49 protein-coding genes (1 of these 49 only partly in view) are annotated in these 57,189 nt (G+C 65.5%); 41 read left to right on the top strand and 8 right to left on the bottom strand.

What is annotated here, in order from left to right:
• The 3 genes from DK261_RS11690 to DK261_RS11680 all read left to right on the top strand — a co-directional run.
• Nucleotides 1-1,151 carry the end of a TonB-dependent siderophore receptor gene (locus DK261_RS11690; RefSeq protein ID WP_110175735.1) on the top strand. It extends 1,246 nt beyond the left edge of the window, so the window shows 1,151 of its 2,397 coding nt (coding positions 1,247-2,397); its start codon lies off the left edge, out of view; its stop codon occupies nt 1,149-1,151.
• Nucleotides 1,152-1,473: 322 nt separating this feature from the next.
• Nucleotides 1,474-2,493, top strand: coding sequence for a fimbrial protein (locus tag DK261_RS11685; RefSeq protein ID WP_110175734.1), 1,020 nt, complete (start codon nt 1,474-1,476; stop codon nt 2,491-2,493).
• Between the two features lie 245 nt (nt 2,494-2,738).
• A complete protein-coding gene (locus tag DK261_RS11680) occupies nt 2,739-4,064 on the top strand; it encodes an LLM class flavin-dependent oxidoreductase (protein ID WP_110175733.1) in 1,326 nt (441 codons plus the stop codon).
• Nucleotides 4,065-4,068: 4 nt separating this feature from the next.
• On the opposite strand, the gene DK261_RS11675 is transcribed toward DK261_RS11680, so the two are convergent.
• Nucleotides 4,069-4,968, bottom strand: a complete 900-nt coding sequence (locus tag DK261_RS11675; protein WP_110175732.1) for a LysR substrate-binding domain-containing protein — start codon at nt 4,966-4,968, stop codon at nt 4,069-4,071.
• 207 nt (nt 4,969-5,175) lie between these two features.
• Between DK261_RS11675 and DK261_RS11670 the strand changes: the two genes are divergently transcribed.
• The 10 genes from DK261_RS11670 to DK261_RS11625 all read left to right on the top strand — a co-directional run bounded on the left by DK261_RS11670 (nt 5,176) and on the right by DK261_RS11625 (nt 15,958).
• Entirely contained in the window at nt 5,176-6,123 is a 948-nt protein-coding gene (locus DK261_RS11670; protein ID WP_110175731.1) for a branched-chain amino acid ABC transporter permease, read from the top strand.
• Nucleotides 6,120-7,223 carry an ABC transporter ATP-binding protein gene (locus DK261_RS11665; protein WP_009049484.1) on the top strand — a complete coding sequence of 368 codons (1,104 nt, stop codon included), beginning with the start codon at nt 6,120-6,122 and terminating at the stop codon, nt 7,221-7,223. The genes DK261_RS11670 and DK261_RS11665 overlap by 4 nt, the downstream gene beginning before the upstream one ends.
• A complete protein-coding gene (locus tag DK261_RS11660; protein WP_110175730.1) occupies nt 7,220-7,993 on the top strand; it encodes an ABC transporter ATP-binding protein in 774 nt (257 codons plus the stop codon). The genes DK261_RS11665 and DK261_RS11660 overlap by 4 nt, the downstream gene beginning before the upstream one ends.
• Entirely contained in the window at nt 7,986-8,702 is a 717-nt protein-coding gene (locus DK261_RS11655; protein ID WP_009049482.1) for an ABC transporter ATP-binding protein, read from the top strand. Before DK261_RS11660 ends, DK261_RS11655 begins: the two co-directional genes overlap by 8 nt.
• A gap of 86 nt (nt 8,703-8,788) precedes the next feature.
• Entirely contained in the window at nt 8,789-9,946 is a 1,158-nt protein-coding gene (locus DK261_RS11650) for a branched-chain amino acid ABC transporter substrate-binding protein (protein ID WP_016702488.1), read from the top strand.
• A gap of 67 nt (nt 9,947-10,013) precedes the next feature.
• Nucleotides 10,014-10,505 (top strand): L-2-amino-thiazoline-4-carboxylic acid hydrolase, encoded by a 492-nt coding sequence (locus tag DK261_RS11645; protein ID WP_009049480.1) that lies wholly within the window; start codon nt 10,014-10,016, stop codon nt 10,503-10,505.
• The gene (locus tag DK261_RS11640; RefSeq protein ID WP_110175729.1) at nt 10,502-11,737 is read left to right on the top strand and encodes a M20 family metallo-hydrolase; all 1,236 of its coding nucleotides are present in this window, start codon (nt 10,502-10,504) and stop codon (nt 11,735-11,737) included. Before DK261_RS11645 ends, DK261_RS11640 begins: the two co-directional genes overlap by 4 nt.
• 159 nt (nt 11,738-11,896) lie before the next feature.
• Nucleotides 11,897-12,418 (top strand): sigma-70 family RNA polymerase sigma factor, encoded by a 522-nt coding sequence (locus tag DK261_RS11635; RefSeq protein ID WP_009049478.1) that lies wholly within the window; start codon nt 11,897-11,899, stop codon nt 12,416-12,418.
• A complete protein-coding gene (locus tag DK261_RS11630) occupies nt 12,415-13,374 on the top strand; it encodes a FecR domain-containing protein (RefSeq protein WP_110175728.1) in 960 nt (319 codons plus the stop codon). The genes DK261_RS11635 and DK261_RS11630 overlap by 4 nt, the downstream gene beginning before the upstream one ends.
• A gap of 103 nt (nt 13,375-13,477) precedes the next feature.
• Nucleotides 13,478-15,958: a TonB-dependent siderophore receptor gene (locus DK261_RS11625; protein WP_110175727.1), complete on the top strand. Its 2,481-nt coding sequence runs from the start codon at nt 13,478-13,480 to the stop codon at nt 15,956-15,958.
• Nucleotides 15,959-16,804: 846 nt separating this feature from the next.
• Here DK261_RS11625 and DK261_RS11615 read toward each other — a convergent pair.
• Nucleotides 16,805-18,457 carry a hypothetical protein gene (locus tag DK261_RS11615; RefSeq protein ID WP_110175726.1) on the bottom strand — a complete coding sequence of 551 codons (1,653 nt, stop codon included), beginning with the start codon at nt 18,455-18,457 and terminating at the stop codon, nt 16,805-16,807.
• Between the two features lie 56 nt (nt 18,458-18,513).
• On the opposite strand from DK261_RS11615, the gene DK261_RS11610 reads away from it, so the two are divergent.
• From DK261_RS11610 to DK261_RS11560, 11 genes are all read left to right on the top strand, one after another.
• On the top strand, nt 18,514-19,866 hold the full coding sequence (locus DK261_RS11610) for a hypothetical protein (RefSeq protein ID WP_110175725.1): 1,353 nt from the start codon (nt 18,514-18,516) through the stop codon (nt 19,864-19,866).
• Nucleotides 19,867-20,083: 217 nt separating this feature from the next.
• Nucleotides 20,084-20,569 carry a cyclic pyranopterin monophosphate synthase MoaC gene (gene moaC, locus DK261_RS11605; RefSeq protein WP_110175724.1) on the top strand — a complete coding sequence of 162 codons (486 nt, stop codon included), beginning with the start codon at nt 20,084-20,086 and terminating at the stop codon, nt 20,567-20,569.
• On the top strand, nt 20,566-20,811 hold the full coding sequence (locus DK261_RS11600) for a MoaD/ThiS family protein (RefSeq protein ID WP_007929122.1): 246 nt from the start codon (nt 20,566-20,568) through the stop codon (nt 20,809-20,811). The genes moaC and DK261_RS11600 overlap by 4 nt, the downstream gene beginning before the upstream one ends.
• Before the next feature lie 40 nt (nt 20,812-20,851).
• Complete coding sequence (locus tag DK261_RS11595) at nt 20,852-21,295, top strand: CopD family copper resistance protein (protein ID WP_009049473.1); 444 nt, start codon at nt 20,852-20,854, stop codon at nt 21,293-21,295.
• 92 nt (nt 21,296-21,387) lie between these two features.
• Nucleotides 21,388-22,746, top strand: coding sequence for a coproporphyrinogen III oxidase (locus tag DK261_RS11590; protein ID WP_110175723.1), 1,359 nt, complete (start codon nt 21,388-21,390; stop codon nt 22,744-22,746).
• 129 nt (nt 22,747-22,875) lie between these two features.
• The gene (locus tag DK261_RS11585; RefSeq protein ID WP_009049471.1) at nt 22,876-23,667 is read left to right on the top strand and encodes a CbbQ/NirQ/NorQ/GpvN family protein; all 792 of its coding nucleotides are present in this window, start codon (nt 22,876-22,878) and stop codon (nt 23,665-23,667) included.
• A complete protein-coding gene (locus DK261_RS11580; protein ID WP_110175722.1) occupies nt 23,651-24,250 on the top strand; it encodes a cytochrome c oxidase subunit 3 in 600 nt (199 codons plus the stop codon). Before DK261_RS11585 ends, DK261_RS11580 begins: the two co-directional genes overlap by 17 nt.
• Nucleotides 24,251-24,260: 10 nt before the next feature.
• Nucleotides 24,261-24,521, top strand: coding sequence for a cytochrome C oxidase subunit IV family protein (locus tag DK261_RS11575; protein WP_009049469.1), 261 nt, complete (start codon nt 24,261-24,263; stop codon nt 24,519-24,521).
• 98 nt (nt 24,522-24,619) lie between these two features.
• Nucleotides 24,620-25,060, top strand: a complete 441-nt coding sequence (locus DK261_RS11570; RefSeq protein WP_016702476.1) for a cytochrome c — start codon at nt 24,620-24,622, stop codon at nt 25,058-25,060.
• 3 nt (nt 25,061-25,063) lie between these two features.
• Nucleotides 25,064-26,491, top strand: a complete 1,428-nt coding sequence (locus DK261_RS11565) for a cbb3-type cytochrome c oxidase subunit I (RefSeq protein ID WP_063431496.1) — start codon at nt 25,064-25,066, stop codon at nt 26,489-26,491.
• 596 nt (nt 26,492-27,087) lie between these two features.
• Entirely contained in the window at nt 27,088-28,923 is a 1,836-nt protein-coding gene (locus tag DK261_RS11560; RefSeq protein ID WP_110175721.1) for a nitric oxide reductase activation protein NorD, read from the top strand.
• A gap of 481 nt (nt 28,924-29,404) precedes the next feature.
• Here the strand turns inward: DK261_RS11560 and DK261_RS11555 are convergent, their stop codons facing one another.
• Together DK261_RS11555 and DK261_RS11550 are read right to left on the bottom strand one after the other, a co-directional pair.
• Nucleotides 29,405-29,599, bottom strand: coding sequence for a hypothetical protein (locus tag DK261_RS11555; protein ID WP_016704286.1), 195 nt, complete (start codon nt 29,597-29,599; stop codon nt 29,405-29,407).
• A complete protein-coding gene (locus DK261_RS11550; protein WP_009049464.1) occupies nt 29,596-30,279 on the bottom strand; it encodes a Crp/Fnr family transcriptional regulator in 684 nt (227 codons plus the stop codon). The genes DK261_RS11555 and DK261_RS11550 overlap by 4 nt, the downstream gene beginning before the upstream one ends.
• 597 nt (nt 30,280-30,876) lie before the next feature.
• Between DK261_RS11550 and DK261_RS11545 the strand changes: the two genes are divergently transcribed.
• Nucleotides 30,877-32,067, top strand: a complete 1,191-nt coding sequence (locus DK261_RS11545) for an NnrS family protein (protein ID WP_110175720.1) — start codon at nt 30,877-30,879, stop codon at nt 32,065-32,067.
• 28 nt (nt 32,068-32,095) lie between these two features.
• Complete coding sequence (locus DK261_RS11540; protein WP_016704283.1) at nt 32,096-32,536, top strand: CopD family copper resistance protein; 441 nt, start codon at nt 32,096-32,098, stop codon at nt 32,534-32,536.
• 41 nt (nt 32,537-32,577) lie between these two features.
• Here DK261_RS11540 and ytfE read toward each other — a convergent pair whose 3' ends face one another.
• Nucleotides 32,578-33,294, bottom strand: a complete 717-nt coding sequence (ytfE, locus tag DK261_RS11535; RefSeq protein ID WP_110175719.1) for an iron-sulfur cluster repair protein YtfE — start codon at nt 33,292-33,294, stop codon at nt 32,578-32,580.
• 155 nt (nt 33,295-33,449) lie between these two features.
• Here ytfE and norR point away from each other — a divergent pair, with 155 nt between their 5' ends.
• The 7 genes from norR (at nt 33,450) to DK261_RS11500 (ending at nt 40,446) form a co-directional block, all read left to right on the top strand.
• A complete protein-coding gene (gene norR / locus DK261_RS11530) occupies nt 33,450-34,976 on the top strand; it encodes a nitric oxide reductase transcriptional regulator NorR (RefSeq protein ID WP_110175825.1) in 1,527 nt (508 codons plus the stop codon).
• Nucleotides 34,977-35,419: 443 nt separating this feature from the next.
• On the top strand, nt 35,420-36,067 hold the full coding sequence (gene pdxH, locus DK261_RS11525; RefSeq protein WP_016704279.1) for a pyridoxamine 5'-phosphate oxidase: 648 nt from the start codon (nt 35,420-35,422) through the stop codon (nt 36,065-36,067).
• A gap of 97 nt (nt 36,068-36,164) precedes the next feature.
• On the top strand, nt 36,165-36,731 hold the full coding sequence (gene moaB, locus DK261_RS11520; RefSeq protein ID WP_009049458.1) for a molybdenum cofactor biosynthesis protein B: 567 nt from the start codon (nt 36,165-36,167) through the stop codon (nt 36,729-36,731).
• Nucleotides 36,728-37,963, top strand: a complete 1,236-nt coding sequence (gene glp, locus DK261_RS11515) for a gephyrin-like molybdotransferase Glp (RefSeq protein WP_038633146.1) — start codon at nt 36,728-36,730, stop codon at nt 37,961-37,963. The genes moaB and glp overlap by 4 nt, the downstream gene beginning before the upstream one ends.
• A 110-nt stretch (nt 37,964-38,073) precedes the next feature.
• Nucleotides 38,074-39,069, top strand: a complete 996-nt coding sequence (locus tag DK261_RS11510; protein ID WP_038633144.1) for a peptidase U32 family protein — start codon at nt 38,074-38,076, stop codon at nt 39,067-39,069.
• 10 nt (nt 39,070-39,079) lie between these two features.
• Nucleotides 39,080-39,970: a U32 family peptidase gene (locus tag DK261_RS11505; RefSeq protein ID WP_016704275.1), complete on the top strand. Its 891-nt coding sequence runs from the start codon at nt 39,080-39,082 to the stop codon at nt 39,968-39,970.
• The gene (locus DK261_RS11500) at nt 39,964-40,446 is read left to right on the top strand and encodes an SCP2 domain-containing protein (protein WP_016704274.1); all 483 of its coding nucleotides are present in this window, start codon (nt 39,964-39,966) and stop codon (nt 40,444-40,446) included. Before DK261_RS11505 ends, DK261_RS11500 begins: the two co-directional genes overlap by 7 nt.
• A gap of 302 nt (nt 40,447-40,748) precedes the next feature.
• Here the strand turns inward: DK261_RS11500 and DK261_RS11495 are convergent, their stop codons facing one another.
• The 3 genes from DK261_RS11495 to DK261_RS11485 form a co-directional block, all read right to left on the bottom strand.
• Nucleotides 40,749-41,426, bottom strand: coding sequence for a Crp/Fnr family transcriptional regulator (locus DK261_RS11495; protein ID WP_016704273.1), 678 nt, complete (start codon nt 41,424-41,426; stop codon nt 40,749-40,751).
• 95 nt (nt 41,427-41,521) lie between these two features.
• The gene (gene narL, locus DK261_RS11490) at nt 41,522-42,169 is read right to left on the bottom strand and encodes a two-component system response regulator NarL (RefSeq protein ID WP_110175718.1); all 648 of its coding nucleotides are present in this window, start codon (nt 42,167-42,169) and stop codon (nt 41,522-41,524) included.
• Complete coding sequence (locus DK261_RS11485; RefSeq protein WP_053269275.1) at nt 42,166-43,980, bottom strand: HAMP domain-containing protein; 1,815 nt, start codon at nt 43,978-43,980, stop codon at nt 42,166-42,168. Before DK261_RS11485 ends, narL begins: the two co-directional genes overlap by 4 nt.
• A 328-nt stretch (nt 43,981-44,308) precedes the next feature.
• Between DK261_RS11485 and DK261_RS11480 the strand changes: the two genes are divergently transcribed.
• The 8 genes from DK261_RS11480 to moaA all read left to right on the top strand — a co-directional run bounded on the left by DK261_RS11480 (nt 44,309) and on the right by moaA (nt 55,781).
• Nucleotides 44,309-45,604 carry a nitrate/nitrite transporter gene (locus DK261_RS11480; protein WP_101282671.1) on the top strand — a complete coding sequence of 432 codons (1,296 nt, stop codon included), beginning with the start codon at nt 44,309-44,311 and terminating at the stop codon, nt 45,602-45,604.
• The gene (locus tag DK261_RS11475; protein WP_101282670.1) at nt 45,591-46,988 is read left to right on the top strand and encodes a NarK family nitrate/nitrite MFS transporter; all 1,398 of its coding nucleotides are present in this window, start codon (nt 45,591-45,593) and stop codon (nt 46,986-46,988) included. The genes DK261_RS11480 and DK261_RS11475 overlap by 14 nt, the downstream gene beginning before the upstream one ends.
• 67 nt (nt 46,989-47,055) lie before the next feature.
• The gene (locus tag DK261_RS11470; RefSeq protein ID WP_110175717.1) at nt 47,056-50,823 is read left to right on the top strand and encodes a nitrate reductase subunit alpha; all 3,768 of its coding nucleotides are present in this window, start codon (nt 47,056-47,058) and stop codon (nt 50,821-50,823) included.
• A 9-nt stretch (nt 50,824-50,832) separates the two neighbouring features.
• A complete protein-coding gene (narH, locus tag DK261_RS11465) occupies nt 50,833-52,371 on the top strand; it encodes a nitrate reductase subunit beta (protein ID WP_110175716.1) in 1,539 nt (512 codons plus the stop codon).
• 2 nt (nt 52,372-52,373) lie between these two features.
• Nucleotides 52,374-53,129 (top strand): nitrate reductase molybdenum cofactor assembly chaperone, encoded by a 756-nt coding sequence (gene narJ, locus DK261_RS11460; protein ID WP_110175715.1) that lies wholly within the window; start codon nt 52,374-52,376, stop codon nt 53,127-53,129.
• Nucleotides 53,122-53,802 (top strand): respiratory nitrate reductase subunit gamma, encoded by a 681-nt coding sequence (gene narI, locus DK261_RS11455; protein ID WP_009049445.1) that lies wholly within the window; start codon nt 53,122-53,124, stop codon nt 53,800-53,802. The genes narJ and narI overlap by 8 nt, the downstream gene beginning before the upstream one ends.
• A 10-nt stretch (nt 53,803-53,812) precedes the next feature.
• Entirely contained in the window at nt 53,813-54,778 is a 966-nt protein-coding gene (locus DK261_RS11450; protein WP_110175714.1) for a peptidylprolyl isomerase, read from the top strand.
• A gap of 10 nt (nt 54,779-54,788) precedes the next feature.
• On the top strand, nt 54,789-55,781 hold the full coding sequence (gene moaA / locus DK261_RS11445) for a GTP 3',8-cyclase MoaA (RefSeq protein WP_110175713.1): 993 nt from the start codon (nt 54,789-54,791) through the stop codon (nt 55,779-55,781).
• Nucleotides 55,782-57,189 lie beyond the last annotated feature (1,408 nt).

Genomic DNA, 57,189 nt, shown 5'->3' with positions numbered 1-57,189 from the left:
GGTATCAGATCGAGGCCGGGCAGCCCGAGTCCTACTACCAGACCGGCAGTTCCGGGCTGGGCGGTTTCCGCGATTCGGACGCCGGCAGCTCGTCGCGCCACAACTTCGCCCAGTACCTGGACCTGGAGACCCACTTCACCGACAAGCTGGCGGTGTCGGCGGCGGTGCGGCATGAGGACTACAGCGACTTCGGTTCCAACGTCAGCGGCTCGCTCTCGGCGCGCTACGACTTCACCCCGCGGGTGGCCTTGCGCGGCAGTGTTTCCACGGGCTTTCGCGCGCCGTCCCTGGCGCAGCAGAACTTCACCTTCACGTCGTCGCAACTGATCGGCAACACGATTCAGGAATCCGGCACCTTCGCCGCGGACAGCCAGGTCGCCAGGCTGCTGGGAGCGGAAGATCTCAAGGCGGAAAAATCGCGCAACTACAGCCTGGGCCTGGTGCTCGAACCGCTGGACAACCTGACGGTCACCGCCGACCTGTACCACATCGATATCCGCGACCGGGTGTCGCTGTCGTCGAACCTGGTGCTGAATAACACCGCGATCGATTACCTCAAGGCCAACGGCGTCGGCAACATCAACTACACCAGCGCGCGCTACTTCACCAACGCCACCGACACCAGCACCGACGGCGTGGACCTGGTGGCCAACTATCGCTACCGGCTGGACAACGGCATCCGCTGGAACAGCACGCTCGGCTACAACTACAACCACACCAAGGTCACCGATGTGAAAGCCAACCCGGCGATCCTCGATCAACTGGGGGTCAACCTGGTGCGGGTCGACCGGCGCGAGCGCATCGGCCTCTTGGGCGACACCACGCCGCAGCACAAGCTGAGCCTGGCCAACGACTTCAACTACGGCAACTGGGCGCTGCACAGCAATCTGGTGCGTTACGGCGAGTTCACCAGCTACCAGGCGGACAAGGTCAACGACCAGACCTTCAGCGCCGCCTGGCTGCTGGACCTGGCGGTCGACTACAAGCTGCAGAACTGGCTGTTCACCCTGGGCGGCGACAACGTCACCGACAAATACCCGGAGAAGGTCAACGCCTACGCCTCCAGCGGCGGCAACCTGGCGTACAGCACCTTCTCGCCCTACGGCTATAGCGGCGCGTTCTACTACGCCAAGGTTGCCTATAGCTGGTAGGGCGTAGCGGGCAGGGCGCAAGGCGCTGTCCAAAGGGCCCGGCGGTTTTCGGGCCCCGTGGGGGATTGGCCGTGGCGCGTCATGACTGCATCGGCCAGCCCGTCCGATGATCGGGTAAGGAAAGTTCTCCAGATTAATGGGCAATTCCTCTTGGGCGAGATGCTTGCCATAAGAATCTTTCTTCATTTTGCTGAGCAAAACTCTTATGGGAATTATGGAAAGTGGAGAATTTCTTTGAGATTAGTCTTATTTAGACTGTTAAGTCTGAGACGTAGTATCTGTTCGGGCTTTTTTTGTTTTTTATTGTTTTAGGGAGTGTCTCTTGTTCAGGGCTTATGGTTTTAAACCGTTGCCGGTGTTTTTGATCGTGGTGGGCGGTTTGTTTTCCCAGTACTCAGCCGCCGCTTTAAGGGATGTTTGCGTTCCTTTAGGTGATGCCACTGTTAGCGTTCCTTTCTCAACTTCGCTGGTTGCCAGGCAGGACGTTGAAGTTGGCAGCGTGCTGGGTACCGCAGAGGTTAAAACAATTATGAGGTGTGACAACCGTTACTTCCCAACCGGGTCGTCTGCTTTATATTTCAAGTCGTCTTCCAACGAGTCGATTGCAGTAAGTAAAGGGGCATTTAAAACGAAACATGCCGGGATTGGGTTGAAATGGACTATGTCAAGCTCCTCTGGAAGCCAGTCATTTAGTAATACCGCTCTTAATAGTAAAACTCCCACGGTCAATTTTAACTTTCCCTATCAGGGAGGGGTCAAATATTACACGCTTGAACATACGTTCGAATGGATCAAGCTGGGGGATATTGCCGCGGGCCGTTTTTACTTTCCGGACATCACCGTGATGACCGCTCCAGACTCCCTGTTTGGCGGGCTTTATGATAAGAAACTCAATAAGTTTCAATTTCCAACGATCAATGTCACGGTGCCTTCCTGCTACCTGCCTCAGGATAGCGTTCAGGTCGACATGGGAAGAATGAATGCAGCCAGCTTTCATGGTCCTGGAAGTTTCACGGCAGCAAAAAACTTTTCGATTGAGCTACTGTGCAGTTCAAGTGCGATACTTGCCATGACACTGGATGACACTCATCAGATCAGCGATTACCAGGGGACTATCAAGTTATCGTCTTCGGAGCAGTCGGCGAAGGGGGTAGGTATCCAGGTACTCAACGCCTCTACAGGGAGCCTTACACCGATGCTGCTGGGTAAAGCCCAGTTCATGGGAACAGCAGTGGTGGGCCTCAACCCGATAAAGTTGGCGGCCAGGTATATCCAAACGGAAAATCAGGTTTCAGGTGGCAAGGCCGATGGCACACTGACCTTTGTCTTTAGTTATCTTTGAATGCTGAGTTTCTGTTTCAGATCGACAGTGTCCGCCGTTTGAATTCATTGCTTGCAGAACGATCCTGAACTCGCCGTTGCAAGTTCGCGGCCCTCGAGGCATTTGCAGCGGCGGGCTGTTTCTGCGCTACGCAACGCACCGCGTCATAACGGCATAAGCCAGCACCTTTGATTATTGGACAGGCCAAGTTTGCCCGGTCGATGCTGCGGGTCCTCTGACCCAGGAGCTATCACAAGGAGCTTTCCATGCCTGCCCAACGCCAACTTAAACTGGGCGCCTTCATGCGTCCGGTCAGCATTCACACCGGCGCCTGGCGCTACCCGGGCGCCTATCGCGACGCCAACTTCAACTTCGCCCACCTCAAGCGTTTCGCCCAGACCCTGGAGCGGGCGCGCTTCGATGCGTTTTTCATGGCCGACCACCTGGCCTTGCTCAACATGCCCATCGAGGCCTTGAAACGCAGCCATACCGCCACCTCGTTCGAACCCTTCACCCTGTTGTCCGCCCTCAGCCAGGCCACCGAACACATCGGCCTGGTGGCGACGGCCTCGACCACCTACGACGAGCCGTTTCATATCGCCCGGCGTTTCGCTTCCCTCGATCATTTGAGCAACGGTCGCGCCGGCTGGAACATCGTCACCACCGCCAACCCCGATGCCGCGCTGAACTTCGGCCTGGAGCAGGCCTTCGCCCATGACCAGCGTTATGCCCGGGCGCGGGAGTTCTATGAGGTGGTCACCGGGCTCTGGGACAGCTGGGCGGACGACGCCTTCATTCGCGATGCCGACAGCGGGGTGTATTTCGACCCGGACAAGCTGCACCGCCTCGACCATGCTGGCCGCCACCTGAACGTGCGCGGGCCGCTGCACATCGCGCGCCCGGTGCAGGGCTGGCCGGTGATTGTGCAGGCCGGCGCGTCGGAGCCCGGTCGCCAGCTGGCGGCGGAAACCGCGGAGGTGATTTTTGTCGCCCCGGGCACGCTGGAGGAGGGGCAGGCGTTTTATGCCGATATCAAGCGGCGCATGGTCGCCGTCGGCCGCGACCCCGAGCACCTGAAGATCCTGCCCGGGGCCTTTGTGGTGGTCGGCGATACCCAGGAGGAAGCACGGCGGATCCGCGCGCACCTCGACAGCCTGGTGCACTACGAGAGCGCGATTGCCTCGCTGTCCATCGCCCTGGGTACGGACGCGACGAAGTTCGATCCGGACGCGTTCCTGCCGCCGATCCCCGAAACCAACGCCAGCCAGAGTGCCCGCGAGCGCGTATTGGCGCTGGCCGATCGCGAACAGCTGACGGTCCGCCAACTGGCCCAGCGTCTCGGCGGATACGCCGGCCTGTCGTTCGTCGGCACCGCGCGGAGCATCGCCGACGACATGCAGCAATGGCTGGAGACCCACGGCAGCGACGGTTTCAACATCATGTTTTCCTGGCTGCCGGGCGGCCTCGACGACTTCGTCGCCAAGGTCATTCCCGAATTGCAGGGGCGGGGGATTTTCCGCCGCGAATACGAGGGCGCTACGTTGCGCGAAAACCTCGGGCTGCCGCGGCCGGCGAATCGGTTTTTTGCCTGAGCTTTTATCCCCGCACCAGGCTGCGCTTGATCCACTCATACAGCTCGACGCCTTCGGTGGAGAGTTCGCTGTTGGCGCGGCGGCACAGGTAATACTGACGCCCGTCGTCGACCTCCAGGTCGAACAGTTTCACCAGCTCGCCACTGGCCACATGGGGCGCCACCAGCGGCTCGCGCAGCAATGAGCAGCCGAGGCCGGTGAGGGTGGCGGTCAGGGCCAACTGGCCGTCTTCCAGCAGCAGGCCGTTGAGCGCGGTGGCGTGGCGCACGTCGGCGGCCTGCAGCCACTGGCCCCAGGTGCCGCGTTCCTCGTCGTGCAGCAGCGGCAGTTCGCTCAGGGCCTGAGGGCTGTCGATGGGGCCGTGCCGTTCGAGAAAGGCGCGGCTGCAATAGGGCGTGACCGCCCCGGAAATCAGGGGCTCGCTGTGATACCCCGGCCAGTGCCCGGTGCCGAAGCGGATCGACAGGTCCGCCGCGTCGCTGGGGTAGCTGCGGTGGTTGGCGTAAGTGACGTTGATGTCCAGCTCCGGATGGTCCCGCAAAAACTCCGCCAGGCGCGGAATGAACAGGTTGATGCCGAACAGCGGGATCAGGCTGATGGTGACCTGGCGCGTGGCGCTTTTTTCCCGCACATGCTCGGTGGCGCTGCGCAGCACGGCGAAGGCCGAGCGGATCGCCCGGTAATACTCGCGGCCTTCCTCGGTGAGGATCAGGTTGCGGCCCTGGCGCAAGGTCAACGGCTGCTGCAGGAAGCTTTCCAGCAGGTGCAACTGATGGCTGACCGCGGAGGGGGAAACGTCCAGCTCGCGGGCGGCGGCATTCACCCCGCCATGGCGGGCGAAGGCTTCGAAGGTGCGCACGGCACGCAGCGGAGGGTCATTGGCTAACTGTTCTAAATTATTCATGTGTTGAATTAAATACCAAGATATTTGAGAAATAAAGAGCCGTAACTGCCGTATTTATGGCGGTTATAGCGTTTTTGTTATTTCGCATAACTATATGAATTTCTGATATTTGATAAAAATAGAATAAATAACTAGTGTGCCGCGTTCTTGCTTTCCGGTCGGCGCGCGGTGCGGTCCGACCCTTGGTACATGGGGTTGATGGTTTTCATGGATGCCTTTATCCAGCAACTGCTCAATGGCTTGATGTCGGGCAGTCTCTACGCGCTCGTGGCCCTGGGTTACACGATGGTCTACGGCATTCTGCGGATCATCAACTTCGCCCATGGCGATGTGTTGATGATTGGCGCTCTGATCGGGTTGTCGGTGATTCGCCTGTTGCAGGCCGCCTGGCCCGAATTGCCCGCGGTGCTGGTCCTGCTGCTGGCCACGCTGATCGCCATGGCCTGCTGCGCCTTGCTCGCGGTACTGATCGAGCGGGTCGCCTACCGGCGCTTGCGCCATGCGCCGCGCCTGGCCCCGCTGATCAGCGGCATCGGCGTGTCGCTGCTGCTGCAAACCGCCGCCATGCTGGTGTGGACGCGCAACCCGCAGATGTTCCCGCAACTGCTGCCGCTGGAGCCGATCGAGGTGCTGCCGGGTGCTTCCGGGCATGGCGCGGTCACCAATGCCACCGCCCTGACCACCATCGGCATCGCCCTGGCGGTGATGCTGGCGCTGCTGGTGCTGGTGGAGCGCAGCCGCTTTGGCCGGGCCATGCGCGCGGTCGCCGAGAACCCTCAGGTCGCGAGCCTGATGGGCATCGACCCCAACCGCATCATCGTGCTGACCTTCGCCATCGGCGGCGCCCTGGCCGCGCTCGCTGGCATCATGATGGCCAGCAACTACGGCAGCGCGCATTTCTACATGGGCTTCCTGCCAGGGATCAAAGCCTTCACCGCCGCGGTGCTGGGGGGCATCGGCAACCTCAAGGGGGCGATGCTCGGCGGCCTGCTGCTGGGGCTGATCGAAGCCCTGGGCACCGGCTACCTGGGAACGGCCACCGGCGGCGTGTTCGGTAGCAACTATCAGGATGTGTTCGCCTTTATCGTGCTGATCGCGGTGCTGGTGTTCCGTCCTTCGGGGATTCTTGGCGAACGACTGGCGAGCCGCGCATGACACTCACGACCGCACTGGCAACACCTTCCAGCACCCGCGCCCACTTCGGCCTGTTGCTGTTCACCCTGGCCCTGGTCCTGGCGCCCTGGGTGGTCGGCCATGCGGGCGGCAACACCTGGGTCCGGACCCTGGATTTCGCGCTGCTCTACATCATGCTGGCCCTGGGGCTGAACATCGTGGTCGGTTACGCCGGGCTGCTGGACATGGGCTTTATCGCCTTCTACGCGGTGGGCGCCTACCTCGCGGCGCTGCTGTCCTCGCCGCACCTGCTGGCGCAGTTCCCGGCCCTGGCGGCGGTCCTGCCGGAAGGTTTGCATACCTCGATCTGGCTGATCCTGCCCCTGGCCGCGCTGCTGGCGGCCGGCTGCGGCCTGGTGCTGGGGGCGCCGACCCTGCGCCTGCGCGGCGACTACCTGGCCATCGTCACCCTGGGTTTTGGCGAGATCATTCGCATCCTGCTGCGTAACCTCGACCGGCCGGTGAACCTCACCAACGGCCCCAAGGGCATTGCCCAGGTCGACCCGGTGCACCTGCTGGGGATCAACCTCGGCCGCAGCCAGGAGTTGTTCGGCCTGCGCCTGCCGTCGGTTTACCTGTACTACTACCTGTTCGCCGCGTTGGTGCTGCTGATCCTGTTCGCCTGTATCCGCCTCCAGCGTTCGCGCATCGGTCGCGCCTGGATGGCGATTCGCGAGGACGAGGACGCGGCGCAAGCCATGGGCCTGGATACCCGGCGCCTGAAGCTGCTGGCGTTTGCCATCGGCGCCGCCTTTGGCGGTGTGAGCGGCGCGCTGTTCGCCTCCTTTCAGGGCTTCGTGTCGCCGGAGTCTTTCACCCTCAACGAGTCGATTGCCGTGCTGGCCATGGTGGTGCTGGGCGGCATGGGCCATATCCCTGGAGTGATCCTCGGCTGCGTGCTGCTGGCGGCCTTGCCGGAAGCGCTGCGCGCGAGCATGGGCCCGTTGCAGCAGGCGTTGTTCGGCCAGGTGCTGCTGGACCCGGAAATCATCCGCCAGCTGTTCTACGGGCTGGCGCTGATCCTGGCCATGCTCTATCGGCCCGCGGGCCTGTGGCCGGCGCCGGCGGGAGGTGCGCGATGAGCCAGCCGTTGTTGCGGATCGCAGGGGTGAATAAGCACTTCGGTGGCGTCGCCGCGCTGAGCGATGTCAGCCTGAGCATCCAGCCCGGGGAAATCTACGGCTTGATCGGCCCCAATGGCGCCGGCAAGACCACCTTCTTCAATGTCATGACCGGCCTCTACAGCGCCGACTCCGGAAGTTTCCAGCTCGATGGCCAGGCCTATCGGCCCACGGCGGTGCACCGGGTGGCCCGGGCCGGCATCGCCCGGACCTTCCAGAACATCCGCCTGTTCAACGGCATGAGCGCGCTGGAGAACGTCATGGTCGGGCGCCATGTGCGCACCCGCAACGGCCTCTGGGCCGCCTTGAGCCGGCATCGCCGGGCCCGCGAGGAAGAAGCCCGGACCCGCGAGCAGGCCTGTCGCCTGCTGGAATACGTGGGCCTGGCCGGCTTCGCCGACTACCGTGCCGACAGCCTGTCCTACGGCCATCAGCGACGCCTGGAAATCGCCCGCGCCCTGGCGACCGAACCGCTGCTGCTGGCTCTCGACGAGCCGGCGGCGGGGATGAACGCCAGCGAGAAAGTGCAACTGCGCGGCCTGCTGGAAAAAATCCGCGGCGATGGCCACAGCCTGTTGCTGATCGAGCACGACGTGAAACTGGTGATGGGGGTATGCGACCGCATCAGCGTGCTGGACTACGGCCGGGTGATCGCCGAGGGCGCGCCAGAGCAGGTGCGTCGCCATCCGGCAGTGATTCAAGCCTACCTGGGAGCCAGCGCCGATGTCTGAGCCACTGTTGAAAATCGACGGCTTGCAGGTGCGCTACGGCGCCATCGAAGCGGTCAAGTCCCTGGACCTGCGGATCGCCGAGGGTGAGCGGGTGACCCTGATCGGCGCCAACGGCGCGGGCAAGACTTCCAGCCTCAAGGCGCTCACCGGGTTGCTGCCGGCGGCCCGGGGGCAGATCCATTTCGCCGGGTGTCCGGTGCTCGGCCTGGCGCCCCATGAACTGCTGCGCCAGGGCATCGCCATGGTCCCGGAAGGGCGCGGTATCTTCGCCCGCATGACGGTGCTGGAGAACCTCCAGGCCGGGGCCTTCCTGCGCCGTGACCGGGCCCAGGTCAACCGCGAGATCCGCCAGCTGTTCGAGCACTTTCCACGCCTGGAAGAACGTCTGCAGCAGTGCGCCGGGCTGCTCTCCGGCGGCGAGCAACAGATGCTCGCCCTGGCCCGCGCGCTGTTGTCCCGGCCGCGCCTGCTGGTGCTGGACGAGCCGTCCATGGGGCTGGCGCCGATCATGGTGGAGAAGCTGTTCCAGGTCATCGACGACGTCTGCCGCCAGGGCATGACCCTGTTGCTGGTGGAGCAGAACGCCCGGCTGGCCTTGCAGGTCACTGATCGCGCCTACGTGATGGACACCGGCCGCATCAGCCTGAGCGGCGCCTCGCGCGATCTGCTCGACGACCCCGAGGTGCGCGCGGCGTACCTCGGGGAATGAATCAACCACTGACGCTACCGGACGCCCGGCGTGTTCCGACAAGCCCGTACAGGCCAGACATGGCCTGCCTGAAACAGGAAATACCGATGAAAACTTGCGTTCCATTCAAACGCGCCGTACTCCTGGGCCTGGCGCTGAGCAGCCTGGCCAGTGCCCTGGCCCAGGCCGAGCAACAGGTGCTGATCGGCCTCGCCGGGCCGCTGACCGGGCCCTCGGCGCGGATCGGCAAGGACCTGGAAAACGGCGCGCAACTGGCCATCGACCAGGCCAACGCCCGCCACCCGCAGATCAATGGCGAGGCGGTGACCTACACGCTGGTCTCCGAAGACGACCAGTCCGACCCACGCACGGCGGTCTCGGTGGCCCAGCGCCTGGTCGACGCCGAGGTGGTCGGTGTGGTCGGCCACTGGAACACCGGCACCAGCATTCCCGCAGCGCGGGTCTACCACGACGCCGGGATCGCCCAGGTGGCGCCGGTCGCCACCGGCCATGCCTACACCCAGCAGGGTTTCGACAGCAGTTTCCGGATCATGGGCCATGACGACGATGGCGGCCGGGTCGCCGGCGACTATGCGTTGAATAGCCTCAAGGCCCGGCGCATCGCGGTGATCGACGATCGCACCGCCTTCGGCCAGGGCCTGGCGGACCAGTTTGCCAAGGCCGTCGAGGCCGGTGGCGCCAGCGTGGTGGCGCGCGAGTATGTGGACGACAAGACCATCGATTTCAGCGCGGTGCTGACCAATATCCGCAGCCAGAACCCCGACCTGATTTTCTTCGGCGGCGTCGACTCCCAGGCCGCGCCATTGGCCCGGCGCATCAAGCAACTGGGGATCAAGGCCCCGCTGATGGGCGCCGGTGGGTTTGTCAGCCAGACCTTCCTGCAACTGGCGCAAAACGAAGGCGAGGGCGTGATTGCCCTGGAGCCGGGCCTGGCGGTGGCGCAGATGCCTGGCGGCAAGGCCTTCGAGCAGGCGTACCAGCAACGCTTCAAACACGGCATTGAACTGCATGCGCCATTCGCCTATGACGGCGTCGGCGTGCTGATCGCGGCGATCGAGAAAGCCGGCTCGACCGATCCCCGGCAATACCTGCCGGTGCTGCGCGCCAGCAATTATCCGGGGGTGACCGGCACCATCGCCTTCGATGCCCAGGGCAACCTGAAGAACCCATCGTTCACCGTCTACCAGGTCAAGGCTGGCCAGTGGCAGCCGGTGAGCGTGGCGGGTGGCGAACCGGCGCAATAAGGCTAAGGCCAATCATCGGGCGGGCCCTGTGGCTCGCCCGGTTCCGTGGAGCTGATGGAGGCACACAATGAGCAAACTGCAAGGTGAACTGGGCATCCTCGCCCGGCGGCGGATCGAAGCGGAAATCATCAAGCCGATCTACGACATCCTGGTGCGCGAGCACGGCCAGGCCCATGCCGCGGCGGTGATAGGCGAGGCCGTGGGCAATGCGGCGATCCAGGCCGGCCGGCATTTCGCCGCCCTGGAGGAAAACGGCGCCGACCTCAAGAGCTTCGTCGAGCTGCAGGTGCTCTGGGAGCAGGACGACGCGCTGAAGGTCGAGATCATCGCCAGCGACGCCGAGCACTACGACTATGACGTCAAACGCTGCCGCTACGCCGAGATGTACCACGAGATGGGCCTGGGCGAGATCGGCCACCTGCTGTCGTGCAACCGCGACGAGCTGTTTATCGTCGGCTACAACCCGGACATTGAACTGACCCGCACCCAGACCATCATGGGCGGCGCGCCGCGCTGCGATTTCCGCTACCGGGCCAAGCCCCAGGAGCCGCGCTCATGAGTCTTCAGGCACGGGTCAATGGCGAGCGCCTGTGGGCCTCGCTGATGGAGATGGCGCAGATCGGCGCCACCGCCAAGGGTGGGGTCACGCGGTTGGCGTTGAGCGATGAGGACCGGCGCGGCCGCGATCTGTTCGTGGCCTGGGCTGAAGCCGCAGGGTGCACGATCCGCATCGATGCCATGGGCAATATCTTTGCCCGGCGCGCCGGGCGCAACGATGAGCTGGCGCCGGTGCTGACCGGCTCCCACGGCGATTCCCAGCCGGCGGGCGGCAAGTTCGATGGCATCTATGGCGTGCTGGCCGGGCTGGAAGTGCTGCGCACCCTCAACGACCTCGGGATCGAGACCGAGCGGCCGATCGAGGTGGTCAACTGGACCAACGAAGAAGGCTCGCGCTTCGCCCCGGCGATGATTGCCTCGGGGGTGTATGCCGGGGTGTTCGACCTGGAGTACGGCCTGTCGCGAGTCGATGCCGAGGGCGTCAGCATCGGCGAGGCGCTGCAACGCATCGGTTACGCCGGCACTCATCCGGTGGGCGGCCAGGCGGTGCACGCGGCGTTCGAGCTGCACATCGAGCAGGGCCCGATCCTCGAAGCCCAGGGCCTGACCATCGGCGTGGTCAGCGGGGCCCAGGGCCAGCGCTGGTATGAAGTCGAACTGCTGGGCCGCAGCGCCCATGCCGGGACCACGCCCATGGACCATCGGCTGGATGCCGTGCTCGGGTTCGCCCGGGTGGTGGAGGCGGTCAACCAGCTGGGCCTGGAGCAGGGCGCCGAGGGCCGGGCTACGGTGGGCATGGCCAATCTCTTTCCCAACTCGCGCAACGTGGTGCCCGGGCGGGTGTTTTTCAGCGTCGAGTTCCGCCACCCGGACGAGGCGGTGCTGGCCCGCCAGGACCAGCAGCTGCGCGAGGCGGTGGCCCGGATTGCCGAGCGGATCGGCCTGCAGCACAGCGTCAAGCAGATCTTCCAGTACGCGCCCATCGCCTTCGACCGCGACTGCGTCGAGGTGGTCCGCGCCGCCAGCGCAGCCCTGGGCTACAGCCACCGGCCGATGATCTCCGGGGCCGGGCACGACGCCTGCTACCTGAACCGCGTGGCGCCCACGGCGATGATCTTCGTGCCCTGCGTGGACGGCCTCAGCCACAACGAAGCCGAAGCGATCCACCCCCATTGGGCCACGGCCGGCGCTGATGTGTTGTTGCAGTCGATCCTGGCCAAGGCGGGGAACTGAACCCACGGCAGGCTGCGCAGCACTCGAGCAAGCCTGGGGAGAAATACCGTCTGCGGCGCAGCCATTGCGGCTGCGCCAGGCTTCTGCAGAATGTGTTGCAACCCGCGATGACACGGATGACAATGCGAGTCATTATCAGTCGCGAATTATTCCATCGTCATGCCCGCCAACGACCTGTCCTTACGCAGTGCTGTCAACGATCTGTATTGTGACCACCACGGCTGGCTCCAGGGCTGGCTGCGCAAGCGCCTGGGCAATGCCTTCGATGCCGCGGACCTGACCCAGGACACCTTCGTCCGGGTGATCAAGGCCCGCTCCGCGCTGGATATCCGCGAGCCGCGCTCGTACCTGTCGATGATTGCCAAGGGGCTGCTGATCGACCTGTTTCGCCGGCGCTCGCTGGAGCAGGCCTACCTCGACGTGCTGGCCGCGATGCCCGAAGCCTTGCAGCCATCGCCGGAGGAGCAGGCGATGCTGTTCCAGGCGCTGATGGAAATCGACCGCCTGTTGCAAGGGCTGGGGCCACGGGTCAAGCAGACTTTTATCCTGTCGCAGTTCAATGGCCTGACCTATCCGCAAATCGCCGAGCAGTTGGGCGTCAGCGTGCGCACGGTGAACAACCACATGGCCAAGGCCATGGAGCATTGCTGCCTGATGCAGATCCAGTTGCAACTCGCATGAGCCTGCCTGCCGAGGAAGTGAAGGCCATCGGTGTCGCGGCGCGTTGGTATGCCCGCTTGCATTCCGGCACCGCGACCGACGCCGATCGCGCCGCCTGGGACAGCTGGCTGGCGGCCGATCCGCTGAATCGCCAGGCCTGGCAACGCATGGCCGCAGTGGCCGAGCAGATGGCCAGCGTGCCGGGCGCCCTGGCGGCGCCGACCTTGAGCAAGGCTGGCCACAGTTCCCGGCGCCAGGTGCTGCGCAGTGCCTTGCTGTTGACCTGTGCCGGCACCCTGGGCTGGCTGGGCTGGCGTAGCCAGGCCGCGCAGAACCTGATGTGCGACTACCGCACCCGGGTCGGCGAGCGCCGCGAATTCCGCCTGGCGGACGGTAGTAGCCTGCTGCTCAACACCGACACCTCGGTCAACCTGCGCTTCGATGGGCGCCAGCGGGTGCTGGAGTTGCTGTGGGGCGAGATCCTGGTGAACACTGCGCCTGACCCCTTGCAGCGACCGTTCAAGGTGGTCACCCGCCATGCCGAGGTGCTGGCGCTGGGCACGCGTTTTATCGTGCGCAGCCAGCCCGGCGGTGGCGAGGTGGCGGTGCTGGAAAAGGCGGTGGAGGTCAGTGTGCCGGGCAGCGGTACGGCGATGCGCGTCGAGGCCGGCAAGCGGGTGGCGTTCAACGACCGCAGCCTGGGCATGCAACGCGGCAACGATGTCTCGGTGGGCGCCTGGCAGCAGGGCAGCATCATCGCCATCGACCGTCCCTTGGCTGTGCTGCTCAACGACCTGTCGCGCTATCGTCCCGGCGTGCTGCGTTGGGACCCGGCCATCGGCGACCTGAAGGTCTCCGGGGTCTTTCCCATCGATGACACCGACCTCGCGCTGGCGGCGCTGGAGAGCGGGTTTGCCCTGCGCGTGACCCGCTACAGCCGTTTCTGGGTCCAGGTCGCCCGGGCCGATTCGCGCTGACAATCGCCCTTGGATAAAAAAATTTCCGGCGCCTGCACTTTTTGGCCGCACCGTTCGGCTCATCCCTCAGTGAGTTGTCATTGACCGTTTTGGGGGAGGGAGCATGTCTCGGGTGAACGCGCCAGGTCGTCTGGCGAATGCAGTGAAAGTCGCGTTGTTGGCAACCACCATGGCCAGCGCCTGCTCGGCGAATGCCGACCAGGCCGCAGGGGCCGTGGTGCAGCAGAGCCAGGTCCGCGCCTATGACATCGGCGCCGGCAGCTTGGTGGATGTATTGACCCGTTTCTCCAGCGCCGCCGGGGCGGCGATTTCCTTTGATGCGCGCCAGACCCAGGGCCGGCAATCGCCCGGGCTCAAGGGCGAGTTCGGGGTCGACGAAGGTTTTGCGCGGATTCTGCGCGGCAGCGGCCTGCGCGCCGAGCCCCAGGCCAACGGCAGCTATGTGCTGCGCGCGGTGCCGGTGCTCGGCTCGGCGCTGGAACTGGGCGCCACCAACATCAACGGCCAACTGCTGGGGGCAACCACCGAGGGCAGCGGCTCCTACACCACCGGGGCGGTGACCATCGGCAAGGGCGAGCACTCGCTGCGGGAAACCCCGCAGTCGGTGACGGTGATGACCCGCAAGATGCTCGACGACCAGAACCTGCACAGCATCGACCAGGTCATGGAAAAGACCCCGGGCATCACCGTCTACGACTCGACCATGGGCGGCAAGTATTTCTACTCCCGCGGCTTTCGCATGTCGGGCCAGTATCAGTACGACGGCGTGCCGCTGGACATGGGCAACCAGTATGTCCAGGCCGACAGCTTCAGCGGCGACATGGCCTATTACGACCGGGTGGAAATCCTCCGCGGCGCGGCGGGGATGATGAAGGGCGCGGGCGGCACCGCCGGCGGGGTGAACTTCGTGCGCAAGCGTGGCCAGGGCACCCCGCAGACCGAGGTCACGCTGTCCGGCGGCAGCTGGGACAACTACCGCGGGCAGGTCGACACCGGCGGTCCGCTCAACGAGTCCGGCACCCTGCGTGGCCGCGCGGTGGTGGCCGAGCAGAGCCGGCATTACTTCATCGACGACGCCAGTCGCAAGGACCAGGTGTATTACGGCGCGCTCGACTTCGACCTGAGCCCCGACACGACCCTCGGCCTGGGCATCGCCTATGAAGACGTCGACGCCAACCCGTGCTGGGGCGGCCTGCCGCGCTACAAGGACGGCAGCGACCTGAAGCTCGGCCGCTCGACCTGTCTCGACCCGTCCTGGAACACCTGGCGCAGCAAGCGCACCACGGTGTTCGGCGACCTCAGGCACCAGCTCAACGACGACTGGGCGCTGAAGGTCGCCGGCGTCTATACCAAGAACACCCAGGACATCAAATATGCCTTCGCTTCCGGCGCGGTGACGCCCGGCATCGACACCACCGGCATGCTCGGCAGCATGTACGACTACGACCAGGTCGATTACGGCCTCGATGCCTACCTGGACGGCAAGTTCAACGCGTTCGGCCTGCAGCATGAGCTGGTGGTGGGGGTCAACGGCAGCCGTGCGGACAAGGACGATTTCTTCTCGGTGGCCTTCCTGCCGCAGCGGCAGAACGTGTTCAACCCGGACCGGCATATCCCGAAACCGGACGACAGTTACTTCATCGAGAACTCGACCCGCGGTGGCCCGGTGAAGACCGTCACCGAACAGCGTGGCCTGTATTCGACCCTGCGCCTCAAGCTGGCGGAGCCCCTGACCTTTGTCGTCGGCGGCCGGGTCAGTTGGTATCGCTCGAAAAGCGATTCGGTGTTCCTCAGCTCGGGCACCTCGGAGCACGCCAGGAGCACCGAGACCGGCCAGGTCACGCCCTTTGCCGGCCTGTTGCTGGACCTCAACGACAACCTGACTGCCTATGCCAGCTACGCGGAAATCTTCACGCCCCAGGGCAACTACCGCTCGCAAAGCGGCTCGGCGCTCAAGCCGCTGGTGGGGGAAAGCTATGAGCTGGGGATCAAGGGCGAATGGTTCGAGGGGCGCCTGAACAGCTCCTTCAACCTGTTCCAGACCGTGCAGAAGGACCAGGCGCAGACCGACTACAACTCCAGCTGCGCGTCATCGGACGGCTACTGCTACCTGAACTCCAGCAAGGTCCGCGCCCAGGGCTTCGAAGCCGAGATCAGCGGCGAAGTCATCGAGCGCCTGCAACTGCTGGCCGGCTACACCTACACCCAGACCAAGACCCTCGACGACATCGACAGCGGCCTCAACGGCGCCGCCTTCAACAGCTACGTGCCGCGCCATGTGCTGCGCCTGTGGGGCGACTACGCCCTCGACGGCGCGTTCGAGCGCTTCAACATCGGTGCCGGGGTCAACGCGCAAAGCGACAACTTCCGGGTCTCGCAGGCCAATGGCGAAAAAATCACCCAGGCCGGCTACGCGGTATGGAACGGCCGCATCGGCTACCGCATCGACGACACCTGGTCGCTGGCGCTCAACGGCAACAACCTGTTCGACAAGCGCTACTACACCACCATCGGCACCGAAAGCTTCGGCAACTACTACGGCGACCCACGCAACTTCACCATGACCCTCAAGGCGCAGTTCTGAACCGGTCAGCCAATAAAAAACGCCACTCCCGGGAGTGGCGTTTTTGTGTGTGGCTGACTCAGCCGATCTCCACCCATCCCCGGGCGTCGCCAGGCTTCACGGAGCATCCAGCAGCACATCGCCGATGGGCAACTTGGGGACTGCACAAATTTCGGAAATTCCCTACAACACGCCTGTAACTTCTTTCAATAGGATGGCCAGCTGACTAAAAGGAGGGTCACGCATGGCTAATCACGGTTACATGCCTGGCGCTTGTTTAGATACGTTAGAGCAGACTATGTGAGCGCTTATAAAAACATGGGGCCGGGCGCGATGGGTTTTGAAATATATACCGACTTCCAGACAGGAAAGCAGGTGTGTCGAGAGTCCGGAAAATGATCTTGTGGGTTTTTCCTGTTTTGGCCGCTTGTGGCATCAGTGTTGCCTACTTTCTGAAGGTGCGCCTCTCTGGCAGCGATTTGAATTACGCCAGGTTTTATTTCTGTTTGGTATTCAATGGCCTTTTTGTCGTGCCTTACATGGATATTCTTCAGAATAATGACTTTCTGTTCTTGGGGTATCGACCCGAGATAATTTCAGAGCATCCATTTATTGGGTGGATTGCTTTTTCTTGCATATTTATTCATCTGTTTGCGCTTCCGGTTAAACGAAAAATCAAAGGCTGGTTTTCACGAAAGTAAGCGCATGGAAATAAATGCTTTCTGGATTACGCAGTGGCCGCAATTCACCTTGGGCGAGCTCTTTCGGTGTTACGAAGAAGTACTGTCCCGATCTGAGAACCTCGGCCTGCCGCGCCCAGCGAATCGGTTTATTACCTGGGCGTGCAGGCCTGGAGAACGGCGTGACTCAGCCGATCTCCACCCATCCCCGGGCGTCATTGGCGCCCAGCAGATCAGCGACCGGTTTCACCGCGATCCGGCCATCCACGGTGCCCAGCGCCAACTGCCCGTCGCGGGCGTCCATGGCGTGGATGATGGTCGGCAAGCCATCGATCCGCGCCTTGGCGTTCAGCCGCAGCTGGCCGGTCCGAGCCTCGATCAGCATCAGGCTCCCATCGAGGAAAGCCGCCGCCACCAGGCCCGCTTCGGGTAGGTGAGTGATCGCGCTGGGCGATGCCGGCGTGGGGTGCCGCCACAGTTCCTGGCCGCGCTCCAGGTGCCGGCGATAGATGAAACCCTGGTACGGCTCGCAGACCGAAGGGTTGTAGTGCTGGCCGGCGATCACCGCGCCCGCGCCCAGGGCATCCGCCACATAAGCGCCGCGGCATTCCATGGCGTGGCTGGCTCGGGTGCCGTCCTGCTTGAGCAGCGGCCAGAGTCTTTGCAGGGTGCTGTCGGGCTGGACGATGCACAGGTACTTGTGTTCGTGGGAGCTGGCCGGCGTGCCCTGCAGCGCAAACAGATGGGGTGCGCCGCTGATGCCAATGTAGTGGTTGAAGCAATCGTAGTGGCCGGCATCCATAGGTTGGACGCTATTGTCGGACGGATCGAGCAGCACATCGCCTGCCTTCGAATTGGGCGATCGCAGACGATTGCGACGTCCCAGGAGGTGGCCGTCGGTGGATGCGCAAAAGGTGTATTCGTCGTCGTAGGCCTGCACCAGCTCCAGGCCGTTATCCGTCAGCGCATACAAACACGAATCCCGTTTATAGACCTCGGGCCCGTCCTGCACCTGCACCCCGTGCACATGCACGCCGGCCCCGCGCAGGATTTCGACGCCGTAGCCAGGACCCGTATGGTGGGCGAGCCGGGTGCCGTCCGTGCTGTAGATATCCAGCAGGCAATCGTCATGGGTGACGCCTATCCGGTCTGGACCGAGCCAGGCGATATCGCGGATGGCGCTTCGGCATTCCAGCTCGGGCACGCCCAGCCATTGGGCCAGGCGCACGGCCGCTGGGCTCTGGTCATCTGCCGGAAGGCCCGAGGCAGCGACGGTCGCGGCCGGGTCCAGTTCCAGTACCTCTGAGGTTCGGGCTGTCCACGCTGCTTCACTGTCGTCGATCTGCACCAGAAACAGCGTGTCGAGGATCGCCGACCAGTCGCTGTCGTCCAGCCCGTCCCACTCTTCGTTCCATGGCCGCACCCAGGCTTCGACCCGCTCGCCGCTGGCGTCGTAGCGGCAGCGCACGACTTCGGGAATATCGGCAAAAGGGCGGCGGCTCTGGCCGGTCTGCCAGTCCCACACGGCCAGCTCGCCTTCGAACTGGTAGCCGCCGTCATAGCGGCCGGCACCGATAACGATGCGGGGCCGGGTGGGGTGGAAACCCAGGTCGTTGATCGGCAGGCACAGTTCGTCGAAGATGGCGAACGGCACCGGCTCGCCACGCCGGTACAGGCCGAGCCGATAACGCAACCCGGTGCCGCCATAAGCCGCCCGCGCGGGCGGATTGACCAGCAACGCAAACTCCGAGACCACGGCGGCGATATCCCCCGCCGGATGGAAGAACGCGCCGGTAATCCTGCCGGTTCCGCGCAAGGTGGGGTCCATGAGGCTGGTCATTGCTGCTCCCTGAGGGGGGCTGTATCGATGTGTTGTTTCATTTCCATGGAGGGAGAATGCTCATTCAAACAATCCTGTTTTTCGCAAATCCGGCTGGCAGAACGAACCTGCGGCGCGCCATCGCGACCGCTGCATTACTGGTGGCCTCGTCTGTTGCGCCTCTGCAGGCGGCGTCGTTGTCATTGGAGGTCGAACTGGCCGACAGCTCCATTGCCTACCTCGATGAATCGACCCAGGCGCGATTGTGGCCGCAAGTATGGACGGGGGCCGAGCTCGTTGCCTATTACTTCCCCTCTATCGGTAGCAAGGGCAATACGCACAAGACGCGGCCCAGCTTGCAACTGTTCACCTGCATGGTCGGTACCGTCTGTGTCCCGGCGCCTCGTTTCGAGATGGAAAGCTTGCCGGTGCGGCGCCAAGTGACGGTTCGCGCACAGGTGTTGCAGGGCAGTGCGGGGCAGCCGCTGAAGCTGCGCTTCGAGTTGCCCGAAACACCTGCCGAGCATTACAGCTTCAGCCATGCCGAATTGCGCGCACCGGCGGACGTGCTGTGGCGCGAGCCCTTGTTTACAAGCTGGGCACGCGATTTGTCGTGGGAGGCACGGCGGGGGTTCTCCAAGCGACGCAAGCAACCCCTGAGTATTGCGCTGGTCTTCCCAAAGCAGGATGTGCCCGGTTATCAGATGGTGGACCTGGCCGTCAGAACGCCAGGGGGAGATAGCCACCCTGGCGATCCTATGGCGGTGACGACCCTGCGTGCCAACCTGAAGGCGCCGGACGGCAGCGTGCGACAGATGGCATGGCCGGGGCACTTGAGCCTGGACCTGCAGGAACGGCTTGAGGCATCGCCGGGCTGGACCAGGACCGGCCGCGTGCCGGCGACTGTCAAACTCAACCAGTTTCCCTGGCGACTCTCTTCGTATAGTGCCAAGGAACGCATCAGCACCGTCGTGATGCCGGACAGCACACCGCGCTGGTACGGCTTGAAGCACTACAACGCGCCCAAGGGTGTGTGGTTGAAGCTGACCCAAAGCGGCCCCCTCGCGCAGGTGGAACTGGAGGCCGAAGCGGGCGCCGAACGGACGATCGAGGGGCAGGTGCCGGTCAAGCGCGAAACCTGGCTGTTCTTCGCTGGCAAGCTGATGCGCTACCGCGGGCAATTGCATTACGGCAACGGTGCCGAGCACTTGCCCGACACCGAGTGGCGGATGGACTGGAGCAATGGCGAGCGACTGGAGGCGAGCGCCGCGAATGTGTCGCCCAGCTCACTGATCAAACAGGTGCCGGATTGCCGCTGGGATGGCTGCCGGAAAAACCTGGCCGAAGCTCGGGCCCAGCTGGCGGCGAGCGATGCGCAGCTGCAATCGGAAGGCGAACGCTACCTGCAGCTTGCGCGTGAACCCGACTGAAACGGCGGATCATGGGGGGCGTTCTGCAGGCCAGTGGTGCTGAGCGACATGCTGTTTACGCATCGTATGGGCTGATTACGACCCTCTCGGGGACTTGTGGCTTTCTTGATTGACATCAACCGCGCCCGCGAGCCGGCGCAGTAGTCTCGCAGCAACGTGCGAGGCCGTCTGGTCCGAGCCCATCGCATCCTTAGTCGAAACCACAAGGCTCCTGTCCATGAACGACGCGGTACTGACCCACCTCGATTCCCTCGGCCGTGCGCGCATGGTCGATGTCACCGATAAACACGTGACCTTTCGCGAGGCGGTGGCCGAGGCCTGGGTGCATATGCGTGCCGAGACCGCGCGGTTGATCGTCGGCGGTGGCCATCCCAAGGGCGATGTGTTCGCGGTGGCGCGCATCGCCGGCATCCAGGCGGCCAAGCGCACCAGCGAGTTGATCCCGCTCTGTCACCCGTTGCTGCTGAGCAGTGTGGTGGTCGAGTTGAGCCTCGAGGACGAGCACCGCGTGCGCATCGTGTCGCGCTGCAAGCTGGCCGGGCAGACCGGGGTCGAGATGGAGGCGTTGACCGCCGCCAGCGTCGCCGCCCTGACGCTGTACGACATGTGCAAGGCGGTGGACCGTGGCATGCATATCGAATCAATACGGCTGCTGCGCAAGTCCGGGGGCAAGAGTGGCGATTACCAGGTGCCCTCGGCATGAGGCTGCAGGTGCAGTATTTCTCCCGCTACCGGGAAACCCTGGGCTGCGCGAGCGAGGTGGTCGAGGGCGATTTCGCCTGCCTCGAGCATTTGCGCCGGCACCTGGCGAGCCGCTGCGGCATCTGGCGAGTGCTGGACGAGCCGAGCCTGATGTGTGCCCGCAACCAGGACCTGTGCGGGCTCGACGAGGCGCTGGACGACGGCGACGAGGTGGCGTTCTTTCCCACGGTGACCGGCGGCTGAGGCGCTGGCCCAGGCCGCGCAACCCCGATTCGGAGGCCTCATGATCTATCCGCTGCTGCTCAGTCTGCATCTGCTCGCCGCGCTGGTGTTTATCGGCACGGTGTTTTTCGAAGTGCTGTTCCTGGAGCACATCCGCAAGCAACTGCCGGCCAAGCTCATGGTGCTGCTCGAACAGGGCATCGCCGGCCGTGCCCGCCAGCTGATGCCCTGGGTGCTGCTGGCGCTGTTCGGCGCCGGGCTGGGCATGGTCTGGGTGCGTTACCTGCCGGTGCTGGCGGCGCCCTTGGCGTCGTCGTTCGGCACCTTGCTGATGCTGAAGATCCTGCTGGCCGCCAGCGTGCTCGGGCATTTCCTGGTGGCCATGCTGCTGTTCAGGAGCGGGCGCATGAATGCCCGCTACTCGCGCTTTATCCATCACAGCCTGTTCGGCCATATGCTGCTGATCGTGCTGCTGGCCAAGGCCATGTTCTACCTGAACTGGTAGGCCGGCGCCGACCCCACGCTTGATGCAAGTCAAGGAGCCCCGGGCGTTAACGCCGGACACTGGCCCTCCACCGCCAGCCATGGAGCCCTGTCATGCCTGATCTACTGCCGCACCGCAGCGAGCCGCTCGTTCGACGCGATCAAGGCGTGCTCGATCCCAACTGTCATGTCGACACCCGCCGCTTTCACGGCGGCATCGGTTCCCTGGACCTGCTGCGGGCGTTGCGCAACAGCCGGCAGAAGCGCCGGCCGCTGTCCCTCAACGTGCAGTTTGCGCCGCGCCTGGCGGGCATATCGGCTGACGCTGGCGAAAGCTACCTGCGGCGGCTGGAGCGGGAGATCGACCTGGTGGGCTGCCACCTGGGGCCGGAGCAGCGCATCGAGCAGTTTCACCTGGGCGGCGGCACCCCGGACGCAGCCCATCTGCAACGGCTGATGCAGCACCTGCGCCAGCGCTTCCATTTTCTCGAACACGATTGCGGCGACTACAGCATCGACGTCGACCTGCACCACACCGACTGGGCGACCATGGGCCTGCTGCGCGACCAGGGTTTTAACCAGGTCAGCATCGGCGTGCCGGATATCGGCAGCGACAGCCAGCTGTCGGTGGCCTGCTACCAGAACCCGGCGCCCATCCATTCGCTGATCGATGCGGCGCGGACCTTCGGTTATCGCTCGGTGAATGTCGACCTGGGCTATGGCCACGCCTGGCAGACCCCTTCGAGCCTCGCCTTGAAGCTCGGCACCCTGATCGAGCTGGAGCCCGACCGCCTGCAGGTGTTCGACTACGCCCAGCCGCCGTTGCGCTACCGGCGCCAGAGCCAGGACCGCCCCGCAGCGGCCTGCAGCCAGGAGGCCAAGGAGGCGATGCGGCGGATCTGCTTCGAGCGCCTGCTGGCGGCGGGTTACCAGTACATCGGCCTGGGCCAGTTCGTGCGGCCCGACGACGACCTGATGATGGCCCAGGAGCGCGGTCGGCTGCGCCGCAACTGCCAGGGCTTTACCTGCCACGGTTATTGCGACCATGTGGGCTTCGGCCTGGGCGCCATCAGCCAGTTCGACGAGCTGTATACGCAGAACAGCGAGCTGCTCGGCGACTATCTGCAACAGCTCGACCTGGGCCAGCTGGCGACCTGTCGCGGCTGGCGTTGCGAGGCCGGCGACCAGGTCCGGCAGTTGGTCATGGAGCGTCTGGCGTGCGACCTGGAGCTGGACATCCTGGCCATCGAAAGCCGCTACGGGCTGATCTTCCGCCAGTACTTCGCGTCCGCCTGGCTGCGCCTGCAACAGCTGAGCTGGAACGGCCTGGTGGAAGTCTCGGAGCGCTTTATCAGCATCCTGCCCGCCGGCCGGCTGGAGGTGGACAGCATCTGCCAGCTGTTCCAGGAGGATCGGAGCAGCCCGGGGCAGGCTGCCGGTTGCGCGTGCGTGGAGCCTGATTCCGGGCTTTGATTTAGCCCCTTGATTGCAGCCAGGCGCGGCGCGCTTGACGGCGATCAAGTTTGCCCGCCGGTGCGCTTGCCGCGCCCTTGCCTGGCGCCTTAGCGTGGTCGCCGAACCCCGCTGTGAATCAGGTAGCCCATGGATCTCGGAACGGCTTGCGAACCCTTCTATCAACCCTTGAACAATGAACAGGCGCTGTTCGAACAGGCCTGGCGGCACGGCATGCCGGTGCTGATCAAAGGCCCCACGGGCTGCGGCAAGACCCGCTTTGTCCAGCACATGGCGCACCGCCTGGACCTGCCGCTGCACACCGTGGCCTGCCACGACGACCTCAGCGCCGCCGACCTGATCGGCCGCCATCTGATCGGCGCCCAGGGCACCTGGTGGCAGGACGGGCCGCTGACCCGGGCGGTGCGCGAAGGCGGCATCTGCTACCTCGACGAAGTGGTCGAGGCGCGGCAGGACACGGTGGTGGTCCTGCACCCCCTGGCCGACGGCCGCCGCGAGCTGTTCCTGGAACGCACCGGCGAAGTGCTGCGGGCGCCGCCGTCCTTCATGCTGGTGGTGTCCTACAACCCCGGTTACCAGAACCTGCTCAAGGGCATGAAGCCCAGCACCCGCCAGCGCTTCGTGGCGATGCGCTTCGACTATCCACCGCCGGCCGAGGAGGAGCGCATCGTCCAGCGCGAGGCGCAGGTGGATGCGGCCCTGGCGCGGCAGATCGTCGGGCTGGGCCAGGCCCTGCGCCGCCTGGAACAACATGACCTGGAGGAGGTGGCGTCCACCCGGCTGCTGATTTTCACCGCGCGCATGATCGGCGCCGGCATGCCGCCGCGCGAAGCCTGCCTGGCGTGCCTGGCCGAGCCCCTGAGCGACGACCCTGTCACGGTGGCGGCGCTGATGGACGTGGTCGATGTGCACTTCGGCTGACCCTGCTGCCGACACCCTGGCAGTTCCTCGGCGCCATCTGCCGGGGGATCTGGCGATGTGGTTTTTCATCCTCGCCGAGCTGTCGGTGTTCGCCATCCTGATTCTTGCGTTCGCGGTGACCCAGCAGCTCAAGCCGCAGCTGTTCGCCGAAAGCCGCCAGCTGCTCGACAGTTCCACCGGCCTGGCCATGACCCTGAGCCTGCTCAGCGCCGGGCTGCTGGCGGCGCTGGCCCAGGAACGGGTGCGCCGGGCGCGGCCACGCCAGGGCGCGGCGTTGCTGCTGGCGGCCTTGCTGGTGGCCACGGTCTACCTGCTGCTCAAGCTCGGCGAGTACCGGCATCTGCTGGGCCTGGGACTCGGGCTTGAGCACGACACCTTCTTCACCCTGTACTGGATCCTCACCGGTTTTCATTTACTCCATGTGCTGCTGGGCATGCTGATTTTCGCCTGGCTGGCGCAGCGCTGCCTGCGCGGCCGGTATGGCGCCGACAACCCTTCGGGTTTCGAATCCGGGGTGCTCTATTGGCACATGGTCGATCTGGTCTGGGTGCTGCTGTTTCCGCTGGTCTACGTCCTGGATTGACGAGGTGCGCATGTCCGTTGGCAGGTTCTTGCTGAGCTGTTGGGTCGCCCTGGCCGGTCTCAGCGTCGGCACCGTATGGCTGGGCAGCTGGCTGGGGCAGGGCGCGCCGCGCGGGGTGGTGGTGCTGATCCTGCTGCTGGCGGTGGCCAAGGCCTGGCTGATCGCCGACGGCTTCATGGAACTGCGCCACGGGCCGCGCCTGTGGCGCTGGCTGCTGCTCGGCTGGCCGTTGGCGCTGGCCTTGCTGCTGGGCCTGATCCTCAGCCTGTAAATACCCGAGTAAAACCATCGGCGTTTCTTGATTGCCATCAAGCGGGTTTGCCCCCCGCGCTTCCTAGAATGGCCGGGCCAAGCCAAGAGGAAGCGAGCATGTCGGAAACCTTCACCAAAGGCATGGCCAGGAACATCTATTTCGGGGGAAGCGTGTTCTTCTTCCTGATCTTCCTGGCCTTGACCTATCACACGGAGCAGACCTTTCCCGTACGCAGCAACGACGCGCTGTTGAGCGCGGCGGTGGTGCGCGGCAAGACGGTCTGGGAGCAGAACAACTGCATTGGCTGCCACACGCTGCTGGGCGAGGGCGCCTACTTCGCGCCGGAGCTGGGCAACGTGTTCCAGCGCCGCGGCGGCGAGGAGGGCTTCAAGCCTTTCCTGCAGGCCTGGATGAAGATGCAGCCCCTGGGCGTGCCCGGACGCCGGGCCATGCCGCAATTCAACCTGAGCCAGCAGGAGGTCGACGACATCGCCGAATTCCTCAAGTGGAGCTCGAAGATCAATACCAATGGCTGGCCGCCAAACAAGGAGGGCTGAACGATGCGTCTTGCCAATCCACACCTGAAATTCGCCTCGCAAGCCGTGGCCAAACCCTACTTCGTGTTTGCCCTGATGCTGTTTCTCGGCCAGGTGCTGTTCGGTTTGATCATGGGCCTGCAATACGTGATCGGCGATTTCCTGTTCCCGATCATTCCCTTCAACGTGGCGCGGATGGTCCACACCAACCTGCTGATCGTCTGGCTGCTGTTCGGCTTCATGGGGGCGGCCTACTACCTGATCCCGGAAGAGGCCGACCGTGAACTGCACAGCCCGAAACTGGCGCTGCTGCTGTTCTGGGTGTTCGCCGCCGCCGGCGTGCTGACCATCCTCGGCTACCTGCTGGTGCCCTACGCGGGCCTGGCGCGGCTGACCCACAACGAGCTGCTGCCGACCATGGGCCGCGAGTTCCTCGAGCAGCCGACCATCACCAAGATGGGCATCGTGGTGGTGTGCCTGGGCTTTCTCTACAACATCGGCATGACCCTGCTCAAGGGCCGCAAGACCACCGTCAGCATGGTGATGATGACCGGGCTGATCGGCCTCGCGGTGTTCTTCCTGTTCTCCTTCTACAACCCGGCCAACCTGGCCCGCGACAAGTTCTACTGGTGGTGGGTGGTGCACCTGTGGGTGGAAGGCGTGTGGGAGCTGATCATGGGCGCGATGCTGGCCTTCGTGCTGATCAAGATCACCGGCGTGGACCGCGAAGTGGTGGAGAAATGGCTCTACGTGATCATCGCCATGGCGCTGATCAGCGGGATCATCGGCACCGGTCACCACTTCTTCTGGATCGGCGCCCCCGAGGTCTGGCTGTGGGTCGGCTCGATCTTCTCGGCCCTGGAGCCGCTGCCGTTCCTGGCCATGGTGATCTTCGCCTTCAGCATGGTGAAGAACCGCCGCCGCCAGCACCCGAACCGCGCCGCCACGCTGTGGGCCAAGGGCACCACGGTGACCGCGTTCTTCGGCGCCGGGGTCTGGGGGTTCCTGCATACCCTGGCGCCGGTCAACTACTACACCCACGGCACGCAACTGACCGCGGCCCACGGCCACCTGGCGTTCTACGGCGCCTACGCGATGATCGTCATGACCCTGATCAGCTACGCCATGCCGCGCCTGCGCGGCCTCGGCGAGGCGGCGGACGAACGCTCGCAGACCCTGGAGGTCTGGGGTTTCTGGCTGATGACCCTGTCGATGGTGATGATCACCCTGTTGCTCACTGCCGCCGGCGTGGTCCAGGTGCTGCTGCAACGCTGGGCCGAGGACGGCACGGCAATGCCGTTCATGGCCACGGTGGAGCATTTGAGCGGGCTGTTCTGGGCGCGCCTGGTCAGCGGGCTGGGGTTCTTCGCCGGGCTGCTGTGCTACCTGCTGAGCTTCCGCCAGCGCGGCCGCGCCGCCTTGCGCGCACCGGCCCCGGTGGTGTCCTCATGAACGACCGCTGCTGGCGAAACGTATCCCTGTAGCCGCTGCCGCAAACCGGGCCATGCGGTCTTTCAGGCAAATCGCGTGCACAGGTTTTGCGAGGACTGCGTCGGAATGCCGCCCACCTCGATCGCAGCCTCGCAGGCTCGGCAGCGGCTACAGGACAGGCACGACGACGATCTCTATGTAGCCGCTGTCGAGCGAAGCGAGGCTGCGATCGGCAGCGCAGCGGCCGCAAACCGGGCCATGCGGTCTTTCCGGCAAACCGCGTGCACAGGCTTTGCGAAGACTGCGTCGGAATGCCGCCCACCTCGATCGCAGCCTCGCAGGCTCGGCAGCGGCTACAGGACAGGCACGACGACGGTCTCTATGTAGCCGCTGCCGAGCGCAGCGAGGCTGCGATCGGTCGCACAGCGGCCGCAAACCGGGCCATGCGGTCTTTCAGGCAAATCGCGTGCACAGGTTCTGCGAGGACTGCGTCGGAATGCCGCCCACCTCGATCGCAGCCTCGCGGGCTCGGCAGCGGCTACGAAGATTGGATAGCGCTGGAAAAGGTCGGTCCGGTTGACCGGACCGTTTTTCTGTACTGGAAAAAAGGAGGTTCCATGGCCTTCACCCTGGAACTGGAAGAGTGGGTCGGCAGTGTCTGGCACCGTTTCATCACCCGCCGCGCCAGCGTGGATTTTCCCGAGGCGCGGGTCGAGCTGGCGCCGCGCCAACGGGCCCTGGCCCTGTTGTTGCGGGCCATGGGCGGGGACGGTCGCGGCGTCGAGGCGGCCAGCGAGCGCGACCTGCTGTTGCGCCGCAGCCTGTTGCAGCAGATCGCCGGCACTTGCCGGCAACTGCCCCTGGCCTGGTGCGACGCCGACAACCTGCGCCTGCCGGCCAGCCTCGCGGTGTTTCCCGAGGCGGCGTTGAACGAAGAGCTGTATCGCTGGCTGGCCCTGCTGGCGGCGCAGTCCGGGCCGATGCGCCATTGGGGCCGGGACAACCAGCGCTGGACCCGGCGCCTGTTGCAACGCTACCCGGCGTTGCAGGATCGCTACCAGCGGCTGGTCGAGGCGCATCTGCAACTGCGCCCCGATCCGGCCTCGCTGAGCCGCCCCGAGGCCGCGCTGGAGCGGGCCTTGTGCCAGGCCCTGCGCGAGCCCGGCAGTGTCGCCGAGTTTCCCCGCAGCGAACGCGCGGCCTGGCCCGTGCCGTTGTGGCTGTACCCACCGCTGCACCTGGCCAGCCCGCTGGCCGCCGATCTTGAGGACTCGCCGGAGGACCTGGCGACCACGGCCGGCGAGCAGGCCGGCGGACGCAAGCGCGCCAGCCGGGTCGAGGACCATAGCCGCGACGGCGGCCTGCTGATCCTGCGCCTGGAGAATCTGTTCAGCTGGACCGAGCATGTGGACCTCGACCGCTGGGCCGACGACAGCGAAGACCCGGACGCCGCCCGGGTCGCCGCCGACCTGGATGAGCTGACCCTGTCGCGCACCCGCCTGCGCAAGGGCGGCGGCCTCAAGCTGCACCTCGACCTGCCGCCGGCGGATGTCGATGACATTCCCCTGGGCGAGGGCATCCACTTGCCGGAATGGGACTATCGCAAGGGGCGGCTGCAGGAAGCTTTCGTCAACCTGCAGATGCTGGTGCCGCGCGATTGCCAGGCGCAGCCGCTGCCGTCGCGCCTGAAGCCGTCGGCGCAGCTGTTGCGGCGGCAGTTCCAGCAGCTGCGCAACGACCGGCAGTGGTTGCGCCAGCAGCCCCAGGGTTCGGAGCTGGACATGCAGGCCTGGCTGGATTTTCACGTCGAGCGCGCCCATGGCGCCTGCGCCGAGCGCGGCCTGTTCATGGAGCAGCGCCAGACCCGGCGTGACCTGGCGTGCCTGCTGCTGGCCGATGTCTCGATGTCCACCGACGCCCACCTCAACGACGAGCACCGGGTGATCGAGGTGATCCGCGACAGCTTGCTGCTGTTCGGCGAAACCCTGGCTGACCTGGGTGACGACTTTGCCCTGTACGGGTTTTCCTCGTTGCGCCGCCAGCAGGTGCGCATGCAGGAACTCAAGGCCTTCGACCAGCGTTACGACGACCACACCCGCGGGCGGATCCAGGGGCTCAAGCCGGGGTTCTATACCCGCATGGGCGCGGCGATCCGCCAGGCCACGCGCCTGCTCGCGGGCTGCAAGCGCCAGCGCAAGTTGTTGCTGTTGTTGACCGATGGCAAGCCCAACGACCTCGACCTCTACGAAGGCCGCTATGGCGTCGAGGACACCCGCGAGGCGGTGCTGGAAGCGCGCCGCCAGGGGCTGACGCCGTTCTGCATCACCATCGACCGCGAAGCAGCGGCTTACCTGCCGTACATGTTCGGCGCCAATGGCTACACCTTGATCCGCCAGCCCGAGCAACTGCCGCTGCGTTTGCCGCAGTTGTATCGACAGCTGACCCAGCCTTGAGGCGCAACACCCCTTGACGGCAGGCGCCTGGCTCGCCAGCGAAGAGACCCTCGGCTGTTGCCCGCCGCCTGGGACACCTTCGCCGGCGAGGGCAGGCGAGGGGGAAGGGTTCAAGGTTCCAGGCAAACCTGGTGTGCAGGCCTTGCGGGGACTGCATCGCAAGGCCAATCAGGCAACGCGTTATTTCAGGTAAATCTCGCGCATAGGTTTTGCGAGGACTGCGTCGGAATGCCGCCCACCTCGATCGCAGCCTCGCTAACGCTCGACAGCGGCTACACGTAGAGACCAGAGCCATGCGCGGTCTTGTAGCCGCTGCCGAGCCTGCGAGGCTGCGATCGGCTGCGTAGCGGCCGCAAAACGGGCAACTCGGCAGCGGCTACAAGACCGCGCACGACTCCAGACCTGTAGCCGCTGTCGAGCGTTAGCGAGGCTGCGATCGGCTGCGTAGCGGCCGCAACGGTGTTCCAGGCAAAAGCGTCCGCTAGGAGCGCGGCAGCCAGAAGAACATCGCCACGCAGAACAGCGTCAGACCGATGCAGAACCCGGTAAAGCGCCGCAACCGGCGTTGTTCGGCGTGCGCCGCAGTGGCTGGCAGCGGCATGCCGCAATGGCGGCAGGAGGCCTGCCGGGGTGGGTTGGAGCCTTGGCAATACAGGCAGACCGGCCCGGCGCTCATTCGAATTGCTCCAGGCGCGGGCGGTCGAGAATCACGATCTGGCGGCCGTCCTGGCTGATGATCTTTTCATCGATCAGGCGGCGGATGATCCGCGAGAAGGTCTCCGGCTGGATCGCCAGGTGGCCGGCGATCAACTGCTTGGCCATCGGCAGTTCGAACTGGCGCTCCACCGGTTGCAGCTGCATCAACTGCGTCAGCAGATACCGCACCACCCTGTGGGTGGCGTTCTTCAGCGACAGGGTTTCGATCTCGTTGACCCGCTGGTGCAGGCGCACGCAGAGCTTGCCGAGCAGGGCGAAGGTCAGGCGGCTGTTGCTTTGCAGCAGGCGCAGGTAGGTGTCGTTGGACAGCCGATAGAGCTGGGTCGGGCCGATGGCTTCGGCCGAGGCCACATAGTCCGGCGTGTCCATCAGCATCATGGCCTCGGCGAAGGTCTGGCGCGGGCCGATGACCTCGAACACTTTCTCCTGACCGTCCGGCGTCAGGCGGTAGATCTTCACCGCGCCGGCGATCACGAAATAGAAGGCCTCGGCCGGCTCGCCCTGGCGAAACAGCGGGTCACCCTTGTCGAGGCTGAGCAACTGGCTGGCCGCCATCAGCTCGTCCAGCTGTTCCTCGTTGAGGGGCTCGAACAGGTGATGGCTGCGCAGGATCTGGTGATGCACGCGATGAAGCACCATGAATATTCATCCTTAATGGTTTGGAGGGGAGGGCGGCTGCCAGGCAAGAGCTGCCGGAGCAGGGCTGTCAGACAAGGCCGAGGGCGACACGGCTGGCGAGGGCGAGGATCGCGCCGAGGACGACAAACCACGTCAGTGGCTGAAGGGTTTTTTTCAGGAAGGCTCCGGCGGTGTTCATGGTGGCTCCGGTAATTCGGGAGGGATGGGGGTGCCCTGTGTTCAGCAAGACCCGGGCCAGGCGCCAGGGCCCCTGTACGCGGGGGATCTGCGGTTGCATGGTCAAAAAGACCTGGCGATTTCGGGTGTAAATGACTAGCGAATGGTCAATTTGACCCGCTCATTGGAAGGCGAACCCCGGCACTGCGCCAGCCGCACCCCCGGCCCGCCGGCTTATGGCCGCGCGAGGCTGCGCCCGGGCCCCGGGGCACGCCCCTTGCACTGCCAGAAAGGACGGTAGGCACAACAGCCCGCCGCATCCCGGGCAAGCTTGATTTGCGACAACGGCAAGGGCGCGCCAATGGCCGATGATGGCCGGGGATTTCATTCGCCGCGTGTCGACCGTCGCCGGGTCGGCCGCTGGGTAAAGGAGTGGGCTTGATGCAAGTACTTGACCGTCGTGCAGCGCTGGCGATCGTGCCGCTGTTACGCCTGGCCTTCCGGCCGTTCTTTCTCGCCGGTTGTGTCCTGGCGCTGCTGGTGGTGCCGCTGTGGCTGACGGCCCTGCAGGGTGCCCTGGGCGACTGGCAACCGGCGGGGGGCTGGCTGGGCTGGCACCGCCACGAACTGCTGTTCGGTTTCGGCCTGGCGATCATCGCCGGCTTCCTGCTGACCGCAGCGCAGACCTGGACCGGCCAGCCGGGCCTGAGCGGCAAGCCGCTGGCGGCCCTGGCCCTGCTCTGGCTGGCCGCGCGCCTGGCCTGGCTGGGCAGCGCGCCCTGGCCGCTGCTGGCCGTGCTGGAGCTGGGGTTTCCCCTGGCGCTGGCATGGTTGATGGGGCGCATGCTGTGGAAGGTGCGCCAGCAACGTAATTACCCGATTGTCCTGGTGCTGCTGTTGCTCGCCGCGGCCGATGGCCTGTCGGTGGCCGGCCTGCTGCAAGGTCACGAAGGCTGGCAGCGCCAGGGCGTGCTGAGCGGCCTGTGGCTGGTGGCGGCGATGATGAGCCTGATCGGCGGGCGGGTGATTCCGTTTTTCACCCAGCGCGGCCTCGGTCGGGTCGCGGCCGTGACGCCCTGGCCGTGGCTCGATTATCTGCTGCTGGTGGGCTCGGCCTTGGTGGCGCTGCTGTATGCCGCCGGGCCGGCGCTGGTGGCCAATACCTGGGTCGGCGCGCTGTTCCTGCTGCTGGCGGCCGGGCACCTGCTGCGGCTGTGGCGCTGGCAGGACCGCGGGCTGTGGCGGGTGCCGCTGCTGTGGTCGCTGCACCTGGCCTACGCCTGGCTGGCGCTGGCCTGCCTGGGTATGGCGCTGTGGCATTTCGGCGCGCCGCTCAACCCCAGCCTGGCGCTGCATGGCCTGACCATTGGCGCCATGGCCGGGCTGATCCTGGCGATGATCGCCCGGGTCAGCCTGGGCCACACCGGGCGTGCGCTGGAGCCGCCGGCGGGCATGACCCTGGCGTTCATCCTGCTCAACCTGGCCTGCCTCAGCCGGGTGCTGCTGGTGCTCTGGCTGCCGGGGGCGGCGTTGTGGCTGGCGGGCCTGTGCTGGGCCCTGGCCTTTGCCCTGTACGTCTGGCGCTACGGGCCGATGCTGCTGCGGGCGCGGCTCGACGGGCATCCGGGTTGAGCCTGAACGCAGAGCTAGGAGAAGGGCAATGATCTACCCCTGGTTACTGGTCACGCATTTGCTGGCCGCCATCGCTTTTATCGGCACGTTGTTCTTCGAGGTGTGCATCTGGCATACGGCGCGCCGGCAACTGGCGAGCGACGCCCAAGTGGCGGCGGACCAGGCCATCGCGGTGCGTTCGCGCAAAGTCCTGCATGGCGTGGTGCTGCTGTTGTACGGCGCCGGCATCGGCCTGGCCTGGCAGCATCGCGGCGCCTTGAGCCAGCCCCTGGGCAGCAGTTTCGCCAGCCTGTTGAGCCTGAAGATTGTCCTGGCCCTGAGCATCATCGGCCATTACCTGTTGCTGGCGTACTGGCTCAAGACCGCGCGGCTGAGCGCCGGCCGCGCCTGCTGGATCCGCCGCAGCGTGCTGGGGCACATGCTGCTGATCGTGGTCCTGGCCAAGGCGATGTTCTATTGGCACGGCTGAATGAACGTGCCAGCCATAGGGCTGGCACGCAAGGGCGGGGCTCAAGCGTTCAGGGCATTGACGAACAGCACGTTGTTTTCCAGGTGGATGTGCTGCATCAGGTCGTCGCGAAATTCGCTCAGCCCGCGGTACAGCGCGCGCCAGGTGTTGCAGGCGTCGGCGGGCGGGGTGATGTGGTCGGTCAGCACCAGCAGCTTCTCCAGGGCCTCGCCATGTTGCTCGTGTTCCAGGCGCAGCACATGGATTGGCGGCGCCGCCCGGCGGCCCAGGCCTTGTTGCAGCATCGGGAACAGCACCTGTTCTTCCTTGAGCATGTGGCCTTCGAGCTCCTGCTGCATGTCCCGCAGGTGATCGGCCAGGCCGTTGGGGCAGTTGCTGCGGGCGCCATGCACCTGCTCCACGCGGCAGGCCAGGCGGATCAGTTCCGGCAGCTGTTCGCGGTGGCGGGCGTGGTAGCGGGTGAGGATATGGGCGATCAGTTGCTCGCTCGGTTCATCGCGCCAGTCCTGCTGCCGGGCGGCGCTGTCTTGCAGCAGGTGCAGGGCCTCGGCGATCTGCACCGGGTCGAGGCCTTTGCCGAGGGCGGCGTCGCGCAGGGTTTTCTGCCCGCCGCAGCAGAAGTCCAGCTTGAACTCATGAAATACCCGGCTGGCGCCGGGGATGTCGCAGGCCAGTTGGCCGAGGCTTTGCTCCAGGAGGTTGTGCTTCGAAGCGTCTGGTTGGGAAGGAGCGGGTCGTTCCAGCAGTGTCGGGTTCATCAGGTTTTCCTTGTTGGAGTGGCAACGGTTCCCCTGGGCCGTTGCAGCCGCCATGCCAGCTGTAACTTTTTGAAAATAATGGATTAATTTTTTGTCGTGGTGCGGATGACCCCGAAACCAAGGGGTTAAAACCACCAGAAAGGGTGATGACTACCATGTTGCGTGAAAGTCTGGCGGCCGACCTGATTGTCGAGTTGCCCAATGCCGTGCGGTTGCAGCGTCTGGTGCAGACCCTGCGGGAATACTTCAAGGCCGGGGCCGTGGGCCTGCTGCGCCTGGACGACGACAGCCTGCGGCCGCTGGCCACCGTCGGCCTGGTGCACGAAGCCATCGGCCGGCGCTTTGTGATTGCCCAGCACCCGCGCCTGGCGGCGATCATGGCGTCCCGCGAGCCGACCTGGTTCGAGCCCGACAGCTGCCTGCCGGACCCCTATGACGGGCTGCTCGACCACCCGGACAACGGGCCGCTGGCGGTGCACGACTGCATGGGCGTGAGCCTGTATGTGGAAGGGCGGGTCTGGGGCGCCATCACCCTCGACGCGCTGCGCCCCGGCACCTTCGACCGCCAGGCCCGCGACGAGCTCAAGCGTTGCAGCCTGCAGATCGAGGCGGCGCTGCGGGTCACCCGCCTGGAGCAGGAGAACCGCAGCCTGCGCCTGTCCCGCAGCGAGCCGCAGGATGCGCGCGGGCCGGTGGAGGAGGGCGAGATTCTCGGCCAGAGCGAAGTCCTGCATCAGTTGCTCAACGAGCTGGATGTGCTCGCCGATTCCGAATTGCCGGTGTTGCTGCTGGGCGAGACCGGGGTCGGCAAGGAGCTGTTCGCCCGCCGCCTGCATCGCCTGTCCCGGCGCGCCCACAAGCCGCTGGTGCAGGTCAACTGCGCGGCGCTGCCGGAGTCCCTGGCCGAGAGCGAGCTGTTCGGCCACGTCAAGGGTGCCTTCTCCGGCGCCACCAGCGACCGCGCTGGGCGCTTCGACGCGGCCAACGGTGGCACGCTGTTTCTCGACGAGGTCGGCGAGCTGCCGTTGAGCGTGCAGGCCAAGTTGCTGCGCACCCTGCAGAACGGCGAGATCCAGCGCCTGGGGGCGGACAAGCCGCTGCATGTGGATGTGCGCATCATCGCCGCGACCAACCGCCACCTGCCGGACAGCATCCGCGACGGGCTGTTTCGCGCCGACCTGTACCATCGGCTTTCGGTGTACCCGGTGCCGATCCCGCCGCTGCGCGAACGCGGCCCGGATGTGCTGGTGCTGGCCGGGCATTTCCTCGAGCTCAACCGCAGCCGTCTCGGCCTGCGTGGCCTGCGCCTGTCGCCGGCGGCCGAACGGGCGCTGCTGGCTTACCCCTGGCCGGGCAATGTGCGGGAACTGGAACACGTGATCAGCCGCGCCGCGCTCAAGCAGCTCAGCCGTGGCGGCAGTCGCAGCCAGATCCTGACCCTGGAGCCGGACGTGCTCGATCTCGACAGCTCGGTGAAGGGCGCGGAGCCGCTCGAACCGTCGCCACTGGCGGCCGACGACGGACCGTTCCAGCCCCTGAGCGAAGCCGTCGACGATTATCAGCGGCAGAAGATCCACCAGGCCCTGAGCCGCTGCCGCAACAACTGGGCCCGCGCCGCCCGCTTGCTGGAAGTCGATCCGAGCAACCTGCACAAACTGGCCCGGCGCCTGCGGCTCAAATAGCAGGCCGGCCGACGTTCGATTGCCTCTGTAGGAGCGAAGCTTGCTCGCGATGAACCTGAGAACGATGCGGGGTGTCAGGTTATGCGCGTCACCGTTGACGACCATCGCGAGCAAGCTTCGCTCCTACAGAAGCAACTGCTGGCGCGCCACATGTAGCCGCTGCCGAGCCTGCGAGGCTGCGATCGAGGTGGGCGGCATTCCGACGCAGTCCTCGCAAAGCCTGTGTACCGGATCTACCTGGAATACCGCGTCTCCTGGATTGGCGGCTGCTGCGCAGCCGATCGCAGCCTCGCTGCGCTCGGCAGCGGCTACGGAACATGGGTGTCTAGAGGGGGGCGCAGTTGCTACAGAAGATAGCGATCGGCAACTGCCGTTGATGGCGATCAAGGTCATGCCCGGCGCGGCCTCGCAGACTGCGCAAAACCCCAACGGAGATCACCCTCATGCCGCTTTCCCTGGCCCAGATGCGCCGTAACTACTGCCGCGATGGCCTGGCCGACGAGGCCGCGCCGGACGATCCGCTGCCGCTGTTCCAGCAGTGGCTGCAACAGGCCCGCGACACCGAGCAGGCGCCGGTGGAGGCCAACAGCATGTGCCTGGCCACGGTCGACGAGCAGGGCCAGCCCCATTGCCGGGTGCTGTTGCTCAAGGGCTTGAGTGCCGAGGGTTTCACCTTCTTCGGCAACTACCAGAGCGCCAAGGGCCTGGAACTGGCGGCCAATCCCCGGGCCGCCATGACCTTCTTCTGGCCGGCCCTGGAGCGCCAGGTGCGGATCGAAGGATTAGTCTCGCGGTTAGCGCCGCGGCTGTCGGATGTGTATTTCGATTCACGCTCCCTGGCCAGTCGCCTTGGTGCCTGGGCGTCGCCGCAAAGCCAGCCCTTGGCCAACCGGCTGCAACTGGAATCCCTGCTGGCCAGCACCACCAGCCGCTTCGACGGCCAGCCGGTGCCGCGCCCGGAACACTGGGGCGGCTACTGCCTGCGCCCGCAGCGCATGGAGTTCTGGCAAGGGCGCAGCGACCGCCTGCATGACCGCCTCGACTACCGCCTGCATGAGGGCGCCTGGCGCCACGGCCGGCTGGCGCCCTGAGGCTTGTCGCCCCGTCGAGGTACCTCCTTGGAGGAATAGGTTCCTCCAAGGATTCGGTTCAGGCTGGGGCCTATCTCATTCACGGGAAGGCTTGGATATGGCCCATCTGGCGCAACGCACGTTTCACCCCCTGAACATCGCCGTGCTGACCATCAGCGATACGCGCACCCTGGACACCGACACCTCGGGCCAGACCCTCAGCGACCTGTTGCAGGCCGCCGGCCATGTGCTGGTCGATCGCGGCCTGGTGCCGGACGACATCTACCAGATCCGCGCCCGCGTCTCGCAGTGGATCGCCGACCCCGAGGTGCAGGTGGTGCTGATGACCGGCGGCACCGGCTTCACCGCGCGGGACAACACGCCCCAGGCGGTAATGCCGCTGCTGGACAAGCATGTGGAAGGTTTCGGCGAGCTGTTTCGCCAGGTATCGGTGGAAGAGATCGGTATGTCCAGCCTGCAGTCGCGGGCCCTGGCCGGGGTCAGCAACGGCGTGCTGGTGGTGTGCGTGCCGGGCTCGCCGGGGGCCTGCCGCACGGCCTGGAACATGATCCTGCGCCCGCAGCTGGACAGCCGCACCGGCCCGTGCAATTTCGCCCCCCATCTCAAGCCGCAGCCCCATCAGGCGCCAGGGCAGCAGATCGAGGCCTGTGGGGTGCGGCCGTGACCGGCTGTGGCTGCGACAGCGGCCAACTGATCCCGGTGGACCAGGCCATCGCCCATCTGCTGGACCAGGTGCCGCCACCGCCCACGACCCAGGACATCGCCCTGGAGCAGGCCCTGGGCCGGGTGCTGGCGGCGGACATCCATTCGCCACTGAACCTGCCCGGCTGGGACAACAGCGCCATGGACGGCTACGCCTTGCGCGCCGCCGACCTGCCGCCTGCCGGTGGCCGCCTGACCCTGGACGGGCGGATCGCCGCCGGGCAGGCGGCGGACACACCCCTGGCGGCGGGGCAGGCGGTGCGCATCTTCACCGGCGCGCCCTTGCCGCCGGGGGCCGATACGGTGGTGCCCCAGGAGAGCTGCCGGGTCGAGGGCGGGCAGCTCTGCTTGCCGCCGGTGACGGTGGGCGATCACGTGCGCCGGCAGGGCGAGGAGGTGGCTCGCGGCGAGCTGTTGCTCGAGGCCGGCAAGCGCCTGCGCGCCCAGGAACTGGGGTTGCTGGCCGCTGCCGGGATCGCCCGGGTCGAGGTCTATCGGCCATTGCGCGTGTGCCTGCTGAGCAGCGGCGACGAGCTGCGCGAGCCCGGCCAGCCCCTGGCCCCGGGGCAGATCTACAACAGCAATCGTTACTGCCTGTCGGCGCTGCTGCGCGGTTGGGGCGTGGAAGTACACGACTACGGGGTGATGGCCGACGAGCTGGCGGCTAGCCGCCACGCCTTGAGCCTGGCCTCGTCGGAGTGCGACCTGCTGCTGACCTCGGGCGGGGTCTCGGTCGGTGAGGAAGACCACCTCAAGCAGGCCATCGAAGAGCTGGGCCACGTGGATTTCTGGCGCCTGGCGATCCAGCCGGGCAAGCCCCTGGCCTTTGGCGAAGTGGCCGGCAAACCGTGGATCGGCATGCCGGGCAATCCTTCGGCGGCGCTGGTGACCGCGCTGGTGGTGGTGCGGCCGTTCCTGCTGCGTGCCCAGGGCGTCACGGATGTGTTGCCGCGGCCCCTGGCGTTGCCGGCGGGTTTCGAGTGGCCGCTGCGCAACCGGCGGCGCCAGTATCTGCGTGCCCGCCTGGTGCCCGGCGAGGATGCCCAGACCAGCGTGCAACTGCACCCCCAGCAAAGCTCGGCGATGCTCAGCGCCGCCTGCTGGGCCGATGGCCTGGCGCTGGTGGAATGTGAGCGTCAGGTGCAGGTGGGCGACCCTGTGCCCTTCCTGTCGTTCGCCGAACTGATGCAGTGACGGCAATTGATTGCGGTCAAGGCCGTGGCTGCCGGTCTGGCTAGACTGGCAGCGCATTTCCGATCGCAGCATACGCGTCGCCCCGGCGCGTTCTTTGATGAGGAACCCCCATGCAACTGGTCTGCCCCGCAGGCAACCTGCCTGCGCTCAAAGCGGCGGTGCGCCAAGGCGCCGATGCCGTCTATGTCGGCTTTCGCGACGACACCAACGCCCGGCATTTCGCCGGCTTGAACATGGACGACAAGCAGTTCGACGCGGCGGTCGCGCACATTCGCCAGCACCAACGCAAACTCTATGTGGCGGTCAACACCTACCCCCAGCCCCAGGGCTGGGCGCGCTGGCAACGGGCGGTGGACCGCGCCGCCGATCATGGGGTCGACGCGCTGATTGCCGCCGACCCCGGGGTCCTGGCCTATGCCAGCCAGCGCCACCCGCAATTGAACCTGCACCTGTCGGTGCAGGGCTCGGCGACCAATGCCAGCGCCCTGGCGTTCTACGCCCAGCACTACAACATCCGCCGCGCGGTGCTGCCGCGGGTGCTGTCGCTGGCCCAGGTGCGCCAGGTGGCGGCCAGCAGCACGGTGCCGATCGAGGTGTTCGCCTTTGGCAGCCTGTGCATCATGGCCGAGGGGCGCTGCCACCTGTCTTCCTACATCACCGGCGAGTCGCCGAACCTGTGCGGCGTCTGTTCGCCGGCCAAGGCGGTGCGCTGGAGCGAGGACGCCGAAGGCTTGAGCGCGCGCCTCAGCGAAGTGCTGATCGACCGCTACACCGATAACGAAGCGGCCGGCTACCCGACCCTGTGCAAGGGCCGCTTCCTGGTCGAAGGCAGGCGCTTCCATGCTCTGGAGGAACCCACCAGTCTCGACACCCTGGACCTGCTGCCGGAGCTGGCGGCGATTGGCGTCGAGGCGGTGAAGATCGAAGGCCGCCAGCGCAGCCCGGCCTATGTCGAGCAGGTCACCCGGGTCTGGCGCGCGGCGCTGGATGCCCATCGCGCCGCGCCCGCGAATTTTGCGGTCAAGGACCAGTGGCGCCTGGTGCTGGCCGCTCTGTCCGAGGGCAGCCAGACCACCCTGGGTGCCTACCACCGATCATGGCAATGAGGAATTCGCGATGAAGCTCAGCCTGGGCCCCGTCCTGTTCTATTGGGACAAGGAACAATTGGGGCGTTTCTATGCCGAGATGTCGGCCTTGCCCCTGGATGTGATTTACCTGGGGGAAACCGTGTGTTCGAAACGCCGGGCGCTGTCCCTGGACCAGTGGCTGGGCCTGGGGCGCGAACTGCAGGGCTGTAGCCGGGCGCAGATCGTGCTGTCCAGCCTGACCCTGATCGAAGCCGCCTCGGAGCTGTCGAGCCTGCGGCGCCTGTGCGACAACGGCGAGCTGCTGGTGGAGGCCAACGACATGGGCGCGGTGCAGTTCCTCGCCGAGCGCAAGCTGCCGTTCGTCGGTGGCCCGGCGCTCAACCTGTACAACGGCCACGCCCTGGCGCAGTTGCAGGCCTGCGGGATGATCCGCTGGGTGCCGCCGGTGGAGTGTTCGGCGACGCTGATCCGCGCGGTGCTGGATCAGGTACGGGAATTGGGCCAGGCCGTGCCCGAGGTCGAAGTCTTCGCCTATGGGCATCTGCCGCTGGCGTATTCCGCGCGCTGCTTTACCGCCCGGGCCCAGGACCGGCCCAAGGACGACTGCCAGTTCTGCTGCATCCAGTACCCCGACGGCCTGGCGCTGAGCAGCCAGGAAGGCCAGGCGCTGTTCACCCTCAATGGCATCCAGACTATGTCGGCGGAGGTCACCAATCTGCTGGCGGACTACGCCGGGCTGGTGGCCTGCGGCGCCGACCTGCTGCGCCTGAGCCCGCGGGCCCAGGGCATGGGCGAGGTGATCGAGGCCTATCAGCGGGTGCGCCAGGGTGCGACGCCACCGCTGTTCGTCGAGGGCTGCAACGGTTACTGGCATGGCCAGGCCGGGATGTTGCGCGTCGAGGAGGTGGGCCTGTGCTGAGTGGCAAATCCAAACGCAAGGAATGGCTGCTGCGCAGCGCCGACCGGCTGCTGCCATGGCTGCGGCGGGTGCCGTTCGGCGTGCAGCGCCTGGCCTTGCAGCAGGGGCTCAACCGCTGCCTGGCCGAGCCGCTGCGCGCCGGCGAATTCGACCTGCTGCGCCGGCGCTGGCTGTGCCTGCGGATTCCCGACCTGGGCCTGGCCTGGTACGTGACCCGCGACCGCGACGGCCTGCGCATCGCCGCGCGGGCCCGGGCCGACGTGACCATCAGCGGCAACTGGCGTGAGTTCCTGCTGCTGGCCAGCCGCCAGGAAGACCCGGACACCCTGTTCTTCCGCCGGCGCCTGGTGATCGAGGGCGATACCGAACTGGGCCTGACCCTGAAGAACCTGATCGACAGCCTCGACCCGGATGTGTTGCCGGTCTGGCTGTGGCGCGGCCTGGAGCGGGCGGGGAAGGGGCTGGCGGCGGGTTGAGTCACGGGGGCGCCGGGCAATGCCTTTTGCAGGCGCCGGCGACCGGGATAACGCGGCGTGCCTGAGACGACGCCTCGCGAGCAAGCTGCGCTCCTACAGGTGTCCGGCCAGTCCTCGTTCGCAGCCTCGCTGCGCTGGGTAGCGACCACAAGACCGTGTGCGGCTCCGGCTACCCCCTGTAGGAGCGCAGCTTGCTCGCGATGGTCGTCAACGATGACGCGCGCAACCTGACACCCCGCATTGCCCTCAGGTTCATCGCGCGCAAGCTGCACTCCTACAGGGGCGGTGTTCACCGATTGGGGTCAGCCCTGGTAGGTGGCTAGTTGCTCGGCGCCGAGGATCAGGATAGTGCGCCGTTCCATGGCGATCAGGCCGCTGTCCACCAGACGATGGAGGATGCGCGAGAAGGTCTCCGGCTGGATCCCCAGCTTCGAGGCCACCAGGCGCTTGGACACCTGCAGCACCACCTCGCCGCTGAGCGGGTCGCGTTCCTGCAACAGGAAATTCACCACCCGCCGGCTGGCGCTGCCCAGGGTCAGGGTGTCGATGTCCTTGAGGCGCTGGTGCAGGTGCACGCTCATGCTCGCCAGGATTGCCAGGCACACCTGCGGCTGGTCCTCCAGGGCGTGGCGGTAATGGTTGCCGTCGATGCTGATCAGCACGCTGTCTTTCAGCGCGCTGGCGTTCACCGGGTAGAAGCGCGCCTGGCTGAACAGCAGGGCCTCGGCGAAGGTCTGCCCGGGCTGGATGATTTCCACCAGGTTTTCCTGGCCTTCGCCGCTGATGCGGTACAGCTTGACCTGGCCGCTGACCAACAGGAAAAAGCGTTTGGCCGGGTCGCCCTGGTGCATCAGGGTGTTGTGGCTGGGCAGGCGCCTGAGCCTGGCCTGGGCGCAGACCTCCTCGAAGACCTTGTCCGGCAACTGGCTGAACAGATGATGGCGCCGCAGGAACAGCACGATGGAAGGGTGGGTCAGCATGGGTACCTCCGCTGCCGGCCATGGTAGAGCGCGGGGCTGCCATGGCCTATGCCTCCGCCGGCCTACCTCTAAAGGGGCAGAGGGCGAGACGCGGCTCAGCCGGCGTTGCGCAGGTGCTCCATCGCCCACACCGCGGCCTTGACCCGCGAGCGCAGGCCGAGCTTGTGCAGCAGGTTCTTCACATGGACCTTGACCGTGCCTTCGGTGATGCCCAGCTTGTGGCCGATGACCTTGTTGCTGTAGCCGCTGGCGATGGTCTTGAGCACCTGGCGCTCGCGTTCGGTCAGCTCCACTTCCGGCTGGCGCGGCGGTGAACGCAGGGCCTGGGCCATGACCCGGGTCAGCCCCGGGCTGATCACCAGGGCGCCGTTCAGCGCATCGCGCAGGTACTGGATCAGCAGCTCGGGTTCCATGTCCTTGAGCAGGTAGCCGTCGGCGTCCAGGCGCAGGGCGTCGCGAATGTCGTCCTCGGCGTCGGACACGGTGAACAGCAGCACCTTGCCGCGATAGTCCATGGTCCGCAGGCGGCGCAGGGTCTCGATGCCGTTGAGTTGCGGCATGTTGTTGTCGAGCAGCACCAGGTCGGGCTGCAACGGCTCGATCAGGCCCAGGGCTTCTTCGCCGTGGCTGGCCTCGCCGACGATCTGCAGGTCGTCTTCCAGTTCGAGCATCTGGCGGATGCCGCGACGCATCATCGGATGGTCGTCGACCAGCAGGATCCGGTAGGTGGGGGATGGGTTCATGCGGCGCTACCTTCTGTGGGGACTCCGAGAAACTCCGGACGGAATTCCATCTGCACCAGGGTGCCCTGGGGCGTCCTGGAAAAAATCTGCAACTGGCCATGCAGGCTGCGGGCCCGCTCATCCATGATGTTCAGGCCGTGGTGTTCGCGCTGGTTGCCGCTGGTGTCGTGGCCGCCGCTGAAGCCGCGGCCATCGTCCTCGATCGACAGGCGCAGGGTTTCGCCGTGCTGGCGCAGTTGCAGCCAGACATTCTCCGCGTGGGCGTGGCGCAGGCAGTTGGAAAGCGCCTCGCGGGTGATCTGCAACAGGTGGATCTGCTCGCTGGCCGACAGCTCGAAAGCCAGGCTGTCGAGCTGCAGGTGCACCTGGAAATCGCCGCGGCGCGAGAACTCCTCGGTGGTCGCTTCGAGCTCGCGCACCAGCCCGGCATCGTGGATCTGCAGGCGAAAGGTAGTCAGCAGTTCGCGCAGTTGGCGGTAGGCATTGTTTACCCCTTCGCGCAGTTCGGCGGTGACGTTCTCCAGGGTGCTCACCGGTTCGCCACGGCGCATCAGGGTTTGCATGCGGCTGACCTGCAGCTTCATGTAGGACAGGGCCTGGGCCAGGGAGTCGTGGAGCTCGCGGGCGATGATCGCGCGCTCCTCGAACAGCAGCAGGCGATGGTCCTGTTCGCGCTGGCGCTTGAGCGACAGCGAGGTGCCGATCAGGTTGGCCAGGGCCTGGATCAGTTCGGTTTCCCAGGCTTGCGGGGCATGGCCGTCGAGGAAGTGCGCCTTGAGCTCGCCCAGTTCGCTGCCCTGGTTGCTGATGCTGAAGCTCTGCCGGCTGATGGACTGGTGGCGCTGGCAGCTGGCGCAATCGCTGACCGCGCAGACATCCCGGCTGCTGGCGCCATGCAGGGCGATCAGCTGCTGCGCCGGGGCCTGCAACTGGCCTTGCAGGCACAGCGACAGGCGCAGCCCCGGCAGGCGCTGCTGGAAACGCCGGATCAACTCGTCCAGGCCTTCGGCGTTGGCCAGCCGCGTGGCCAGGCTGCGGCTGCTCTGGTACAGCAGCTCGAGGGCGGCATTGGCCTGTTGCAGGTTATGGGTCTTTTGCCGCACCAGGGTTTCCAGGGTGCGGTGGGATTGCTCGATGGTCTCGGCCATGGCGTTGAAGCTGGTGGCCAGCTGGCCCAGCTCGTCCTGGGACTGGTGGTTGACCCGCACCTGGAACTCGCCGCGACGAAAACCCTGGGTGGCTTCCACCAGTTCCTGCAACGGCGTGACCACGCTGTATTGCAGCTCGTACAGGCCCAGCAGCAGGACGAACAGGGTGGTGAACAGCGCCGCGCCCTGGATCAGCTGTTGCCAGGTCTGCTTATGTTCGCTCTGGCGTTGCAGCAGGCTGACGAACTGGTTCAGCTGTTCGACGAAGGGCAGGGCCAGGGCCTGGAACGCCGCGGCATCTTGGCGTTCCAGGGCCGGCTGCAATTCGTCGTTCCAGCGTTGCTGGATCTGCCGGTAGCTGCCCAGCAGGTCGGGGTCGGCGCCGTCTTCCAGCACGGCCCTGAGCGACTGGCTGTCGAGGCGCTGTTGCAGGCTCTGGCGGATACGCTGGAGGTCTTCGGCGCTGGCGCCGGCGGCCAGCTTCCAGCTCAGGTGGTAGGTCTCCATGCGCACCGAGCCCGCGGTATTGATGGCCGCCGCGTCGCCCTGGCTGAACCAGGCGATCAGCCCGGCGCTCAGGGAACTGGCCAGCGCCAGCACGGCGATCAGGATCACCGCCAGGCCGGCGCGGGCGGGCAGGGAGCTGCGCAGCCAGCGGATCATGGGCGCGGGCCACAGCTGAGCAGGCTGTGGATGAATGAGGGGAGGGCAGGCATGGACGGCTCCAGGGGCGGCTGGCGATGGTTTTGCCGCCGGTCCCTGGCGCTCTACCTCTAAAGAGTTGTTGTCCATCGGATCCGTGCAAGCGCCTCGTGGAGCCAAGGCAAGAGCCTGATAAACAAAGGGTTCAGAGGTTTTTCGGCACTACCTCGTTGGAGGTAGGCGGCGCAAGCATAGGCCCGTGAGGCCCCGGGCTTCATTGACCCGGGTCAAGTTTTTACCGGGTTCGCCTCTCTAGTCTGCGGCCATGAATGACTGACTGGAGAGCGAGATGACCCAACCGCGTGTGCGACAAGGCCTGGTGCTGGGCATGAGTACGCTGGCCTTCACCGTGTGCTTCATGGTCTGGATGATGTTCGCGGTGCTCGGGGTGCCGATCAAGGAGCTGCTCCAGCTCAACGAAACCCAGTTCGGCCTGCTGGCCGCCACCCCGGTGCTCACCGGTTCGCTGGCGCGCCTGCCGCTGGGCCTGCTGACCGACCGCTTTGGCGGGCGCAGCGTGTTCTTCCTGCTGATGCTGTGCTGCGTGTTGCCGCTGTACCTGATCAGCCACGCCACGGCCTACTGGCAGTTCCTGGTCCTGGGCCTGTTCGTCGGCCTGGCCGGCGGTTCGTTTTCGGTGGGCATCGCCTACGTCGCCAAGTGGTTCGACCAGGACAACCAGGGTTTCGCCATGGGCATCTTCGGCGCCGGTAACGCTGGTGCCGCGCTGACCAAGTTTCTCGCCCCGGCGCTGATCGCCGCCGGCAGCTGGCAACTGGTGCCAAAGGCCTTCAGCGCCATCCTGTTCATCACCGCGCTGCTGTTCTGGTTTCTCAGCGCCGACAACAAGGCCCACCGCAGTGCCTCCGGCGCCACCTTGCGCGAGCAGTTGGGCGCGCTGAAGGACCCGGCGGTGTGGCGCTACTGCCAGTACTACTCGATCGTCTTCGGCGGCTACGTGGCCCTGGCGCTGTGGATGACCCAGTACTACGTGCAGGAATACGGTTTCAGCCTGCAGAGCGCGGCGCTGCTGGCCGCCTGTTTCTCCCTGCCGGGCGGCGTGCTGCGCGCCGTCGGCGGCTGGATGTCGGACCGCTGGGGCGCCCAGAGCGTGACCTGGTGGGTGCTCTGGGTCAGCTGGATCTGCCTGTTCCTGCTGTCCTACCCGCAGACCCAGCTGCAAGTGCACACCGTCGATGGCTCCCTGGATTTTCACATCGGCCTGAGCCCGGCGCTGTTCACCGTGCTGCTGTTCGTCATGGGCATCGCCTTCGCCTTCGGCAAGGCCTCGGTGTTCAAGTACATCGCCAACGACTACCCACAAAACATGGGCGCGGTGTCCGGCATCGTCGGCTTGGCCGGCGGCCTCGGCGGCTTCGTCCTGCCGATCCTGTTCGGCGCCCTGGTGGACCTCACCGGCGTGCGCTCTTCCTGCTTCATGTTGATGTACGGCGTGGTCTGGGTGTCGCTCACCTGGATGTACTTCAGCGAAATCCGCAAGCGCCCGCTGCTGGGCAAACAGCCGCCGGCCACCTCGTCCCCGTTTTCCAGCATTGCCCAAGGAGAAGAACATGTCGGTTCTTAACAAGCCCGATTCAGGCCCGGTGATTCATGACTGGCGCCCGGAAGACCCCGCTTTCTGGGGGCGCAGCGGCAAGCAGACAGCGACCCGCAACCTGTGGATCTCGATTCCCGCGCTGCTCTTGGCCTTTGCCGTGTGGATGGTCTGGAGCACGGTGATCGTGCGCCTGAACGCCATCGGCTTCAGCTTCAGCACCGACCAGCTGTTCTGGCTGGCGGCGCTGCCGGGGCTGTCCGGCGCCACCTTGCGGGTGTTCTATTCGTTCATGGTGCCGATCTTCGGCGGCCGCCGCTGGACCGCCCTGAGCACCGCCTCGCTGCTGCTGCCGTCGCTGTGGATGGGCTTTGCCGTGCAGGACCCGAACACCCCCTACAGCGTATTCGTGCTGATCGCGCTGCTCTGCGGTTTCGGCGGCGGCAACTTCGCCTCGAGCATGTCCAACATCAGCTTCTTCTACCCCAAGTCGCAGCAGGGCACGGCCCTGGGCCTGAATGCCGGGCTGGGCAACCTCGGGGTGTCGGTGATGCAGTTCTGCGTGCCGCTGGTGATCACCTTCGGCCTGTTCGGCTGGCTCGGCGGGCAGCCCCAGGTGCTGGCCGATGGTAGCCAGCTGTGGCTGCAGAATGCCGGCTTTCTTTGGGTGCCGTTCATTATCGCGGTGACCCTGCTGGCCTGGTTCGGCATGAACGACCTGTCCAGCGCCAAGGCCTCGTTCAGCGAGCAGGCGGTGATCTTCAAGCGCAAGCACAACTGGCTGATGTGCTGGCTGTACCTGGCGACCTTCGGCTCGTTCATCGGCTTCTCGGCGGCCTTTCCGCTGCTGATCAAGACTGCGTTCCCGGAGGTGGTGGCGCTGAAATTCGCCTTCCTCGGCCCGCTGGTGGGCGCCCTGGTGCGGCCGCTGGGCGGCTGGCTGGCGGACAAGCTGGGCGGTGCCCGGGTCACCTTGTGGAACTTCGTGGCGATGATCGTGATGGTCTTCGGGGTTCTTCATTTTCTCCCGCACAACGGCGCCGGCGGCAACTTCTACGGCTTCCTCGGCCTGTTCATGCTGCTGTTCATCACCACCGGCATCGGCAACGGCTCCACCTTCCGCATGATCCCGGTGATCTTCCGCACCCTGCACGAAAAGGCCGCCGCCGGGCAAAGCGCCGCGGTGCGCGAGCAGGCGCTGAAAAACGCCGGCAAGGAGTCGGCCGCGGTTCTCGGCTTCAGCTCGGCCATGGGCGCCTTCGGTGCGTTCTTCATCCCCAAATCCTTCGGCACTTCCATGGCCCAGACCGGCGGCCCGGAGATGGCCTTCTACATGTTCGTCGGCTTTTACCTGAGCTGCATTGTGGTGACCTGGTGGTGGTACGCGCGCAAAGGCGCGGCGACTCCCTGCTGACACGACCCGAATCCAAACCTTGCCGGCGGGGCACAGAACCCCGCGGCAAGCCTGAGAGGAAAGCACCATGAGTCATTTGTTGGATCAACTGCGGTTCTTCAACCGCAAGCAAAGCGAGTTCGCCGAGGGCCACGGGGAGACCCGCAAGGAATCCCGCGACTGGGAGAACGTCTACCGCTCGCGCTGGCAGTACGACAAGATCGTGCGCTCCACCCACGGGGTGAACTGCACCGGTTCCTGCTCGTGGAAGATCTACGTGAAGAACGGCCTGATCACCTGGGAAACCCAGCAGACCGACTACCCGCGCACCCGCAACGACCTGCCCAACCACGAGCCGCGCGGCTGCCCGCGGGGCGCCAGCTACAGCTGGTACATCTACAGCGCCAACCGCCTGAAGTACCCGAAGATCCGCAAGCCGCTGCTCAAGCTGTGGCGCCAGGCGCGCCAGAGCCTGGCGCCGGTGCAAGCCTGGGCGAGCATTGTCGAGGACCCGGCCAAGGCCGAGTCCTACAAGAGCAAGCGTGGCATGGGCGGCTTCATCCGTTCCAGCTGGGATGAGGTCAACGAGATCATCGCCGCGGCCAACGTCTACACCATCAAGCAGTACGGCCCCGACCGGGTCGTCGGTTTCTCGCCGATCCCGGCCATGTCGATGGTCAGCTACGCCGCTGGCGCCCGCTACCTGTCGCTGATCGGCGGCGCCTGCCTGAGCTTCTACGACTGGTACTGCGACCTGCCGCCGGCTTCGCCGATGGTCTGGGGCGAGCAGACCGACGTGCCGGAATCGGCCGACTGGTACAACTCCAACTACATCATCGCCTGGGGGTCCAACGTTCCGCAGACCCGTACCCCCGACGCGCACTTCTTCACCGAGGTGCGCTACAAGGGCACCAAGACCGTGGCCATCACCCCGGACTATTCGGAAGTGGCCAAGCTCACCGACCTCTGGCTCAACCCCAAGCAGGGCACCGACGCGGCGCTGGCCCAGGCCTTCAATCATGTGATCTTCAAGGAATTCCACCTCGACCGCCCGAGCGCCTATTTCACCGAGTACGCCAAGCGCTACACCGACCTGCCGGTGCTGGTGCTGCTCAAGCCGATGCTCGGCACCGCGCCGGGGGCCGGCTACCAGCTGGACCGTTTCCTGCGCGCCTCGGACCTGGCCGGCAACCTCGGCCAGGACAACAACCCGGAATGGAAAACCATCGCCATCGACGCCAGCGGCGAGCTGGTGTCGCCCCAGGGCTCCATCGGCTATCGCTGGGGCGAGCAGGGCAAGTGGAACATCCTCGCCCGCGAAGGCGGCGAGGGCCGCGAGATCGACCTGAACCTGAGCCTGATCGGCGGCGATGTCGCCGAGGTGGCCTTCCCGTACTTCGCCGGCGAAACCCAGGAGCACTTCCAGCATGTGGCCGGCGACGCCGTGCAATACCGCCGGGTGCCGGTGCGCAGCCTGACCCTGGCCGACGGCAGCCAGGCCAAGGTCGCCACGGTGTTCGACCTGTCGGCGGCCAACCTGGCCATCGACCGTGGCCTGGGCGGCGCCAACGTGGCCAAGGATTACGACGACGCCAGCGTGCCCGGCACCCCGGCCTGGCAGGAGCAGATCACCGGCGTCAGCCGCGAGAAAGCGATCCAGATCGCCCGCGAGTTCGCCGACAACGCCGACAAGACCCGTGGCCGCTCGATGATCATCGTCGGCGCGGCGATGAACCACTGGTACCACATGGACATGAACTACCGCGGGCTGATCAACATGCTCATGCTCTGCGGTTGCGTCGGCCAGACCGGTGGCGGCTGGGCCCACTACGTGGGCCAGGAAAAACTCCGCCCGCAATGCGGCTGGCTGCCCCTGGCCTTCGGCCTGGACTGGAGCCGTCCGCCACGGCAGATGAACGGCACCAGCTTCTTCTACGCCCACAGCTCGCAATGGCGCCACGAGAAGATGAGCATGCACGATGTGCTCTCGCCGCTGGCCGACAAGAGCCAGTTCCCCGAGCACGCCCTGGACTACAACATCCGCGCCGAACGCGCCGGCTGGCTGCCCAGCGCGCCGCAGCTCAACAGCAACCCGCTGCACATCTGTCGCGACGCCGCCGCAGCCGGCATGGCGCCCAAGGACTATGTGGTCAAGAGCCTGCACGAAGGCAGCCTGCGTTTTGCCTGCGAACAGCCGGACAGCCCGCAGAACTTCCCGCGCAACATGTTCATCTGGCGTTCCAACCTGCTGGGCTCCTCGGGCAAGGGCCACGAGTACATGCTCAAGTACCTGCTCGGCACCCGTAACGGGGTGATGAACGAGGACATCGGCCAGGTCGGCGACTGCAAGCCGCAAGAGGCCGAATGGGTGGACCAGGGCGCCATCGGCAAGCTCGACCTGGTCACCACCCTGGACTTCCGCATGTCCTCGACCTGCGTGTATTCCGACATCGTCCTGCCGACCGCCACCTGGTACGAGAAGGACGACATGAACACCTCGGACATGCATCCCTTCATCCACCCGCTGTCGGCGGCCATCGACCCGGCCTGGGAATCGCGTTCCGACTGGGAGATCTACAAGGGCATCGCCAAGGCGTTTTCCAGCATGGCGGTGGGGCACCTCGGGGTGGAGCAGGACCTGGTCACCGTGCCGCTGATGCATGACAGCGTCGGCGAACTGGCCCAGCCGTTCGGCGGCACCGACTGGAAAACCGCCGGCGTGGCCCCGCAGCCGGGCAAGAACGCGCCGAACCTGCAAGTGGTGGAGCGCGACTACCCGAACATCTACAAGCAGTTCACCTCCCTCGGGCCGCTGCTGGAGAAACTCGGCAACGGCGGCAAGGGCATCAACTGGAACACCGACAAGGAGGTGAAATTCCTTGGCGAGCTGAATTACCGCGAAGGCGCGGCGGGCATCAGCCAGGGCCGGCCGAAGATCGACACGGCGATCGACGCCGCCGAGGTGATCCTGTCCCTGGCCCCGGAAACCAATGGCCATGTGGCGCTCAAGGCCTGGGCCGCGCTGTCCGCGTTCACCGGCATCGACCACAGCCACCTGGCGCTGTCCAAGGCCCACGAGGCGATCCGCTTCCGCGATATCCAGGCGCAGCCGCGCAAGATCATTTCCAGCCCCACCTGGTCGGGCCTGGAGGACGATCACGTCAGCTACAACGCCGGCTACACCAACGTCCACGAGAACATCCCGTGGCGCACCATCACCGGCCGCCAGCAGTTCTACCAGGACCACCCGTGGATGCAGGCGTTCGGCGAACAGCTGATGAGCTACCGGCCGCCGGTCAACACCCGGACCATCGAGGCGGTGAAGGGCAAGCGCACCAACGGCCACCCGGAAATCGTCCTGAACTGGATCACCCCGCACCAGAAATGGGGCATCCACAGCACCTACAGCGACAACCTGCTGATGCTCACCCTGAGCCGTGGCGGGCCGATTGTCTGGCTCTCGGAAATCGACGCGCAACGCGCCGGCATCGAGGACAACGACTGGATCGAATGCTTCAACGCCAACGGCGCGGCGACCGCCCGGGCGGTGGTCAGCCAGCGGGTCAAGGAGGGCATGGTGATGATGTACCACGCCCAGGAACGGATCGTGAACGTGCCCGGTTCCGAGACCACCAAGACCCGCGGCGGCCACCACAACTCGGTCACCCGGGTGGTGCTCAAGCCGACCCACATGATCGGCGGCTATGCCCAGCAGGCCTACGGTTTCAACTATTACGGCACGGTCGGTTGCAACCGCGACGAGTTCGTCGTGGTGCGCAAGATGGCCCGCGTCGACTGGCTCGATGGCTCGGACGGCGATGAGCTGCCACGCCCTCTGCCGACCGAGATGGATTGAGGAGTTGTCATGAAGATTCGTTCACAAATCGGCATGGTCCTGAACCTGGACAAATGCATCGGCTGCCATACCTGCTCGATCACCTGCAAGAACGTCTGGACCAGCCGCGAAGGCATGGAATACGCCTGGTTCAACAACGTCGAGACCAAGCCCGGGATCGGCTACCCGAAAGAATGGGAAAACCAGGACAAGTGGAAGGGCGGCTGGGTGCGCAACGCCAACGGCTCGATCAACCCACGGATCGGCGGCAAGTTCCGGGTGCTGGCGAACATCTTCGCCAACCCTGACCTGCCGAGCCTCGACGACTACTACGAGCCGTTCGACTTCGACTACCAGCACCTGCACACCGCGCCCCTGGGCGACCACCAGCCGACCGCGCGGCCGCGTTCGGTGGTGTCCGGCAAGCGCATGGAAAAGATCGAGTGGGGGCCGAACTGGGAGGAGATCCTCGGCAGCGAGTTCGCCAAGCGGCGCAAGGACAAGAACTTCGACCAGATCCAGGCGGACATCTACGGCGAGTACGAAAACACTTTCATGATGTACCTGCCGCGCCTGTGCGAGCACTGCCTGAACCCGGCGTGCGCGGCGTCCTGCCCGAGCGGGGCGATCTACAAGCGTGAGGAGGACGGCATCGTCCTGATCGACCAGGAGAAGTGCCGCGGCTGGCGCATGTGCATCAGCGGCTGCCCGTACAAGAAGATCTATTTCAACTGGAAGAGCGGCAAGTCGGAGAAGTGCATCTTCTGCTACCCACGGATCGAGGCGGGCATGCCCACCGTGTGCGCCGAGACCTGTGTCGGGCGCATCCGCTACCTCGGCGTGCTGCTGTATGACGCCGACCGTATCGCCGAGGTGGCGAGCACCGCCAGCGAGCAGGACCTGTACCAGAAGCAGCTGGAGATCTTCCTCGACCCGCATGACCCGGCGGTGATCCGCCAGGCCCTGGAAGACGGGGTGCCGCAGTCGGTGATCGACGCCGCGCAGCGTTCGCCGGTGTACAAGATGGCGGTCGACTGGAAACTGGCGCTGCCGCTGCACCCGGAATACCGCACCTTGCCGATGGTCTGGTATGTGCCGCCGCTGTCGCCGATCCAGAACGCCGCGGCCGCCGGCACCGTGGGTATGAACGGGGTGATCCCGGATGTCGACAGCCTGCGCATCCCCCTGCGTTACCTGGCCAACCTGCTGACCGCGGGCGACGAGAAACCGGTCAAGCGCGCCCTCAAGCGCCTGCTGGCGATGCGTGCCTACAAGCGCGCCGAACAGGTCGAAGGCGTGCAGGACCTGCGGGTGCTCGAAGAGGTTGGCCTGAGCGTGAGCCAGGTCGAGGAGATGTACCGCTACCTGGCCATCGCCAACTACGAAGACCGCTACGTGGTGCCCAGCGCGCACCGCGAGGAGGCCATGAGCGACGCCTTCGCCGAGCGTTCCGGTTGCGGCTTCAGTTTTGGTAGCGGCTGCAGCGGCAGCTCCGACACCAACATGTTCGGGGCGAAGAAGGCCAACCGCCGCGACGTCCTGAAAACCGTGCAGCTGTGGGAGGAATGAGCATGCGCATCCTTAAAGTGATTTCGCTGCTGCTCGACTACCCGAGCGCAACCCTGGTCGAGGGCCGCGACGAACTGGAGCAGGCGATCATCCAGGCCCGGGAAATCAGCCCGAAGCAGCGCGGCGCGCTGTTCGAGCTGCTGGAACTGATCTGCAACAACGACCTGATGGATGGCCAGGAGCACTACGGTGCGCTGTTCGGTCGTGGCCGCTCGCTGTCGCTGCTGCTGTTCGAGCATGTGCACGGCGAGTCCCGCGACCGCGGCCAGGCCATGGTCGACATGCTCGCCCAGTATGAAGCCGCCGGCTTTGCCATCGGCATCAAGGAGCTGCCGGACTACATCCCGCTGTACCTGGAGTTCCTCTCCACCCGCGACGACCTCGAGGCCCGCGAGGGCCTGGCCGATGTCGCACACCTGCTGGCCTTGCTCGCGGCGCGCCTGGAGGAGCGCGAGAGCGCCTACGCCAGTTGCTTGCGCGCCTTGCTGCAGATCGCTGGCGAGGAGCCGCACCAGGCGGTGGCCGACCTGCGCGAGCAGGTGGCGGCCGAGCCGCGCGACGACTCCCTCGAAGCCCTGGACAAGGTCTGGGAAGAGGAGGCAGTGGACTTTCTCAAGGCCGAGCAGCAGGAACGTTGCAGCGCCATGCCAAGCGCGCCGGGCAAGCCCCGGGAGGAAAGCGCGGTACCGCTGCACTGGGTGGATTTTCAGCATCAGGGGCTGGCCGCCACGCCAGCCGGGGAGGTGGGCAATGTCTAAGTGGAATCTGTTGGTGTTCGGGATCTATCCCTATGTCGCCCTGGCGATCTGCCTGCTGGGCAGTTGGGCGCGCTTCGACCTGTCGCAGTACAGCTGGAAGGCCGGCTCCAGCCAGATGCTCGACAACCGCGGCATGCGCGTAGCCAGCAACCTGTTCCATGTCGGCGTGCTGTTCGTCCTGGCCGGGCACTTCGTTGGCCTGCTGACCCCGGCCTCGGTCTATCACCACGTGATCAGCACCGAGCACAAGCAGTTGCTGGCGATGGTTTCCGGCGGCTTCTTCGGCCTGCTGTGCCTGATCGGTTTGCTGATGCTGATCAAGCGCCGCCTCACCGATCCGCGCGTGCGCGCCACCTCGAGCCCCTCGGACATCCTGATCCTGCTGGTGCTGCTGGCGCAGTTGCTGCTGGGCCTTTTGACCATAGTCGCCTCCACCGCCCATATGGACGGCTCGGTGATGGTGATGCTCGCCGACTGGGCGCAGAACACCGTGATGTTGCGGCCCATGGACGCGGCGGCGGCCATCGCGCCGGTCGGCCTGACCTACAAGCTGCACGTGTTCCTCGGCCTGACCCTGTTCGTGCTGTTCCCCTTTACCCGCCTGGTGCACATGGTCAGCGCGCCGGTCTGGTACCTGGGGCGGCGTTATCAAATCGTTCGGCAGAAAATCTGAGGAGGCAGTCATGTCAGGTGGATGTGGATGTGGCGGCGGTAAAGGCGGCAGCGGCGGTTGCGGGTCTTCGGCTCGCGAAGAACCGCTGGTGCCAGAGAGTGAAGTGGAAGTGGGCGTGCAGGCTTTCACGCCGCCGGGCCATGAGCCCGTGGCCGCTGACGAGGCGCCTGTGCAACTGATCGCCAGCAGCGAGCAGGAGTGGCCGATCATCAGCGTCAACCAGGTGCCGATCACCCCGCAGGCGCTGGCCCAGGAGCTGCAATATCACCCGGCGGCCAGCCGCGAGGAGGCGGTGTACCAGGCGGCCAGGGCGCTGGTGATCCGCGAGCTGTTGCAGCAGCGCATCGCCGAACTCGGCCTGACCCTGCAGATCGGCGCCGGCGAGAACGAGGAAGAGGCCGCCACCCGCTTGCTGCTCGAACGCGAGGTGCAGGTGCCGGAGTGCGACGAGGCCACGTGCTGGCGTTACTACGACAACAACCGCGGGCGCTTTCACAGCGCGCCGTTGCTGGCGGTGCGGCACATCCTCCTCGAATGCGCGCCGGACGATGCCGGCGCGCGCAGCACGGCCCAGGTCCAGGCGGAGATTTTGCTGCAACGCCTGGACGAGCAGCCCGACAGTTTCGCTGCCCTGGCGCTGAAGTATTCGGCCTGCCCGTCGAAGGCCCAGGGCGGCTCCCTGGGGCAGATCAGCAAGGGCCAGACCGTGCCGGAACTGGAGCGCCAGTTGTTCGGTCTGGCGACGGGGCTGGCGGCCAAGCCGCTGGAAAGCCGTTACGGCTGGCATGTGGTCAGCGTCGACCAGCGGGTCGAGGGCCAGGCGCTGCCTTACGAGGTGGTGGCGACGGCGATCCGCAACCAGCTGCAACAGGGCGTCTGGCAGAAGGCTGTGGTGCAGTACCTGCAAACCCTGATCGGCGCCGCGGACATTCGTGGCATTCAGCTGCAAGGCGCCGACTCGCCGCTGGTGCAGTAAGGGGAAGGCCATGAGCAAGATGATGCAGGACGGCTTCGGGCGGCAGATCGATTACTTGCGGATGTCGGTGACCGATCGTTGCGATTTTCGCTGTGTGTATTGCATGGCGAAGAACATGACCTTCCTGCCGCGCCAGCAGGTGCTGACCCTGGAGGAGCTGCAGCGGCTGGCGGCGCTGTTCGTCGGCCAGGGCGTGCGCAAGATCCGCCTCACCGGCGGCGAGCCGCTGATTCGCCCGGGCATCGTCGACCTGTGCCGCAACATCGCCGCCTTGCCGGGCCTGCGCGAACTGGTGATGACCAGCAATGGCTCGCAACTGGAACGCCTGGCCCGGCCGCTGGCGGAGGCCGGGGTCAAGCGCATGAACATCAGCCTCGATAGCCTGGACGGGCAGAAGTTTCGCGCCATCACCCGCAACGGCGATCTCGACCCGGTGCTGCGCGGCATCGAGGTGGCGCGCGGGGCGGGGTTCGAGCGGGTCAAGCTCAACTGCGTGGTGATGAAGGGCCGCAACTTCGAGGAGGTGCCGCAACTGGTGCAGTACGCCATTGAGCAGGGCATCGACATCAGCTTTATCGAGGAAATGCCCCTGGGCGATGTCGGCCGTTCCCGGGGCGAGTCTTTCTGTTCCAGCGATGAGGTGCGGGCGCTGATCGCCAGCCGCCATGCCTTGCTCGACAGCACCGAGAACAGCGGCGGCCCGGCGCGTTACGTGCGCCTGGAGCGCCATCCGCGGACGCGCATCGGTTTCATCTCGCCCAACAGCCATAACTTCTGTGGCAGCTGCAACCGGGTGCGGATGACGGTCGAAGGCAAGCTGTTGCTGTGCCTGGGGCAGGACGATGCCCTGGACCTGCGTGGTTTGCTGCGGCGGTATCCGCTGGACGATCAGCCGTTGATCGATGCCTTGCAGCAGGCTTTGCGGCGTAAGCCATGGCGCCACGACTTTAGCCCCGGAGGTACGGTGCAGTTGGTGCGGTTTATGAATATGAGTGGGGGGTGAGGCGGTGTGTATATCCGTTGCTGCGGTAACGGCTACCTAAGGTTCCGCCCTTACGGCGGCTTACTTTTGAAAAGCACAAAAGTAAGCAAAACGCTTTGCCCCACCACTCGGCACCTCGCTGAGGCTCGGTGTGCCCGAACGAAGGCATTACGGAGCGGGCCGCCGCCACGGGCCATCCATGGCCCGGGGCGGCTAAACCGGCATCCCTGCCGGTTTACCCGCTCCGTAATACCTCCGTTCGGCCAGCGTGGTTAACGGGGCGTCAGAGATCAAGATCAAAAGCCAAAGCCAAAACACAGCCTTCGCCGGGCGAAGCTTGCGGCTTTTGCCACCCTACGGCTCTTCTGCCAGACACGGCCGTTGATGGACGGATTTGGTCGGTCAGACAACACGCTTTGTGTAGCCGCTGCCGAGCACAGCGAGGCTGCGATCGGCCCGCAGGGCCGCTAAACCTGACACCTCGTAGGATCTGGGGAAACGCGGTGCCTGCCTGGCGAGTCCTTCGGCCTCGATCGCAGCCTCGCTGTGCTCGGCAGCGGCTACAGGGCCCGCGTTCTCAACCAGGCCGGCTGTCTCGCGTCAGCCAAAGCCCGAACAGAGTCAAAACCGGGCGAAGCTTGCGGCTTTCGCCACCCTACGGCTCTTCTACCGGACACGGCTGTTGATGGACGGATTTGGTCGGTCAGACAACACGTTTTGTGTAGCCGCTGCCGAGCGCAGCGAGGCTGCGATCGGCCCGCAGGGCCGCTAAACCTGACACCTCGTAGGATCTGGGGAAACGCGGTGCCTGCCTGGCGAGTCCTTCGGCCTCGATCGCAGCCTCGCTGTGCTCGGCAGCGGCTACAGGGGATGTGCTCTCAACCAGGCCGGCTGTCTCGCGTCAGCCAAAGCCCGAACAGAGTCAAAGCCGGGCGAGGCTTGCTGTTTTTGCCACGCTACGGCTCTTCTGCCGGACACGGCCGTTGATGGACGGATTTGGCCGGTCAGGCAACACGTTTTGTGTAGCCGCTGCCGAGCAGCAGCGAGGCTGCGATCGGCCCGCAGGGCCGCTAAACCTGACACCTCGTAGGATCTGGGGATACGAGGTGCCTGCCTGGCGAGTCCTTCGGCCTCGATCGCAGCCTCGCTGCGCTCGGCAGCGGCTACAGGGCCCGCGTTCTCAGCCAGGCCGGCCGGCAGGCCGCCGTCTTGCTTTTGATCTGAGCGCCCCGTTAACCACGATGGCCGAACGCAGGCATTGAGCCGTGGGTAACCCGGCAGGGATGCCGGGTTAGCCGCCCCAGGCCATGGATGGCCTGTGGCGGCGGCCCACGGATCAATGCCTTCGTTCGGGCACGCCGAGCCTAGGCGAGGCGCCGAGTGGTGGGGCAAGAGCGTTTTGCTTACTTTTGCGCTTTTCAAAAGTGAG

Source organism: Pseudomonas sp. RW409, from assembly GCF_003184125.1.
GTDB classification, from domain to species: Bacteria; Pseudomonadota; Gammaproteobacteria; order Pseudomonadales; family Pseudomonadaceae; genus Aquipseudomonas; species Aquipseudomonas chlororaphis_I.
The sequence above is the reverse complement of the archived record's forward strand: the minus strand, read 5'-3'. Positions and strand labels throughout refer to the sequence as shown.

Bases quoted from the DNA above. Each gene is read 5' to 3' on its own strand.
- DK261_RS11680 (WP_110175733.1), top strand. From the start codon at position 2,739: ATGCCTGCCCAACGCCAACTTAAACTGGGCGCCTTCATGCGTCCGGTC.
- DK261_RS11675 (WP_110175732.1), bottom strand. From the start codon at position 4,968: ATGAATAATTTAGAACAGTTAGCCAATGACCCTCCGCTGCGTGCCGTG.
- DK261_RS11670 (WP_110175731.1), top strand. From the start codon at position 5,176: ATGGATGCCTTTATCCAGCAACTGCTCAATGGCTTGATGTCGGGCAGT.
- DK261_RS11665 (WP_009049484.1), top strand. From the start codon at position 6,120: ATGACACTCACGACCGCACTGGCAACACCTTCCAGCACCCGCGCCCAC.
- DK261_RS11660 (WP_110175730.1), top strand. From the start codon at position 7,220: ATGAGCCAGCCGTTGTTGCGGATCGCAGGGGTGAATAAGCACTTCGGT.
- DK261_RS11655 (WP_009049482.1), top strand. From the start codon at position 7,986: ATGTCTGAGCCACTGTTGAAAATCGACGGCTTGCAGGTGCGCTACGGC.
- DK261_RS11650 (WP_016702488.1), top strand. From the start codon at position 8,789: ATGAAAACTTGCGTTCCATTCAAACGCGCCGTACTCCTGGGCCTGGCG.
- DK261_RS11645 (WP_009049480.1), top strand. From the start codon at position 10,014: ATGAGCAAACTGCAAGGTGAACTGGGCATCCTCGCCCGGCGGCGGATC.
- DK261_RS11640 (WP_110175729.1), top strand. From the start codon at position 10,502: ATGAGTCTTCAGGCACGGGTCAATGGCGAGCGCCTGTGGGCCTCGCTG.
- DK261_RS11635 (WP_009049478.1), top strand. From the start codon at position 11,897: ATGCCCGCCAACGACCTGTCCTTACGCAGTGCTGTCAACGATCTGTAT.
- DK261_RS11630 (WP_110175728.1), top strand. From the start codon at position 12,415: ATGAGCCTGCCTGCCGAGGAAGTGAAGGCCATCGGTGTCGCGGCGCGT.
- DK261_RS11625 (WP_110175727.1), top strand. From the start codon at position 13,478: ATGTCTCGGGTGAACGCGCCAGGTCGTCTGGCGAATGCAGTGAAAGTC.
- DK261_RS11615 (WP_110175726.1), bottom strand. From the start codon at position 18,457: ATGACCAGCCTCATGGACCCCACCTTGCGCGGAACCGGCAGGATTACC.
- DK261_RS11610 (WP_110175725.1), top strand. From the start codon at position 18,514: ATGCTCATTCAAACAATCCTGTTTTTCGCAAATCCGGCTGGCAGAACG.
- moaC (WP_110175724.1), top strand. From the start codon at position 20,084: ATGAACGACGCGGTACTGACCCACCTCGATTCCCTCGGCCGTGCGCGC.
- DK261_RS11600 (WP_007929122.1), top strand. From the start codon at position 20,566: ATGAGGCTGCAGGTGCAGTATTTCTCCCGCTACCGGGAAACCCTGGGC.
- DK261_RS11595 (WP_009049473.1), top strand. From the start codon at position 20,852: ATGATCTATCCGCTGCTGCTCAGTCTGCATCTGCTCGCCGCGCTGGTG.
- DK261_RS11590 (WP_110175723.1), top strand. From the start codon at position 21,388: ATGCCTGATCTACTGCCGCACCGCAGCGAGCCGCTCGTTCGACGCGAT.
- DK261_RS11585 (WP_009049471.1), top strand. From the start codon at position 22,876: ATGGATCTCGGAACGGCTTGCGAACCCTTCTATCAACCCTTGAACAAT.
- DK261_RS11580 (WP_110175722.1), top strand. From the start codon at position 23,651: ATGTGCACTTCGGCTGACCCTGCTGCCGACACCCTGGCAGTTCCTCGG.
- DK261_RS11575 (WP_009049469.1), top strand. From the start codon at position 24,261: ATGTCCGTTGGCAGGTTCTTGCTGAGCTGTTGGGTCGCCCTGGCCGGT.
- DK261_RS11570 (WP_016702476.1), top strand. From the start codon at position 24,620: ATGTCGGAAACCTTCACCAAAGGCATGGCCAGGAACATCTATTTCGGG.
- DK261_RS11565 (WP_063431496.1), top strand. From the start codon at position 25,064: ATGCGTCTTGCCAATCCACACCTGAAATTCGCCTCGCAAGCCGTGGCC.
- DK261_RS11560 (WP_110175721.1), top strand. From the start codon at position 27,088: ATGGCCTTCACCCTGGAACTGGAAGAGTGGGTCGGCAGTGTCTGGCAC.
- DK261_RS11555 (WP_016704286.1), bottom strand. From the start codon at position 29,599: ATGAGCGCCGGGCCGGTCTGCCTGTATTGCCAAGGCTCCAACCCACCC.
- DK261_RS11550 (WP_009049464.1), bottom strand. From the start codon at position 30,279: ATGGTGCTTCATCGCGTGCATCACCAGATCCTGCGCAGCCATCACCTG.
- DK261_RS11545 (WP_110175720.1), top strand. From the start codon at position 30,877: ATGCAAGTACTTGACCGTCGTGCAGCGCTGGCGATCGTGCCGCTGTTA.
- DK261_RS11540 (WP_016704283.1), top strand. From the start codon at position 32,096: ATGATCTACCCCTGGTTACTGGTCACGCATTTGCTGGCCGCCATCGCT.
- ytfE (WP_110175719.1), bottom strand. From the start codon at position 33,294: ATGAACCCGACACTGCTGGAACGACCCGCTCCTTCCCAACCAGACGCT.
- norR (WP_110175825.1), top strand. From the start codon at position 33,450: ATGTTGCGTGAAAGTCTGGCGGCCGACCTGATTGTCGAGTTGCCCAAT.
- pdxH (WP_016704279.1), top strand. From the start codon at position 35,420: ATGCCGCTTTCCCTGGCCCAGATGCGCCGTAACTACTGCCGCGATGGC.
- moaB (WP_009049458.1), top strand. From the start codon at position 36,165: ATGGCCCATCTGGCGCAACGCACGTTTCACCCCCTGAACATCGCCGTG.
- DK261_RS11510 (WP_038633144.1), top strand. From the start codon at position 38,074: ATGCAACTGGTCTGCCCCGCAGGCAACCTGCCTGCGCTCAAAGCGGCG.
- DK261_RS11505 (WP_016704275.1), top strand. From the start codon at position 39,080: ATGAAGCTCAGCCTGGGCCCCGTCCTGTTCTATTGGGACAAGGAACAA.
- DK261_RS11495 (WP_016704273.1), bottom strand. From the start codon at position 41,426: ATGCTGACCCACCCTTCCATCGTGCTGTTCCTGCGGCGCCATCATCTG.
- narL (WP_110175718.1), bottom strand. From the start codon at position 42,169: ATGAACCCATCCCCCACCTACCGGATCCTGCTGGTCGACGACCATCCG.
- DK261_RS11485 (WP_053269275.1), bottom strand. From the start codon at position 43,980: ATGATCCGCTGGCTGCGCAGCTCCCTGCCCGCCCGCGCCGGCCTGGCG.
- DK261_RS11480 (WP_101282671.1), top strand. From the start codon at position 44,309: ATGACCCAACCGCGTGTGCGACAAGGCCTGGTGCTGGGCATGAGTACG.
- DK261_RS11475 (WP_101282670.1), top strand. From the start codon at position 45,591: ATGTCGGTTCTTAACAAGCCCGATTCAGGCCCGGTGATTCATGACTGG.
- DK261_RS11470 (WP_110175717.1), top strand. From the start codon at position 47,056: ATGAGTCATTTGTTGGATCAACTGCGGTTCTTCAACCGCAAGCAAAGC.
- narH (WP_110175716.1), top strand. From the start codon at position 50,833: ATGAAGATTCGTTCACAAATCGGCATGGTCCTGAACCTGGACAAATGC.
- narJ (WP_110175715.1), top strand. From the start codon at position 52,374: ATGCGCATCCTTAAAGTGATTTCGCTGCTGCTCGACTACCCGAGCGCA.
- narI (WP_009049445.1), top strand. From the start codon at position 53,122: ATGTCTAAGTGGAATCTGTTGGTGTTCGGGATCTATCCCTATGTCGCC.
- DK261_RS11450 (WP_110175714.1), top strand. From the start codon at position 53,813: ATGTCAGGTGGATGTGGATGTGGCGGCGGTAAAGGCGGCAGCGGCGGT.
- moaA (WP_110175713.1), top strand. From the start codon at position 54,789: ATGAGCAAGATGATGCAGGACGGCTTCGGGCGGCAGATCGATTACTTG.